Raw genomic sequence first — 57,671 nt, 5'->3', positions numbered from 1 at the left:
AAAGCACCCGGCTAGGCATACCGGTAACGATTGCCTCTGATCCTCGGCACTATTTCAGTAACAACATTTTTGCCATGGCAGCCAACAGTTTTTCGCAATGGCCGGAGCAACTAGGCTTTGCGGCCATTGGCGACACGAAACTAATGGAACAATTCGCCGACATCGCCCGCCAGGAATATCTGGCCGTTGGCATCCGCGAAGCCCTGCATCCCATGGCCGACCTGGCCACTGAACCCCGTTGGGCACGCATCAGCGGTACGTTCGGTGAAGATGCGAAGCTGTCGGCTAAACTCGTTGAAGCCTACGTAAGAGGATATCAAGGCGCGAAGCTCGGTCCTACCAGTGTGGCCTGCATGACCAAACACTTTTCGGGCGGTGGTCCACAGAAAGAGGGGCTTGATCCACACTTTGAGTTTCAGAAAGGGCAGGTCTATCCGGGTAAGAATTTTAACTATCACCTCATTCCATTCGAAGCGGCCTTTGCTGCCCACACGGCGGCCATTATGCCCTATTACGGCATTCCTACCGATCAGACGAGCGAGAACGTAGCGTTTTCGTTTAATAAAGACATCATCACCCGATTGCTACGTGACAAATATAAATTCGACGGGGTGGTTTGCACCGACTGGGGCCTGATCACCGACAGTAAGATGGGGCCGGTTACCTGGCCCGCCCGCGCCTGGGGCGTTGAGAAGCTGAGCCGTGAAGATCGAGTATTAAAGGCCATTCAGGCGGGTGTCGATCAGTTTGGTGGCGAAAACTGTCCCGAACTAGTGGTCAAGCTGGTTAGAGACGGTAAACTACCGGAAGCCCGAATCGATCAGTCGGTGCGCCGATTACTGCGGCAGAAATTTCAGCTCGGTTTGTTCGAAAACCCGTACGTAGCTGTCGAAAAGGCCACCCAGATTGTTGGTAAGCCTGCATTCCGGCAGGCTGGTGAAGCCGCCCAACGCCGGGCCATGACCCTACTCAAAAATGCAGATAATACTTTACCAGTAAAAGCTGGTACGTTGAAGATTTATGTAAAGAATGTAGATCCTAAGGTAGCCGCTCAATACGGAACAGTAGTGGATAAACCAGAAGATGCCAACCTGGCGATTATCCGGCTCAACACGCCCTGGGTACCAGTCGACACGCAAAATCCAATGGCAAAAGGGTTCCATCACGGCGACCTTGATTTTAAGGGGAAAGAGAAAGAGGATATCCTTAAACTCCTCGAAACGGTGCCAACTATTGTAGATATCTATCTCGACCGCCCGGCGGTTATTCCGGAAATCAGCGCGAAAGCCAGGGCGCTGCTGGCCAACTACGGTGCCAGCGATGCCGCCCTACTGGATGTCGTGTTTGGCAAAGCGAAGCCCGAAGGCAAGCTCCCCTTTGAGCTACCCTCCTCAATGGAAGCGGTGCGCAACCAGAAGGAAGACGTACCTTATGATTCGAAAGATCCCCTTTATAAATTTGGTTACGGCCTGCGTTATACGGCGGGCTCGGCCAATACGTCGGCGTCGGGGAAGTAAACAGAGCTTATTGAGCACAGTCCTCAGTTGAGCATAGTCTCTGACTATGCTCAACGAAAATGCTTAAGAGAAAACCTTATTTTCAGGCAAAAGCCAGCCGGAATTCTGTACCTGCCTCCTTCCCCGACCGAACGCTGACCTGGCAGGCAATAGCCTTGGCTAAATCACGGATGAGGTGTAGCCCGAGTCCATTTTTACCACCAATTGCTGCGTCGTTGGAGTAAAGAGCGTCTAGTTGATTCTCCGACATACCAGGTCCATTGTCATTGATAGTTAGCACAACCTTCCCATTTTGGGATCGTGCCTGCCATCTGATGTGCGCGTCGGGCCTATCTTTCAGAGCGTGAATAGCGTTGCTGGTCAGGTTCTGCATGATGGTGCGGAGGTAGTCCTCATCGGTGGCTACCTGTAATCCGTCGGGCGCGTCGAAGCTGAAGCGCACGTTTGTGGTACCCGCAAAAAATCGTTGCAGGTAGTCAAAGAGTGTTTGAACAGGTACCTCCTTCACGGTGGGCTTAAACTGCTGCATCTGCCCCTTGCTCCAGAGTAGCATCGACTCCATTGTATCGAGCAGATCCTCAGCGGCTTCCGTGACGGTTCGCTGATGGCGGGCCACGTGATCGGGGGGCAGCAGATCGGGGCTTTCGCGCTGGAGGTGCAGAAAGTTAATCAGATTAGCAATGGGGCTGCGCAGGTCGTGGCTCAGGATGGCAAAGAACCGGGTCTTTACCTGATTGGCTTCGTCGAGTTCCTGATTCAGGTGGAGCAGGGTCGTATTGGTTCGTTGGCGGGTTCGGTTTTGCCAGTACAGCAGCCCCCCGATCACCAGTAGCAGTACAACTCCCACCAGCAGGGCCAATTGCTGGCGTTGCTGCCCGGCAATGGCTAGCCGGTTAATTTCGAGTTGTTTGTCGCGGAGTTCGATTTCGCGCTTTCCTTCCAGTCCGGCAATCTTGTTTTTGGCCTCCTGCGAATACAGCGAATCCTGCACCGCTTGATAGGCTCTAAAATTCTCGTAAGCTCCGCGATAATCACCCGTCAGCGCCTGTAATTCCGCCAGACTGCCCCGAAAATGGGCCTGATCGCCTATTTCACCTTTGTCGGCACTGAGCCGGATAGCTTCCGTAAGGTAGTTCTTGGCCAATTGTAACCGGTCAGTCCGGTCGGTCGGCTCAATACGGGATGTGTTCAGCGTGTCGTAACGTACCAGATCGAAATAGGCCACGCCGAGGTTAGCCAGGTTGCTGACGGCATCGAGGTTGCGCGGGTTCAGGCTGTCCCAACGTTGTTTGGCTTTCAACGCGTAATCGATCTTCCGTCGATAGTCACCCTGCATGGCAATGGACAGGTTGCCGTAGGTTTTGGCCAGACCTTCCTGATTGCCCACTTTTTGCTGTTCAACTAAAGCCCGAAACCCATACTGTCGCGCTTTGGACCAATCTTCCATCTGCGTATACAGAGCCGCCATACTGCTCAGCGAACCAGCCAGTTCGCGCCGGGCATTGATGTCGGGATTGCGTTGTTGCTGCCGCAGGACCAGCGACCGCTTTCCGAACTGGAGGGCCTTCGGAAAGTTTTTCTGAATCCGGTAGATCTCTGATACGTTATCGAGGCTAAGACCGATAAGGTAGTTGTCGCCCGTAGCTTCGGCGTATTTTAGCCCTTCGAAATAATAGCGCGTAGCAGCCAGATAATTGGAGCGGATGTTGTGTTCGGCCACGCCGAGGTTATTGGTGGTGCTGGCCAGATTCCAGGTGTCGCCTAAGGTTTTGTAGATCGCAATCGCTTTTAGCAGATAGTGTCGGCAGGAATCGTAATTACCCTTATCGCTGTAAGCTCGTCCCACGTAGCTATTGAACACGCCAATGCCCCGCTGCCAGTTCATGCGGGTGGTATGCTGTAAGCCTAACCGGCTGTAGTACAGGGCCTGGTCGACGTTGATAAAAAACGATTCATCGGCAATAACCCGGTACAGCCGACCCTTTACCGTATCGTTGGCGGCTTTAGGCAGTTCGGCCACCAGCGAGTCGATAAGCGCGCGTCCCCGCTTCTGCGCTGGCGCAGACACAGACATCGAGAACAAAAGCAGAAAAAGTAGTATCCGGCTCACTACAGGTCGACTTTGTCAGGAGTTTATGACACTTAGAAAAGTGTTTTTCTTCGACAGGATTTACAGGATGAACAAGATGCACAGCTACAGAAATAAACGAATCCTGATTATCCTGTAAATCCTGTCGAAAAGTTACAAATCCTATCCCATCTCATTTAGTACTGACCGGTAACTTCGGCCAACGGGCAACGTAAACTGCTGCACATAAACCTGCTGGGGACCGATTCGGTCGATGTAATGCCGTTGCACGGCGTAACTCCGATGAATCCGTAAGAACGACTGGAACGGCTTGTTCTGCAACAAATTTCCAATGGACGACAGCACGGTGTACTGCTGAGTGGCTGTCACGATCCGCGTGTAGTCTTTCAGCCCTTCCAGATACACAACCTCGTGCAGATTCAGCTTGATCTGCTGGTGGCCATCCTTGATAAATACCGTATCGGCTCCCAGACTCAGGTCGAACAACTGCGCCTTGCGGGTTAGGTTGAAATACGCCTGAACGCGGACCATGGTGTGGGCGAACCGCTCGGCCCGAATGGGTTTCACCAAATAATCGAACGCATCGACCGCAAAACTGTCGGCAGCATAGTCGGGGTAGGCCGTGATAAACACGCAAACCGGCACTTGCATCAGGTTCGCCCGCAGGTCCAGTCCGCTCAGGCCGGGCATATCGACATCGAGCAAGAGCACCTCAACCGGCTGGTTTTGCACCACAGGCAACGCTTCGGTAGCCGACGAAAACACGCCCACAATGTCGAGCATTGGGTACTGCCGGGCGTGCGCCAAGGCAGTAAGCCGGTCAATCTCGTTGTCATCGACAATAATGCAGGAATATGTATTAGCGGGCATTGCCTTATCAAACAGTCAGTTACTCAAATATAGGTCCTTTTTGGGTTGCAAATTAACCGCTTGCTCAAAGTGGCCTGCTGTTAGTCGATTCAAACGGTTGTTGGTCGAGGTCGTATTGTAGGCACCAATCAATCCAGGCAATTTCGACCCGTTAACGCCGATTGTCACTCATGAAACAACTCTTATTTATACTCTTACTGGCGGGTTGTACTAGTCCGGCCACCAACGACCCCAACCCGGTCACGCCAACCTATCCCACCGATCCCAATCCCGGCGGCAGCGCGACCCTCGGAAATGGCCAGCCGGGCGTAGTCGGCATCAGCGGCATCAGTGCCTGGGACGGACTGTCATCGGCCGAGAAAAACAAAGTGAAAAGCTGGAATAGCTTGTTCGTCCACGCGTCGGTTGGGGGAGATCTGGAGGATGGAAGCCAGAATAACGGGTTCAAGTTTGAGTTCTACGACGGCGACAAGCTGAACGACGGGCCGAACGGGGCCGACTGGAACTCAATCAATAACGGTGTTAACATCTCGAATGGGGAGCCGGAAAAAAAGCTGGCCGCTTTCAAACGCGAAGCCCTTCAGCAGAAAGACAAGCTCCAGATTGCCATCTTCAAATTTGGCTACGCCGACATCACCGACGCTAACGTCGAGACGGTCAAAACGGGGTATAAGCAGATGATTGATGAACTGCGGGCAGCCGGTATCAAACGCTTCGTCCACATCACGCCACCGCTCATCTACATCGTGACGAAAGACGACGGCAACTCGGCCAAGATGAAGGTTGGCCAGTGGATGCGCGATACGTTCAGGGCGCAGGACGTTGTCTTCGACTTGCAGGAAATCGAGTCCGACAACGGAGCCTGCAAACTCGGTAGCGTCTGGACAATCTGCGACAAATACCGGTCGACCGCTAATTGCCCCAGCAAAGGCCAGGGTATCGACGCACCCGAGGGCCAGGGTCACCTCTGCGAGACAGCCGCCAATCGTATCAGCAAGGCGTTTTTGTACGCCATTTATCAAACCGCAAAATGAGCAAAGGCACTAAACTCGTACTGTTGCTGCTGGGGCTGGCGGCCCTTAGCTGGGGCGTCTACGAGTGTAAATACTACTACAGCTATTACGCCGACCTGAAAGATCGCCCGTGGGCGTATAGCCGGGACGAAAACGCCAAACTGCTCGTCGGTGCGTGGCAGGGCGAGTTTCGGGACCCCGATGGCATCGCGAAAACCATCCGGCTCAACATCGTGGAGCCGGTAACCGACGAAGAGCGGTCCAGGAAAGCGGGTCGGCGAGCGCGGAAACGTAGCGGCTTAGGCTCCCGAACCGATAAACGGCGTTTCGACGGGTCCGCTACGGTGAGCAGTCATCGGGGCCGTGAAGCCTACGAACTCAATGGCCACGTGCAGACCGAAGATGGGCACCGGCTCGGCATGATCTATTTTCAGGTCGATGACGAGCTACAGGCCCTGCGTAGAAACTTTATCGTGAACTCAGCCCTCGAAGGCGGCCAATGGCAGGACGATCGGCTGACCCTGACACTCGCCTTTACGTTTACCACCGCCACAGGTTCAGGATATTCGAGCAGTGCAGACCCGCGCTACGACAAAAAAGTAACCGTTCAGCTTTCACGGGTAAAATCCTGAATAGGTTACGCCTAATCAACGAATTACATTACCATAAACCGCCTTTTCCGGATATGGACAAGTACGGCCTGAACGCCTGAGTTGAATTATTTCTTTATTTCTCAAAATCATGAAAAAACTTCTCATCTACAGCCTGTTAGCGGCTGTTCTGTTCGGCAACTCGGGAGCGGGTTGCAGCAGCAATAATGCGGATGACCCGCAACCAGCTAAACTCCAATCGCTGATTGGAAAGTGGCAACTGCAACGGGCAATTTTCGAAGGTGTGCGACACGACGGAAAAATTGATGTTAGGGTGTCGGAGGTTAAGAAAAACGGGGGTGATCTCCAGTATGAGTTTTTCAGCGACGGGCGGCTACGGCTCACGGGAGACCCTGCCCATGGAGGAACCCGGGATGTGCGCTGGGAATTAAGTGCGGCAACGGTATTGACGAGTGGCGACATTGAGGCTGGGAAACTGAAAATCATTGGCGATGAAGAGCGTAAACTGGCCCAAAGCCTGGGGCAAAGCGGTGAGTTGACCTACAGCATTGTTACCACCAGGCCATTAAGTGGCAGTAATTTCAGCAAAATGAGCCTGGAAATAGATGCAACTAAACTGGAAGCCGACAGATATAAGGAAATAGTCATGTACTACGAGTACCATAAACTATAGGCCATGAAATCCCCCTTTCTCCTACTCCAAATTGCACTGGTCTTCACTTACGCAACAGCACACGCACAGAACGTAGTAAGTACCTGGAAACGCACCGCCATGCTGCTGACCAAAGCCAACGGCAAAACCACCGACGAACTGCCTGAGCTGACCAAAAACATGCCCTGTACGGCGGGAATCACGTACACCTTTGTGGCCGATGGCACCCTGCGCGTCGACGTACCGGAAAGCTGCGGAGCCATGAAAAAGACCATCGAGCGGATGAACAAGTCGGGTCGGTGGTCAGTATCGGGCCGGAAACTGCGGATTGTCGTGCCGGACAAAAGCCTACCCGACTCGGACTATGATCTCACCGTCAGCGGCAACACCATGACTTGGGATTTCGACTATGCCACCAACCCACAGATGCCAAATCCCACAAAAGCAAAACGATTGGTCATTAAATACTCCCGGTTGTAGAGCTCCAACCACCACACATACCATGCTCAAAGGCCATGAACAAAATCCTAAGTGTACTTTTTCTGGTGGCTCTTTTCGCCTTAACTCAGTGTAAGAAAACGAACGATGTAGATCCGGACCAAACCACCCCGCCCGGCGATACCACGTCAACCGGGGCGAGTTACGCCTGCAATGAACCCAACCCCACGCCCCGCACCTGGTACGTAGCCCTCAATGGCAGCGATACTAACGATGGTACGGTAGATAAACCGCTCAAAACCGTTCAGAAAGCGGTCGATTCGGCAAAACCCGGCGATGCAGTTGAGCTACGGGCGGGTACGCACGAGAGCCGCGAAATAAAAATCAGAACCTGTAACCTTACGTTGCGGTCGTATCCCGGCGAGTGGGCCGTTATCAAGGCCGTAACCAATGTCGAAGATATTACGTCGGTGCTCTGGTACCGGGAGCCGACTATTGTGGGTGGGCTGATCGAGAATCTGGAAATTGTGGGTGGCTACCTCTACGGCATCAAGCTCGAAAACAACTGGGAGAACAGCGAACCCGTCCGGCGTAGCGTCAGCGACCTCACCATCCGTAATTGCCGCATCCACGACACCGGCCGCGACTGTCTTAAAATCGTGCCGGGCTGCTTGAATATTAAGGTGCTGAACTGCGAGATTTACCGCTCCGGCATCGGCCCAGCTAATGTAACGGCGCAGAATGCCGAGGGTATCGACAATGTGAATGGTTCCGGTATGGTGGTCCGCAACTGCTACATTCACGACATTGCCACCACGGGGCTCTACGCCAAAGGTGGGGCCAAAAACTGCATCATCGAGAATAACCTGATTGTCAACTGTGGCGATATGGGCGTAACAGCGGGGAATACGGATACCGATGAGGAATGGTTCGACAACGACAACCGTGACTATGCTGAAAGCTTCGATATGATTATCCGTAACAACATCATTGTAGGAGCCAAATGGGGCGGGGTCGGGCTGTTCGCGGCCGTTCGTCCGCAGGTGGTCAACAACACGTTTGTGAACGTAGCCAGCGATACATACGGGGCGCTGTACATCAGCCGGGGCGAAACATATGTGAGCCCAAATGGCGCGTTACGTACCCCACCCTGCCGCGATGTGACCGTGCTGAACAATATTTTCGTACAGGCCCAAACCGGCGACCGGCCCATGATCCGCATTCGGTATAACGACGACGACAAGGCCGAATCGCTGACCGGCACTAATCAGATTGATTACAACCGCTATTTCCGACCGGGCAAAGTCGCCACCTACGAAAACCGGCAGAAAACCGACCTGACCTTTGCACAGTGGAAAGCCGCTACCAAATTCGACGTCCATAGTTACGAAGGCGACCCAAAACTCAATGTGTCCTATCACCTACAGTCCGGAAGTTCCTGCGTGAAAGCCGGGCTATCCCAGTCCATTGTTACGATTGATTATGACGGTAATCCCCGCTCGGGCAATCCTGATATTGGTGCCGATGAGGCCGGTGGCGCAGTTTTGGCCGTCCCTCCGCCCGCTACGGTTATTGGAACGGGATTGAACTAACAGCTAGTTATTTTGCCTTGGCGGAACAGAATCCGCCAAACTTGCTTTTTGACAAGAAACGTAAACGCCACAGGCAGTAAGACCAATCAGGAACCGTACCTTTGCGGTATGGAGAATAAAGACCAGCCACGGCGGCAACGCGGCCAGCGTACCGACGTACATCTAACCGTTTCAGAACCCGCTCAACTGATGGCGTTTCTGATTGCTCACTTGCCACACAAAAACCGAAACAACATTAAGTCGCTGCTCAGCAATAAGCAGATTTTGATTGATGGTAAGGTTTACACCCAGTTCAATCATCCGCTACAGCCCGGACAGGTCGTGACCGTAGCCGCGAACCGAGCGCCCGAAACAACGCAGTACCGGGGTTTGACCATTCTCTATGAAGACTCCCACCTGATTGTCATTAACAAACAGGCTGGTCTGCTCTCCATGGCCACCAATAAAGAGCGAGACCGAACCGCCTATGGGATTCTAAGCGATTACCTTAAGAAAGAAAATCCTAAGAACAAGATATTCATCATTCACCGACTCGACCGCGAGACATCGGGGGTAATGATGTTTGCCAAGAGTGAGAAAGTGCAGCGCCTGATGCAGGAATCCTGGAACGAAACCACCCGGCAGCGCACCTACGTCGCGCTCGTTGAAGGCGTCCCCGAACCACCCACCGGCATTATCAGCTCATACCTCCGCGAGAGCAAAGCCCTGATTGTGTATTCAAGTCAGAACCCCGAAAACGGGCAGTTTTCGGTTACTAATTACAAGGTATTGAAAGCCAACAATGGCTACGCACTGGTTGAGCTGGAGCTGGAAACTGGCCGCAAAAATCAGATTCGGGTGCACATGCAGGACATTGGACATCCCATTGCGGGCGACGCTAAATACGGTGCTACCACCGATCCTATTGGCCGGTTGGGTCTGCACGCCGAAGTGCTCGCCTTTGAGCATCCCATCACGGGCGAATCGATGCGCTTCGACGCACCAGTACCTAAATTATTTCTAAGTGTAGTGAAGGATAATCAGGGATAAGCGTTTTTCGAACTAAAATGATGGTGGCAAATCCATACGCTTTTTTCGCAGCTGTACTCCTACCCATCTCCTTGTCCGCACAAACGATTACAGCTAAGCTGCTGGTTAATCCCGTTCATATTGAAGAACGGATTCCGCTGTCTATCGGGGGTAGCGTTGAAGTAGGCGTTTCGCAAAGGTCATCGCTACAACTCAGTGGACTGTATCGGTTTGATAAGCAGCTGAGTCAGGGGATTGACCAGGGGCCTAAATACTACCTGGATTACCGGTATTACCTTCGCCAGCTTCAGCAGAAAAACAGCGGTTTGTACCTAAGTCCCTACATCGGGTATGGGCTACTTAAGCTAGCGGAGGGCGATGAACCAACCGGCCTTGTTGAGAGCGAGCAGATGGTTGAAACGCTTACGGGTGTACTTATCGGCTATCAACCTTATAAACTGGCGCGGTTTTCGATAGATGCTTACGCTGGACCGGAATACCAGTGGCGCACGAAAACAACAAACTATGCACTTGGGGGAAACACTCAGTTGGCCCTAAACCGACTTTGGTTTAGAGCCGGAGTGAGTTTGAGTTTTCGCTTAAAAAAGTAAAGCCGTTCAACCTGTTGTAGTAGTCGGCTACTAGGTTGAACGGCCTGTCTGTAAGTGCATGCGCTTGCACTGGCCGAGAATTACGCTTCCACGGCAACTGGTTCGACCTGCTCCCGTTTCTTTTTGAGGTTCATCACCTGCACGGGGCTACCGAAAATGTAAAACCATTTCTCCCGTAAGCTTTTGGCCTGCCGAACGTCCTCAATCATGTCTTTCACTTCGTGAAAATTGATGTGCAAGGGGTTGGCCTTATTGTCGATATTAGTCGTGATGCCATATATTACCTGTTCGTCTTCGGGCTCATAAGTCCCAAATATCCGATCCCAGAAAATGAACGTAGCACCGTAGTTTTTGTCAATGTACTGCTCCTGCGACCCGTGATGCACCCGGTGGTTAGACGGTGTGGCAAAAATGTATTCGAGCCAGGGATGCAGCCGCCGAACATACTCGGTATGTTGCATAAACTGAAACAACGTAGCGAATTGATTGGTGACGAAAAAGATGATCGGGTGGAAGCCAACCAGCATCACCGGCACAAAGAAGATAATCTTGATGTACTGAATCCAGCTCAGGCGGTACGACACCGTCAGGTTGTAATGCTCGGCGGTATGGTGAACGACGTGTGTAGCCCAGAAAAAGCGGGATTCGTGCGAGATACGGTGCGCCCAATAACTACATAAATCATAGATCACGTAGCAGGGGAGCAATGTCCACCATTGTAACTCCATGCGCCAGGGTATGAAGTTGTACACGGCCACCATCACGTAAATCATTGCAATCTTGATAGCCGCTGAGATAATCAGGTTACCGATGCCAACAAAGGTGGAGCCAATGGTTTCGTGCTTATCGTAATGCCCGTGATCGTGCCAGTACGAAAAACCCATTTCTAAAGCGGTTAGTAACAGCATGACCGGCACCGCCCAGGCAATTATGTTAGGGGCTGTTGCACTAAGCTGTGTGATGTGCTCATAGGGAATGGGGGCAGCCCCGAAAAGTGACCAGCCCGAAAAAAAAGACTCTAGTGACTCCATGGATTACTGGTATTAACATGCGATAGCCGTTAGCAACATGACCTGTTTCGTATTGTTAACGAGCCGATTGGTTGATTTTGCCCCTGACCGATAGATACCCGATTGTACCTCTGCGAAGGCGCTGATGACTTCCTGTATGACCTATTACGCTTTACAAATGTAGTTTGTTTCAAAAATAGGCCAAGTCTTCGCCAGCGTATTCCTCCCTTTCAGCACAAAAAAAACGGCATTCGACCAGATTGTTTTCCCGGCGCGCCAACGTAGTTACACCTTTGAGAGTTAGTCTACACATACAACCGAATTTTATGAAGACGCTGTTACTTTCTTTACTCATCGTTAGTTCGACAGCTGCTTTCGCGCAGGTTCCTGCTGTACCAGGGGTGCCCACTCCGGGAGCATCCACTCCGGGAGCATCCACTCCGGGAGCATCCACTCCGGGAGCATCCACTCCGGGAGCATCCACTCCGGGAGCATCCACTCCGGGAGCTCCTACCAGTGGCACGCAAACACCTGCGGTGAGCAGCCCCCCCGCCAATGCCGTACCCGACCCGTTTGGGTCGCCAACCAAGGCCAGCCCAGATACGTTACCCCCGCTCAGCAATATGCCTGAGACTGCCACGCCTACGCCCACGCTCCCTGCCGATAACCAGCCCCGGCCTGGCACAATGGGTTCCGAAACCGAACCATTGGCTCGTGGCAATGGTAAAATCACGGGTGCGTTAATTGACTCGACAACCAACAAACCCGTTGAGTTTGCTACGGTTGCCCTGCTCAACCTTGCCACTAACAAACCGATTGATGGCACAACCGCCGACGCATCAGGCAAATTTACACTGGGCAAGGTAGCTCCGGGCAGATACCGACTGCTGTTCACCTTCATCGGTTACAAAGACAAACGCTCCAATGTCATTACCATTGAGCGGGGCTCGGACATTAACCTGGGTACCGTAAAAATATCATCGGATGTCCGCACGCTGAAGGAAGTGAACGTGGTAGGCCAGGCGGCCATGATTGAGGAGAAAGTAGACCGACTCGTCTACAATGCCGATAAAGACATTACCGCTAAAGGAGGTGACGCCACGGATATTATGCGGAAAGTACCGATGCTGGCCGTTGACCTGGACGGTAATGTTACCTTACGTGGCAGCAGCAACGTAACGGTTCTGATCAACAACAAACCCAGTACAATTGTCGCCAGTAGCGTAGCCGATGCCCTGAAGCAGATTCCGGCCGACATGATCAAAACGGTTGAAGTGATTACGTCGCCCTCAGCGAAGTACGATGCCGAAGGATCGGCCGGGATCATTAATATCGTCACCAAGAAAAACACTTTGCAGGGTGCAACACTCGACGTAAACGGTGGCGTTGGTAACCGGGGCAGTAACCTGGGCATAAATGGTAACTACCGGGTAGGTAAAATGGGCTTTACGTTGGGCGGGTTCGGCCGGGCAGAGTACAACGTTCGGGGTGCCTTTGAGAACGACCAGAGCACCCGGTCGTACAATGAAGCGACCAACACCTATTCGCCGTACACGCGTACGGTTCAGACCGCCAACACGCTGTCGAGCCGGTTGTTTGGTAATTATCAGTTGGGCTGGGATTACGACATTGATAAAAATACGTCTCTCACGGCCAGCATTCGGTATGGGGCCCGCAATGGGACAAACAACCAGTATAACTTGTTTACCCAAACGTTTCAGCCGAACGCTTTTTTCCCGGTCTCGAACGATCGCAATGTGCAGACCAAAGATTTGTCAGGAACGATCGATGCGAACGTAACGTACACACGCACCTACAAACCTCAACAGGAGTTTAGCGTACTGGCACTCTTCAGCCGAAATAACCGTACGAATGACTTCGTTGCTGACCTGCTCAGTGGCACCGACTTCCAGACGATAACAGCCCGCCAGCGAAACGATAACCTGAGTTATAACCAAGAGTCTACTCTACAGATTGACTATCAAACTCCGCTGGGCAAAAATCAACTCATTGAGTTTGGTGGCAAAGGAATCTTACGTCAGGCGAACAGTGAGTATCAATATTTCCAGGCAGCGGGTGCCGATGCGCCTTTCGTCGTTGACCTGACCCGTCCTGGAAATACGCTGAATTATGACCAGAATATTGCAGCGACTTACTTATCCTACACGCTCACGACCAAAAATAAGTACACCATTAAGGCCGGAGCACGATATGAATACACCTTCATCAACGCCCGGTTCAGCAATCCATCCGCTGAGCAGAGCGGGACAGCATCCGTCGATTCGATTCCAAATTACGGAGCTTTAGTGCCAAGCTTGAACATCTCGAAAGCACTCAAAAACGGAAAAATCATTAAACTGGCCTACAATCGCCGGATTCAGCGACCAGGTATCCAGTTTTTGAACCCAAATGTTAACTCGGCCAACCCCACTAACATTACTCAGGGTAACCCAAGTCTTTCGCCCGAATTTACGGACAACATCGAATTCAGCACCAGTGGAAATATCAAGGGGCTATACGTAAATGCTTCGGTATTTGCCCGGCGTACCAACAACGAGATTACGGCAGTTCGTACGGTAACCGAGCAAACGTTCGGCGACGTAACAAATCCTGTTCTTCAACAAGTTATTAAGACAACATATCGCAACGTAGGTCGTGAAGATACGTATGGCTTGAATTTGTTTACGAACGCTACCCTGTTTTCAAAGTGGCAGATTGGGGGCGGAGTCGATATTTTCCACGTTAATTTGACCAACAACGATCCAAGCCCGATCTACAATGCCTCTAATTCGGGTTGGGTTGTATCAGGTCGATTGAACAGTAGCGTGACGCTTAAGAATGGCTGGGCCTTTCAGGCATTTGGCGGAGCCCGCGGCCGGCAAGTGCAGCTACAGGGCTACCAAAGCACCATGTATTTTTACAACCTTGGCATCCGTAAGGAATTCAACGACAAAAAGGCCAGCCTGGGACTTGCAGCCGAAAATTTCCTGAATCACCCGTTTGTGCAACGTGCCGAGTTGAGTTCTCCCATTCTATTACAGAACTCAATGACCAGCTATTACAATGCGGGCGTTCGTCTGACATTTAGTTACAAGATTGGTAAGCTAAGCTTCGACGCTCCACAAAAACGCCGGAAGTCAATCGAAAACGACGACTTAAAAGGCGATGGCGGAGGAGACAATAACAATGGCCAGCAGCAACAAGCCGCTCCGACAACGGGCGGAAACGGCAATGGAGGAGGCAGCCGCGGAGGTCGCGGTGGTCGACCCTAAACCCAGTGATACGTATAGGTTTTAGATTAGAATAGGTGTGGGTAATCCCTCAGGCACTGCCTGAGGGATTCCTTGTTTATTGGCCTAGCTGTACTGTCCTTACGGTTGTATACCTACGTAAGCTGCAACGAAATTCAGCGGACAGACGTACTGATAAACAGATAAGTAGTCATTCTTAAACTCCCAACTTCACATACAAATCAATATAAGACGAATACCAGTTTTTTTAGCATTAATCATTTGTTTAAAACATTTTTTTTGAAACTTCAATCTATAGTAAACCCTGTTGACTATTTTAGAGTTAAGCAACAAAACGGTTGTCTCACATTGTTGAATGAAGCGACGAATACAAAGCATCTTCCCGGTTTGTTTACTGCTCCTCATGTGGCCTATGCTGGTTGTGGCGCAGCCTCCTTACACAGTTTCCGGCCGCGTAACGGATGCTGCTACCGGTGAGGGTATTCCATTTGCCAGCATTGCCGTAAAAGGACAAACAACCGGTACCACTTCTGATGCCGAAGGCCGCTACTCACTTCAACTTAAGCAACTGTCTGATTCGCTGTTAGTATTAAGTTTAGGGTATCAGACCCGCTCCTACCCTATTTTGCCGCAAACGACACAGCTGATTGATGCTCAGCTCACGGCAGCAGCCACAAAACTGCAGGAGGTAAAGGTGTACGCCAAAGGGGGCGATCCGGCGTATCGCGTCATTCGCGAGACGGTACGACGCCGGAGCCAGTTCGACCCGGCCCAGCTCAAAGCGTACGAATACGATAGCTACACCAAAATCGAAGGCTACATCAACAACTTTGATCAGAAACGTAAGAACAATAAACGCTCGGGACCGATTGGGCGCTTGCTGGGCAAACTCCCTGCCATAACCGACGAAAACGGCAAAACGGCCGTTCCTGTTTTTATTTCGGAAACGTTCTCTAACTTCTTCGCCCGCACCGATCCTGAGAAAGTAAAAGAGCGGATTCTTAAGTCGCACGTAACCGGCGTGGGGGTCAGCGATGGTGGTCTGATCGCTCAGTTGACAGGTGCCTCGTTTCAACAGTACAATTTTTATCGTAATTCGCTTTACGTCTTACGAAAAGACATCCCCTCGCCCATCGGCAGTCAATGGGAAACGGTCTACACATTCCGCCTGAAAGATACCGTCGCCCTGGACAACGTCATCTGTTATGAGATTGAGTTCGCTCCCAAACGAGTTAGCGATTTGGCCTTCGGCGGTACCGTCTGGATCGATACGCTTCAGATGGCACTAACGCAGGTTGACGCGCGGGTTGACAAACGAGCGAATATCAACTTCGTAGACGAGCTGCACATTGAACAGGAATGGGGGGCAACTTCTTCTGGACTACGATTTCCGACCCAGACGCAGGTCACCATCGATACTGACCAGCCTACGCCCCGCGCGCCGGGCGCGTTGATCCGGTTTTTTGCTACCGCCCGGAACATTACCGAAAATCAACCAAAGGAAGTTACGTTCTATGATCCTTCCATTGAGCTGGCCGACGACTACCGCGAAGCCAATGCGGCTTTCTGGCAGCGTGTACGGCCCGATTCGCTCTCTTCCGACGAGTGGCGGGCCATGCGGGTCGTTGACTCCGTACGTAACGTACCGCTGATTAAAGCAGCCGGGGAGATTATCAAATTAGGGGTGCTTGGCTACAAACCCATCGAGCCGTTGCACATTGACGTAGGGCCAATTCTTTATTCGTACGCGAATAATAACGTAGAGGGGCACCGCTTCCGGCTCGGATTGCGCACCAACACGGGTTTCAGTCGCAAATGGCTCTTAAGTGGCTACCTGGCCTATGGCACTCAAGATGAACGGTTTAAATACAGCGCTAACATCGAGTACATTCTCAATCGAAAGCCCTGGACGGTAATTGGGGTACGTCGGACGTATGACCTTGAACGCGTGGGCGTATCGGCCGACAACATTGGCAATAACTCCTTATTTGCGGCTTACTCCCGCTTTGGCACCATCCGACGCCCTTATTTTCAGGAAGAAAACCTGGCGTACTTCCGGCGCGAAATGGGTCGCGGCTTCACCCAAACCCTGGCCCTTCGTAACCGAACGTTCGAGCCGCTGTTTCCTTTTGCGTTTCAGCCACAAGTTCGGGATGACAACCAAATGATTCGGAACAGCTACCGAACCACGGAGCTGATCTGGGAAACCCGTTTTGCACCCGACGAGGTGATGCTACAGAACGATAATGTTCGGGTCAGTGCCGGAGCCACCCGAAAACCTATTTACACATTACGCTACACAGCTGGTGTTCGCGATCTGTTCGGCGGGGAATTTGCTTACCACCGGGTTGCACTCGGCATGAAGCACTCGTTTCGCATGGGTGTTTTAGGTCGGACGTACTACACCCTCGGCGCCGGTATCATTCCATCTACTATCCCCTATCCGCTTTTGTTCACGCCCCTCGGCAACGAATCGTCGTTTTACGTTGGGAATGCCTATAACCTGATGAACTACTTCGAGTTTATCTGCGACCGCTGGGCAACCGTACAGTTTGAGCACAACTTCAATGGTCTGTTGTTTAACAGGCTACCTCTGCTTCGCCGACTTAAGTGGCGTGAGTTGATTACAGCGAAGGTGTTAGCAGGCAGCGTAACGTCGGCAAACCTGGCCGCGATTCCGCCCACCGACGCCAAAGGGCAACCCGTTGCTGGCTTTAGCTCACTCAGTCAGACGCCTTATGTGGAAGTAGGATACGGCATTGATAATATCTTCAAAGTGCTTCGTGTGGACGCTATTCACCGGCTGACGTATCGCGATAACATTACCCCCAGCGGCATTGCTGTTACCCCGTTTGCCATCAAAGTCTCGGGCTGGCTGGCGTTTTAATTTACTTTAAACGCAGAGCAGACAGAGCAAAACGCAAAGGAAACGGAGAATAAATTTGCTCTCTTTGTGTTTTGCTCTGTCTGCTCTGTGTTTAAGCCATTTAGCCCACTTTTGCCAGAACTTCCTCCACCGTAAGCGCTTCCAGTGACGGGGCTATTAGATCAGCCTCAGTCAGCACGTCGGGCGAGCCCAGTCCTACCACGAACATACCGGCCCGTTTACCTGCCTGCACACCCGCAACGGCATCTTCAAACACAACACATTCGGCCGGTTGACGGTCCAGTTCCTGAGCGCCTTTGGCAAACACTTCTGGGTCGGGCTTTCCCTTACTGATCTTAGTCCCGTCAATAATGGCGTCGAAAGCCTGCGTCATGCCGATACGTTCGAGAATCAACGGTGCATTCTTACTGACCGAGCCCAGGGCCGTCTCTAACCCAGCTTTCCGAACCTGCGAGAAGAAGGTAGCAACCCCCGGAAGTATGTCATCGGACGTCATACGACTGACCAGATCCAAGTACCACTTGTTTTTTTGTGCCGCTAATTCAGCCTTTTTTTCATCCGATAAAATAAGGCCACCGTGCGCCAGGATAATATCCAGCGAATCGGTGCGACTAACGCCCTTCAGGCGCTCATTAAACTCCTCTGAAATGTCAAAGCCTAACTCATTGGCCAACCGACGCCAGGCCTGATAGTGGTAAATAGCAGTATCGACAATAACCCCGTCGAGGTCGAAGAGAAAAGCTTTAATGGCACTCATATACATGGTTCTTACGTACGTTGACCGCAAAGGTAGGGGCTGCGCTCGCAATAAGCGAAGGGAAAGAAGCTAGGGTTCGTTTTGACGACCCTGTGAATGCACCAAGCCCGACTATGGGTGTATCTCTAAATCGTCATGGCCGCCCGGTTCGCTGTAGCACACGACTCTACATCTGACAGCCTACAGCCAATTATAAGATGCACGCCTAATTGCCTAAAAGGAGATTTTGATGAGATGAATGATACCCTAGTTTTAAACTTACAGTGTAAATACTTTCGCAACAGCCACTCATTTTATGTAAACAGACTATTCTAAAATCAACCACTCTATAGGTGCAGTTTACAACCAATACCACCAAAACTACTTATCGGCGAAAATACTGGATCAACTCGCTGCTGCACATGGGGAGTTTCCGAGAGGATGGATTTCTATTAAAATTAGATTATGAGTATCGGTTCAACAAAAATACGCTTGAGTTTAACCTGCTGAATTACAGCGCGATCTTCCATATTTCCAACTATAAACGTATCAATTAAATAAATTACCGATCATAAAAATGATTGAAGAGTAATAGAGCTGTTGCATACGTGGTAATTATGTAAATTAATACAAGTTGTTAGACAAATGAGACCGAAGCTTCAGCGAGTAATCAGGAAAGCGGTATGTCGTAAAACGCCCCAGTTAAGAACAATCTACATCGTCTCAATTAGGCGTATTTTATGAGATGATGTGATTACGAAGCATAAATAAATTTAAACGCCGTTTACCTCCTGTATACTTTCAAACAAACCTTCATCTGTGGTCAGCCAGGCTTGGTATGATGATGAGTTATTAGAAACCTACACTTAGCTCAACTCTAGTTTTGTTGCCCTTCTCGCAAGATGGCAATTATCAAAGTCGCACCAAACTCACTGACCGGCTGTTTTCGTTAAGTTTGTATATCAGTTTGTCTATTCTCGCTATCGTTATGGTTGTCTCGCCACGATTAACCAATGCTCAACTGGCCTTGCCAGAAATGTTCAGCTTCGAGATGAGCGAAGCCGAGGTGTTGGCCATGCGCCAAACGCTTATGCAGCATTTCCGTACAAGGCTCGAAGAAGAGGCCCAAAAGGCCATTCAGCAAAAAGGGCTAACCACCGCTCAACTCGAAGAGCAAATGAACGTTGAGAACCGTACGGAGCGGCTTGACCAAATTCGGGCAGCTCAGTGAAAGTGATTATCGATACAAGTGGTCTACTCCGGTCGATTCCTTGAGACGGATCGTACCACTGGCTTTATGATGCTTTTGCGGCCAGACAGTTCACGTGGGTAGTCAGTACTGAAATCTTGCTTGAATATGCCGAAATGACAGGCTATTATTATGGCCCTCTAGCGGCTGAGTTGGCCTCATCACTTTCGCTGGCGGCTCCCAATCATGTACGGCAGGAACCTTACTTTCGTTTTGGACAGGTTATTAACGATCCAGACGACAACAAGTTTGTAGATTGTGCCATTGCAGCTGGTGTCGATTAGTTGGTATCCGACGATCACCATATTCTGAATCTGATTGGGCAGACGAATCGGTTTCCTCCTGTACCCATTTGTTCTTTTGAGGAGTTCAAGAAAATTCTGAATCGATAGCGGTCCATTATTCTGAAGTAGCTATCTCTAACTAAGAAGGTGGATTAGAGTTAAGCAGCAGTCTGGCCTACCTAGCTGTTGCTGGTTAGTTTCCTAGCTTATTGTTCGGCAGACCAATGAGAAAAAGTAACTTCTTAAGTCTTGGTTATCAGGGCTGTTGAAATGAAAATGGGACTTGAAAGGCCACACTCATGGGTAGCCTTTCAAGTTATGGGAGAAGCGTCCCGCGGATAGAGCGTTTTCGTGAGAATATAAAACCGTGAATCAATCTGTTCTTAATGGTAATCAAGTGTAGATTATTTCCTCTCCAGTAGCTGCTTCATCAAGGCTTTCATTTCTGCCATTTCAACCATTAGCTTCTGGTTTTCCTTCTCCTACTCAATACTATACAAAGTCAGCTTTTCCAGCAATGTGGCATTCATCGAATAATTGCTGGATAGTGTCGCAACTTGTCATCCGCTTCGGCCTACGATCGGTGCGCCGGAGCGAGCGCACCGTGTCCAATCACAAATCAATGCGGCAGCCGCGCTGTCTCAATCTAAGCCATGCGCTACAAGTGAGAGAGCTTTGCGTGTTCCGACGACGAGTCACCTCTCTCCAATAGGCAGAAAACTTACCTACGTTGTCACTCATATTTAACTATATACAGTCAGATTAAGTGATCAGTAGCTACAGCGAACCGGGCCATACCTTTTGTAGATAAACCCGGCTACGATCCATAGCCAGGTTTGTTGCGTTATGAAGCTTACTTACCTAACTCAAGTACCAAAGCCGTTTTGGCCGGTAGCTTCACGAGTTTTAAGTCGGTCAGCGTCTCGTCGGTCAGCACGTTACGGGCGGAGGTAAACCCTTTCATGCGCTCAATGAACCGAGCCGTATCGAGCGAAATCTCTTTCTCGTTGGTGTTGGTAGCAATCATCACCGTTTTGTTGCCATCGTAACGAAAATAAACATACGTACCCTCCTGAGGCAGGTATTGCATTAGTTTTCCGGTATGCATAACGGGGTTATCCCGCCGGTAGGTAGCCAGTTTACGAACGAACTGAAAGGCGTTATTTTCACGATCGGTACGTCCGGCGGCTTCAAATTTATTTTCCTTATCGCCGGGGAAACCACCCGGAAAGTCCTTTCGCACTTCGGCATCCGATGGATCTTTGAAATTCTTCATCAGGATCTCGGTGCCGTAATACATCGACGGAATACCCCGTGTGGTCAGCAACCAGGTCAGTCCTATTTTGTACTTGTCAATGTCTTCGCCAATGACCGACAAGAAACGATCCGTGTCGTGGTTATCCAGAAACGTGACGAGCTTGTTGGGATCAACGTACACGGCATCCTGCGCCAGCGCCTGATAGAAGCGATTCACGCCATCGTCCCAGCTAAATTTTTGCTTCAGCGCGTCGAGCATAGACGAATACAGCACGAAGTCGAGGCCACCGGGCTGGTTCGACTTGAAGGGAAAGTTGATGTTATTACGGGTGTAGTACGACTGGTCGACAACGTTGTTCACCCACGACTCCCCGAATATATGAATCTTAGGGTATTCATCGAGCAGCGCCTGGTTGCAGCGGTTCATGAATGGCTGGTCGTTATACATGTACGTATCAACGCGCCAGGCATCCACGCCAAAATTCTCAACCGACCAGATAGCATGTTGAATCAGGAAGTTGGCCAGATACGGATTGTTTTGGTTCAGATCGGGCAGGTGGGGCACAAACCAGCCGTCCAGCGTTACCCGCCGGTCGCTTTCCGCTCCGTGGGGATCGGTGACCGGCTGGTATTTATAGGAGGTGTTGGTATAAGTTGGCCACTGGTGCAACCAGCTTTTCATGGGCAGATCTTTAACGAACCAATGGTTGATACCGACGTGGTTATAGACCGCATCCTGCACGACTTTCATACCGGCCGCGTGCGCTTTCCGGACAAACTCGCGGTACGCTTCGTTGCCACCAACCCGCCGATCAATCACGTAATGATCCGTGAAGCCATAACCGTGATACGCTGACCGCATCACACCGCCTTCGTTGGTCAGGGGTTGATCGTTTTCCAGCACGGGTGTAAACCATACGGCCGTCAGTCCCATGTCCTTTAAATAGTCAAGGTGTTGGCCAGCCCCGACCAGGTCTCCCCCGTGACGGTAAAAAGGGTTTGACCGATCAGCGTTAGGGTCGGCCATGTCGGCAAATTTGTCGTTACTGGGGTCGCCGTTGGCAAACCGATCGGGCATGGCCAGGTAGATGAAATCAGCGGCCGTAACGCCCTGCCCTTTCGGGGTTTTGTCGCGGGCTCTCAGTTCAAACGACTGCCTGAGCGTTTGGGCTCCTTTTTTACCCACAATTTGTAGAGTGCCGGGCTTGGTCGCGGGCGCAATGGTCAGATCCAGAAATGCGTAGTTTGGGTTTTCGACGGTATGCGCTTTAACCAGCTTTACGCCTGGATAGCTAATCGAATACGCCAACGTACCGGCATTAGGGCCGTACACAAGTAATTGCAGGTTCGGATTTTTCATACCCACCCACCAATTGGTTGGGTTAACGCGCTTAATCTGCGGATTTTGCGCCAGGCTAGTCTGGCAAATGGTCAGTAATAAAAGCAGCAGACCAAAATAAAGTCTTTTCATGAGGTGGTTTTTCGTAAAATTTGCACGGTGGGGTTTCACCAGGCGGACTAACAACGACAATAATGCAAAAATACCCCAAGTTTTTCATTGAAAAAGAACATAGTTTTGCGTTGCTGACCTTCAGCTCGACCGTAACTGACATTTTTTGACGCTATGAATACGACCTCCCTTGTCCCGATAATGGACAAATTAGTCATATATCAGATTTTCACCCGCCTGTTCGGCAACCAGAATACGACTAATCATATCAACGGCAGCCGCGATGAGAACGGCGTCGGTACGTTCAACGATATTAACGATGCCGCCTTGCGGGCTATCAAACAGTTTGGCGCATCACATGTCTGGTTTACGGGCATTCTGGAGCACGCGACCCAAACCGACTACTCCAGATTTGGCATCCGCCCCGATGACCCAGCGGTGGTGAAAGGACGCGCCGGCTCACCTTACGCCATCAAGGACTATTACGACGTTGACCCTGACCTGGCCGTGAGTGTTCCCGATCGCATGGCCGAGTTCGATAGTCTGGTACAGCGTACGCACGCTCAAGGCTTAAAGGTCATTATCGACTTCGTACCCAATCACGTGGCCCGGCAATACCAGTCCGACGTAAAACCGGCAGGCGTTGTCGACTTGGGCGAAAACGACGATACCAGCGTCAATTATGCCCGCGATAATAACTTTTATTACCTGCCGAATGAGACTTTCGTAGCGCCCGGTAACACGGAAAGAGCAGGACAGCACGGGTTTCCACCCGCGTTACAGGAGCATCCGGCCAAGGTTACGGGTAGCGGATCAATCACCGCTACCCCCGATAGTAACGATTGGTACGAGACGGTGAAGCTCAACTACGGGTACAATATATTTGATGGTAGTATCCATTTTAATCCCGCGCCCGCTACCTGGCACCAAATGCTCGACATTCTGCTTTTCTGGGCTGATAAGGGCGTGGATGGTTTCCGGTGCGACATGGCGCAACTGGTGCCGGTTGAATTCTGGCAGTGGGCCATTAGCCAGGTAAAACAACGCTACCCGCGTCTGATTTTCATTGCTGAGATTTACGAACCCCGGCTTTACCGTTCGTTCATTTTCCAGGGTGGTTTTGATTACCTCTACGATAAAGTGGGGCTGTATGATGCCATTCGGCGATTGATGGAAGGGCATGGTTCGTGCTACGACCTCACCCGAGTATGGCAACAGGAATCCGGCGATTTTCCGCAACATATGCTTCGATTTCTGGAAACCCACGATGAGCAACGGATTGCCTCACGCTTTTTTACCAACAACCCCTGGTCAGCGGTACCCGGCATGACCCTGGCCGCAACCATGCACACCGGTCCTATTCTACTGTATTTTGGGCAGGAAGTGGGCGTACGGGCCGAGGGTGCCGAAGGCTTTAGTGGCGACGATGGCCGCACCACCATTTTCGATTACTGGGGCTTGACCGACTGGCAGGGCTGGATCAATAAAGGACGTTATGACGGCGGGGGGCTAACCGATGAACAGCGCGCCCTACGTGCTTTTTACCAGCGTCTGAACCATCTGGTGAACGGCTCCGACGCCATTCAGAACGGGTACTTTTACGATTTGCAGTACGCCAATGATAACGGCCAAAGCCCAGGCTACGACGCTCACCAGCTTTACAGCTATCTCCGTTACACGGATCGCCAAAAGCTCCTGATCGTCTGTAACTTCTCAGGCCAGACTACTTATGAAACCAGCATCCGGATTCCCGCTCATGCGTTTGCAACCATTGGTCTGAATCCATCCCGGACATACCAGCTCACGGATATCTTCCTGACGGATACGCAGCTCGAAAATGTTGGTTCGGCGGGAATACCGCTGCAACTCCCCCCGTGGAGTGTCCGGGTGCTCGAAATTAAATCCTAGTTTTATGTTACGTTTCGACGTGCTCCCAGTCTACTCTAAGTAAGTTAAAACCTTATGACAGTCGCTGTTTTTAGCCAGCAGGCTGCGAACCGCAACCGTCAGCCTATTTGCTGTCACTACCTATGATGAAACTGCTTACGGCATTTTTTCTAATATTTCCCACTTTCACTTTACTTGCCCAGCCGGTCGTATCCGATGACTTACAGGCAGCAATCGTTACAGGGGGCAAGACACCTGCGGAGACCGCTATCAACATTGGTAAGCAGTTTTTGGGCAAACCCTACGTGCCCCATACGCTCGACATTAACCCGACCGAACAGCTGGTTGTGAAAGTTCGTGAGTTTGACTGCACAACGTATCTGGAAACGGTACTGGCCCTGGCGCTGGCCTACCATGATGGCTCCGAAAAGAATGTGCGCTTAGTGTCTAAATCACGGTCAGTAAACCCGGTTCAGCTTGAGCAAACCTTCCGGAAGTACCTGACCCAGCTTCGTTACCGCGACGGGCGAATTGACGGATACGCCAGCCGTTTGCACTATTTTTCGGATTGGCTCCGCGACAATGAACGTAAAGGGTTGATAACTGACGTAACGTGTGAGTTACCCGGTAGCGTGATGGTGACCAAACCCATCTCGTACATGACCACCCTCACCTACAAATACCCGCAACTGAACGATCCGGCTATATTTAAACAGGTGGCTCAGACCGAAGCGGGTTTGAGTCAGCAGCCGTTTGCGTTCATCCCAAAGAAAAACATCAGGCAGGCCGAAGCGCAACTTCGCGAAGGTGATATTGTAATGCTGACCGCGTCGAGACCGGGGCTCGACATGAAGCATGTCGGCTTAGCCGTGCGCCAACCAAACGGCCGAATTCACCTGCTCCATGCCTCGTCGGACCAGGGCGAAGTAGTGATTACGCCTTACCCTCTGGTCGACTATGTACTCTGGCACAAACGCTTGTCGGGCATTCGAGTGGCCCGTTTGCGGGCAGCCGACGCGCAGGCTGTGGCACGGCAGTAAGCTGAAAACTCAGTGTAAGCACTACGAGCGACAGCTGTTGAGCGAAGTTTGAAACTTCGCTCAATAGCCCTAACCTACCTTATACTAGAAAGATAAGACGTTGACTGCCTTTTGCTGGTAACTTGAACGCATGTGCTGATACGTATTTTTCAGTAAAGCTTATTTACGAAAACTGGTCAGGTATGCTTCGGAACTTGTTTCGGTTATTGGGTCGTGTGTACACTGCATTCTGGGCGCTCGTCATGACAGCGTTGCTGGCAGCAGCCACCTGGGTGATGTGGTACTTGTATCAGGCAGAACGTCTCGATAGTAAATTTGCCCGAGAGGGCCAGCTTGTTAAGGTTCAGATCAAGGAGACCGACCGTAACCCGCGTATGTTTCTGGATCAGTTTGGCAACGCGGTTTACGTTCGGTTCAACTACCGTAATCAGACATATAAAACCCGTTGCGCGAACGATTCCACCTGGCTATCCGCGGGTGACCATATTCAGCTCTTATACCATCCGGGCTTAGACAAGTTTCAACCACCACAGCGAGCACGCACGGCTACCCCAACGCGCGTACGGTCGCGGCTGATCGAGTGGAGTTCTATGGTCGACTTTAGCCGGGAGCATCAACTCTTAGGGGGCTTCATCCTGGCCGCATTAGCCTTGTTTTTTGTCGGCGGAGGGGCCATTGTTACGCTGACCAGCTGGACGTTTATTCAGACGATTGCCCGGTTTGTACTGCTTGCCGCGCTGGGCGTAGCGGCCTTATTTTTCACCTACGATACCATTCAATACTTTCAGTACTTCCAATCACTCCGGGCAAACGGACGTGCCATGGAGGTTGATGTCACTGACACTGATCGTACAAATCATAGTCGGCGATCAAGATCTCACTGGTACACCTACGACGCTACATTTCGATTTCAGGGGCAAGAGCGGGTTGTCGCTATTGACGAAGATGACTACGAACGGCTGAATGGCACGGATAGGAAGCTCCGCGTGCTCTACAACTCGTCGCTAAATGATTTTATCGCCGTTGATTACTCCCCTGCTTTCAGCCAGCTACTGCTTCCCCTGTTCTTTTGGTTTTTGTTTGGGCTTCTGGTTCGTAACAGTCTTTCAACCCCGAAACCCGTTCGCCCCTAAAGGTTCTTTCGTTGCTTGGCTGTAAGAACACTCTTTACCGTTTGGGGGTTAACTGGTAAATAGAGAATAAAGTAAATGGCTCGCCAGGATTCCGAAACCGAATACATTGTAACCCAACAAGCGTACAACACCGCTTATGCAAGCTTACCCGAACGTGGTACAGAAAATCAGAAAGCACAGTCCGCGACAATAACTGCCAAACAATACCGTCTGAACGTAAGCCAGACCATCAACGCGGGTAAGTGGGTCATGTGGGCAATTTCCGACGAATCATTCGAGTTCACCTGGTCGAACGGAGCCTGGCATCCACCAGCCAATCTGGTTGTTTCGTCGTGACGGCCGTCCGTTCGGCATTTCTACGGCCAGTTTTTAGCTACGCCCGAGCCAGTACGATCAGCACAAGCCCGGCTACGTAGGTACCTCCCATCAGCCAGAGGTACCGATTAGCTTTGGCAGGAGCGTCTTTGAATTCATGCCAGGCAAACAATCCCCACAAAACAGAAACAACGGTTGCGCCCTGGCTCAAGCCGTACGAGACAGCGTCACCGGCCTGATTTGAGCCAAGTAAGAGCGTAATCATACCTAGCCCCCAAATGAAACCACCTGCCAGACCGACCAGATGTTCCCGGCGCGGTGTGTCCTGATAAGTCGTTTGGTTCTTTTCGTCGGGCAAGGCAAACCGGCGGACGAGCCGCTCGACCAGCGGGTTACTAGCGACTAAGCCTATGGCAAACAGGACCAGTCCCGTGTAAGGCGTCAGTAATCCTGCGTCGGGTTTAACCAGATCTTTCACAAGGGCTTCGGAGATGATGCGAAAGAAAAAACCGGCGACTAAACCGCCCGCTAATGCAATCCATATGCCCCGATTGTTCCCGGAAGATGCAGCAGCATCGCCTTGGTCCTGCTTCGTTTTATACGCCAGGGCGCTGAATATCATAGCCGCTATGATGGCCCCGCCCCCGATGGCCAGCAACGCTACGCTTCCTTTTGGCTCGGCTAAATAGTTTACGACAAGTCCAATCGCCAGCGATAGACCTGTACCCACCGGCATGGCTACTGAAATACCGGCTATACTAATGCCCGCCGTCAGCAGCATGTTTCCCAGATTAAACACAATGCCTCCGGCCAGTGCCAACAGGATGTTACGCACGTCGGCCTGGCCAATATCAGTCAGTACCGGACGCCCCTGCTCGCCAAAACTGCCCAGTGTAAATGCCAGAATAAGCGATGTAATCAGAATTCCGTATACGTAATCCCGGTAGAAGACGTAGAGGGGGGCCGATTTGGTGACTATCTTTTGGGCATTCGTCCAGGAGCCCCAGAAGAGCATCGTAATCAGGCAAAGACAAATTGCAGCGGTTGGGTCATTGATAGTAAACATCCGAAGCAGGTTGGTTGGCTCAGTGTATTAAGGGTAACTACATCTCAGCCATAGTATCTCTGGCTCAGCGGCCTAATGAGACAAAGGCCCGATAACGTACGTCAGCGGGCCTTTGCTTGCAGGAAAGAAAAAGAGGCTACTGCAAATTAGCATCCTCGCGACTGTTGAAGGTGTCGCCCTGGCTAAGATCACCGGTTTTCAGGCCCTTTTTAAACCAATACACCCGCTGAGCAGACGAACCGTGCGTGAACGCATCAGGCACCACGCGGCCCTGGGTTTGCTGCTGAATACGGTCGTCGCCAATGGCATTCGCTGCGGTCAGGGCCGACTCTACGTCGTTCTCGTCAATCGAAATGCTTTGCCCCTGGGCGTGGTGCGCCCAGACACCGGCAAAGAAATCAGCCTGTAATTCGAGCCGTACCGATACTTTGTTGTAGTCTCGTTCGCTCAGCTGCTGACGTAGTGCGTCGGTTTTATCCATGATCCCTAACTGCTTCTGCACGTGGTGACCGATTTCGTGGGCAACTACGTAGGCCATGGCAAATTCGCCCGGTGCCTGAAACCGTTGCGCCAGATCATCATAAAATGACAGATCAATATATACCTTCTGATCGGCCGGGCAGTAAAATGGCCCCATGGCTTCCTGAGCGGTACCGCAACCGGAAGGAGTGGCCCCTCGGAACACAACCAGCCTTGGTTTGCGGTATTGAGCGCCCTGCTCAGCGAACAATTTTGTCCATACATCTTCGGTACTGGCCAGCACTCTACTGGTAAACTGAGCGGCAGCATCGTCGGGCTGCGGTCCCGTGGGTGCCTGAGACGTCGTTTCGGTGTCGGGTTGTTGATTCAGTATCTGCGACGGGTCGCCCCCCAGCAACATAACAATCACGGCTACGACTACCGTACCGATTCCTCCGCCAACAAGCAACCCTCCGCCACCGCTGCTACCCCGGCGGTCTTCAACATTATCGCTTTCGCGTCCTCCTATCCAACGCATAGTATAATTCGGTTAGAAATTAAGTATATCTTAATTACTGTTTTGAGTCAGAAAGTGTTTTGTTTATGTGCAGTGACCTTGGATAACTTATTCAATTGCAGGGCTTCGTAAGCAGGATGCATACATAAAAACTCGTCGGTAAGCTAATCAGCCTCATTTAGATGGTGTGATCGTTCGGATTCGTCCGTAGTCAGCGACGTAGACGGTGCCTTTGCCATCTACCGCCAGACCAGCAATCCGCTGAAAATGAGCCTCTTTACCCTTACCATCTACGTAGCCCTCTCCCGAGCCACCCGCCAGAAACGTTACCATACCCTCGGGACTAATCTTGATAACCTGATCAAAAACGACTGCCTTACCCGAGTTTACTACGTAGAGATTATTTTGATTATCAACCGTCAGTAGCCGAACAAAGCCCAGATTAACCGTAGATAGCTTGCCTTCGGTAAGTTTACTGCCGACCGGTCCGCCTTTCAGGTACGTTATGGAACCATCAGGAGCTACTTTAGTGATTTCACCCTTCAACCAGGAGTTTATACCCGATGGGAAATAAAGGCTCCCCTGCGTATCTATGGCCAATAAGTTACCTGTCAACTGGTCTCCCCTGGTATCAATGCCTGTTACCCAGTTAGGTGTATGAACGCCCTGTGGTGATATTTTTCGGATTCCCTCTGCTTCGAGCAGGTAGTAATTACCCGCTTTGTCCTGCACAACGCCCCCGTTGTTGTAGTTCTGCTTATCGAACGACGCAGGCGGGTTGGCGTACAGATAATTAGCGATGCCATTCGTCGTCGACAAGGTGCGGAACAATACATTCGATTTATCATAATAGCGATCACCAGCTTCTGAGATCAGCAGATCGCCATTGGTCGCCAGCGCCAGATACTTAGGGCGGTGCAAAGCAGCTTTAAGCGGGTCTTTGTTCGCATCCCAGCCATCGCCCGGACCGCCCCCGGCAACGGTTGTTACGGTGCCATCCGGCGTCATCTTGCGGATACGATGATTTCCCTGGTCGGCTATGTACACATTGCCCTGCGGGTCGCAGAGCAGACTCGTTGCTCCATAGAACTGAGCCGATGGGCCTTTACCATCCTGGTAGCCTTCTGTATCACTTCCAGCCACGGTAGATACTGTGTATTCGGTAGTTTGGGAAGGGGTTGTGTCTGGTGAGGGCTCCGAGTTAGAATTACACGCAACGGCCAACGCGACCAGTGCCAAAAAAGTAAATGTTGTACGCATTCAGTGAGATGAAAGAGTGGAAACAAAAAGCCTGAAGTACCCGTCGGCCGGGTACTTCAGGCTACGTCATAGTTGTTTACCGACGACGACCGAACAGCCGTAGCAAGTACAGAAACATGTTGATAAAGTCAAGGTAGAGCGTTAAAGCGCCCATAATGGCTTCTTTGCGATCTTCGTCGGTACCAGCATTGCCGATGATGTTCATCCGCTTAATTTTCTGTGTATCGTAGGCGGTAAGCCCAACGAATATAAGCACACCGGCATAAGTCGCAATCCAGTATAGCGTCTCGTTTTGCCAGAACAGATTAACTACCGAAGCAATGATCAGCCCAATCAGGGCCATCAGTAAAAAGCCGCCCCAGGATGTCAGGTCGCGGTTGGTAAAGTAACCATACGCGCTCATGGCCCCGAACGTACCGGCTGTAACAAAGAAAGTAGACGCAATGGAACCACCCGTATACAGCAGAAAAATTGATGCCAGGGTTAGGCCATTCATGACGGCATAGCCTATAAACATAGCTGTAGCCGCTTTCGCCGACACGCGTTGGACTGCCGCCGACAAATACATCACAAGCAGTACCTCACCAATGAGCAGCCCAAAGAATACGATTCGGCTACCAAATATAAACTCCAGCACGGCGGGTGTACTGGCGACCCAGATCGAAACGGTAGCCGTAACGAGAAGAGCAACGGTCATCCAGCCATAAACTTGGGTCATAAACGCAGCCTGCTCGCGTTTGATTTCTTCGGCTGTTAAAAAAGAAGGGTGTTCAGAATACGATTGTGGTTCCATGTGGACGTAGTGAATTTGTTTGCCGAAAGAACGGCAAACGTCCGAAGATAAACAACCGCATTACCTCATGAAGCACAAACTGCCCGTTACCTCACCTAAGGTAACGGGCAGTTTGTGCTTCATCCTGTGAACAGATCGAATCTATTCCCGGATAGAGGTATGTCCATCCATGGCGTGTTGCAACTCGAGCTCTCCCTGCGGCTCAGTTTTGAGGTTATCGGCCGCTTTTTCGCCCAGTGGTCCTTTAGCAATGGTCGTCCCGCCGTCGACGTAGTAGATAGCGCCCGTTACGTAAGACGCTTCGTCCGATGCCACAAACAAATACACATTGGCGACTTCCTCGGGTGTACCCCGGCGTCCCATCAGCGTACCCGATGTGGTCGATTTTTCCATCTCAGAGCTCATTGGTCCCGTACTCGCGTGCGTCCAGGCAGTATCAATCAGCCCCGGTGCCACAATGTTACAGCGCACACCAAAGTGGGCCTGTTCGCTGGCTAGTCCTTTTGTAAACGCGTGGTTGAAGCCCTTTGTACCGCCATACGGTACCGCCTGCGGCTCACCCATATGGCCGGCCTCTGAACCGGCCGTAACAATATTTCCCTTTGTTTTCTGCAACTCGGGCAGGGCGGCCTTCGTCATCATGAACGTGCTCTTGATATTGTTTCGGATGAGGTAATCGAACGCTTCTTCCGAAAAATCCTGCAAATAGTTCGTCTCAGGAAAGACGCCAGCGTTATTGATTAAAATGTTCAATCGATCATACATCCGAATGGCCAACTCGACACAGGCTTTGGCATTGGCTTCTATTGAAATATCGCCTTTGTACCCAACGGCGATGCCACCTTGCTGCTCAATTTCTTTCACAACTTCATCCACAGGGTCGTCGGACAAACCAACGACTACCACCCGTGCGCCTTCCTGCGCAAACTTTTTACAAATGGCCTCGCCAATACCCGAACCTCCTCCTGTGACAATAGCCACTTTCCGCTCCAGTCTATTTCCCACTTTTCCTATAGTTTAAGTTTAACACAACGTACAGTCTGATAACCAGGAAATAGCCTTTGGGTTTATTAAAGTAGCGGTCCGAGCTGGTGTGGCCTGGACAGCTGCACCAGCTCGGACCGCTACTCATACGTCAAACCAATTCCAGCTCTTCAAGCTGCTGATTGATGAAGTCAATATCCTCAGCTGATAAGCTGATGTCAATTGCTTTTGCGTTTTGCACCGCCTGCTCAGCGTTACGGGCTCCTACCAGGGCTACGGTAATGCCCGGCCGCTCGATGGTCCACCGAATCACTAACTGGCTCAGACTAGCACCTTTACTGTCGGCTAGTGGCTTAATTTTTTGCAGGAATTCGTCGGTATGCTCAATGTTTTCTTCTTTGAAGAACCGATACCCGGCCCGGTGATCTCCTTCGGCAAACGTATGACCTGGCTTAATCTTACCCGTCAGCAAACCGCGTTCCATGGGACTATAGGCCAGAATTGCTTTCTTGTTTTCAATACAATACGGCACCAGTTCGTTTTCAATGCCCCGGTTGATCATGCTGAATGGTACCTGGTTAGACGCCAGCTTGAGCACCTTTTCGGCCTGCTTCATCTGGTCGACATTGTAATTGCTGACACCTGCCTGCCGTACTTTGCCCTGCTCAATTAGCCGAAGCACAGCCTCCATACTTTCTTCGATGGGCGTTGTTACGTCGGGCCAGTGCATCTGGTACAGATCGATATAGTCAGTACCCAGCCGCTTCAAACTATCTTCACACTCTTTAATGATGCTCTCCTTGCCGGAATACTTGTAGACGTCAATCGGGTTGCCCGAATTGTCCTGGCTTTTAAACCCAAAATCGCCTTTTGCCAAGTCCCAGCGCATGCCGTATTTGGTCAGAATCTGCACTTTATCGCGTGGGATGCCTTTTATGGCTTCCCCAACGATTTCTTCGCTAGTGCCTTGTCCGTAGACCGGAGCTGTATCGATGGACGTTACGCCCAGATCATAAGAAGCTTTTATGGCGTCGATGGCTCCCTGACGTTCCGTTCCGCCCCACATCCAGCCACCAGCCGCCCAGGCCCCAAAGGTGATCACCGATACGCTTAAATCAGACTCTCCCAGTGTTCTATATTCCATGTTTGTTTATTATAAAATAGATTCGTTGATACAAGTCAATTATCGGGTGTTTTGTTGGTTTTTCTCAGCTTACAGGTGACTACAATTTATTGGCGCGGTTTAGCTCGCTCGTACTGGACGGGCCAAGGCATGTCTTCCTTGAGCACATGAGCGGCATGAAGCGGAAAGTACGGATCGCGCAGGAACTCCCGGGCCAGCAGCACAAAGTCGGCCCGGGAGTTTGCGAGAATGGCTTCGGCCTGCTCAACCGACGTAATCAACCCAACGGCCGCGGTCATCATACCGGTCTCCTGCTTAATTCGTTCGGCGAACTCGACCTGATAGCCCGGATACGACGGAATTTTGGCGTTAGGCACGTTACCGCCCGTCGAGCAGTCTATTACATCTACGCCTTTCGTTTTTAGGATGTCAGCCAGCTTAACCGAATCGTCGGCCGTCCAGCCGCCTTCGGTCCAGTCCGTGGCTGAAATACGCACGAACATGGGGAGGTCTCGCGGCCAGACGGTCTGGACTCGTTCGACGACTTCCAGCAGGAGCCGGGTGCGGTTTTCAAACGAGCCACCGTAGGCATCGGTCCGCTGATTACTCAATGGCGACAGGAACTCATGAAGTAGGTACCCATGAGCCGCGTGGATTTCGACGACACTGAAACCCGCGTCGAGCGCCCGTTGCGTTGCCACCTGGAAATCCGTCAGTACCTTCTCGATACCCGCTGCGGTCAACGCCACAGGAACCGGTTCCGACTCTGAAAAGGGGATGGCGCTGGGCGCTACCGTTTGCCAGCCTCGTTCTCCGGTTGGCGCAATGGCTGCACCGCCATCCCACGGCCGCTGATGACTTGCTTTACGACCAGCGTGGGCCAGTTGAATACCCGCAACGCTCCCATTTTGCTTAATAAATTGGGTGATACGCTTCAGGCCAGGGATATGATCGTCTTTCCAGATGCCGAGATCATCGGGTGTGATCCGGCCCTCGGGCGATACGGCCGTTGCTTCCGTAAAAATTAAACCCGCCCCACCAACGGCCCGACTGCCCAGATGGACCAGATGCCAATCGTTTGCGAAGCCGTCTTCGCTCGAATACTGACACATGGGCGAAACGGCGATTCGATTTTTAAACTGAACCGTTCGAATCGTTATCGGTGAAAAAAGGGCTGATGTTGTCTTAACCATATCTGAAGTTGCTCTGCTGAGCGAATGATTATATCAGCAACTAAGCTACACGGGTTGCGGTTCGTTATTCGTTCGCTGGTCAGTGGGTCAGGGCGTATGCAGAGAGGTAAAAGGCTGCTGGAAAGCTATCTGCAGATGAGAGGTTGCAACGGCCATTCCAAACATTTAGCCATTGGTGCCGTTGACTGCTATAATCAAAACCCAACGATTATGGCACAGGACTCGAAAATTGACCAACGCGACGACGTCAATCCAACCGAAGGTGAGCACAAATATGGTGATGTAGAGTTCGCTGATCCGACTAATAAGAAATACCCGATTGATACGCCGGAGCATGTCCGGGCTGCCTGGTCATACATCAATCACAAAGACAATGCAGCTAAATACGACGCCGATGAAGTTGATATCATCAAGGATCGAATCAAAACAGCGGCTAAGAAACACGGCGTCGACATTAACGCGGATTAGTATGTGCCTTTGTAGTAGTCCGCTGGTCAGTCAGCTGTAAAAATGGTTATGTTAACGTTGGCACTGCGGTTTTCACACGTTCAGGCAACCACAGGCCATGAAACCCTAGTGGAATGTTGTGCGGCAGTCTCAGCCGGGCCACGGTTTGCAAATCAACCGCATCAGCGACCAGCAAATCGGTTGTTTGCGAGGGGGCATGAAAGCGTAGATACACTAACCAGGCATCGTCTTCGGCTGTGCTACCGGGCTTCGGGACTACAATGGGTTCGCTCGGAAGTGTTTCGGGATCGCCCCGGTGCTTTCCTTCGCCGGTCTGCACGTCAATCTTAACGATGTGATCAAACAAGGGCATCGTATGGGTAAGCGGTCGTCCGATGCTCCAGGTGTAGCGGTAGGGCCGCCCTACGCGGTCAGGATGTATTTCGGGTAGTTCCCCTTCATAATAGGCTAATGGTTCGTGTGTAACCGTCTGTCGGGCCAGGTCAATCCGGTAGCGCACAAACCGACTGCTGGGCTGATCATCAGGCAGGTTACCGGCCAAATACGCCTTCATGGCTGCCGATTCAGGGTAATCGCCGAGCATCAATCCATCCACAATAAGCATCGATGGATTAGTTGGATCTAAGTACCCATTGACGAAGTGAAATACAAAGCAGAAATCCGTGGTCAGCCGGTGAATCGTTCCAACCGGGTCAACGACCAGCACCAGCGTCGGGTTGGCCCGGTTAACGCGAATCGAGGCCGCTGGTGACGTAATGCCAGCCAAAGCGCGGGGCATGTCGAAGGCAACAGGAGTCAGAAAGAAGACCTGATGGCCACTTTCCGTTAGCACAAAGTCATGCGCGAACGTCATATCTGCCATGTCGATTGCCTGAGCAATACGGGCCTTCCCTTGCGGATCAACCTCATACAACACAAGTCGTTGCTTTGTGCCCGCTACTGTGCCAAAGTTGTGCAGTACTCCCGTCTTCGGGTGAAGTTTAGGGTGCGCCGAAAACGGCATTTCGGGCGTAATGCGACTATCGAGCCACGAAAACTGATTGCGTAACACCCCATCGTAGTCGTAGCGATCGATGGTCTCGAGCGTATCCGGATTGATTCGGTGCGGCCATCCTCCTTCCCACAAAGCCAGCATGTGCCCACCATGCAGAATGACGCTCGTGTTCGCCGTGTTCTTGAACTGCATTTTTAGCGCATTCTTCAGGAAACCGCCGGGCAGGTTGGTGCCGAAACTGCGGTACAACATCCGGCCAGCCTGCTCTTCGGCTACAAACTCAGCGGTCCGAACGTAGCGGTTTCGGTACCGAACGCTCTGGCCATCGAAGCTAAACTTGGCGATCATGCCATCCCCGTCGAACAAGTGGTCATACCACACGCGCTGGTGCTGAAAGCGGCCATTACCATTGCGATACAGTGTGCCAATAAGGTCGGCGGGCAAGTTTCCTTCAATCAGTTCCAGGGGTACGTCATCATACTCATCCGTCACGCAGCGATTGGCCTGAACGTAGTCATGTAACGTAGCGTAATGACGAATAGGCATAGCAATTGATCTTTGTGGATTCTCTTCCAGCTCTGAAGTGTTGGATCTACAAATTACGACTCAATAATCTCATTATTGCGCTCGGCCGCTTCATTCGTCAGCGTTGTTAGTATCGACTGCGACAGCGGGGTTTCACTCTCTTTTCCCTTAGCCCGTTGCGCCCCAATTCCCCCCGGTGCGGGTAGGGTTGTGTTGACAATCGCCATTGTTTCGGAAACCAACGCGGGAGCAATGCCCTGCATGGTAGCCCCTACCTTCGCCATTAACGTGACGTTCCGTTCGGCCTCACCATAGCGACAAGCGTCAATCACCTCGCGGGCGCATTCCTCCGCATTGATGGTTAAGAACGGCAAAGAATCGCCTATCTTGAAAACGGTGTATTCTTTCTCGTTCTGACTTTTATAAATCGCGTTACGCGGGCTACCCGTCCGGATTAGACCGGGGCAGATCGTCGTTACGTAAATATTATCTTTGGCCAGTTCGGCCCGGAGCCCTTCTGAGTAACCTACCAGCGCGAACTTGCTGGTCGAATACGCCAGTAAATGAGGGACGGCTACCTTACCACCAAACGAAGCGATATTGACGATTCGACCTGACTGCTGCGACCACATTTGCGGGAGCACCGCATTGACCATGTGAAAGGCCGACCAGAAGTTGGTATCCATCGATTCCCGAAAGTCGTCCTCAGTGGCATGCTCGTAGGGCGTAACGATGATCGTTCCTGCATTATTGATCAGCACATCTACCGGGCCAATCGCTTGCCGCACGTTTTCAATAAAGTGCTCAACCTGCACTTTATCCGTGATGTCGCAATGCTGCGCGAACACCTCAATACCGTATTGATCCAGCTCCGCCTTGGCCCGATCCAGCTCTTCCTGATTGCGGGCACAAATGGCAATGTTAGCGCCTTCACTGGCTAGTAGTCTGGACATTTCGAGGCCTAACCCACGTGACCCACCCGTGATAACGACTGTTTTATCACGAAAATCAATTTTCCGTTTCTGACTCAAAAAGGCCTTGGTTGCGGCCCACGCCCCAACGCTGGCCAGCCCCCACAGCAGGGCTTTCGTCTGGATTGACACACTCATGGCTAGTTCACATCATTGAATTCGTATAACAGACTGTTTAACCGGAAGGTTATCAAGCCTGAGTGAATGGGATTGTCGGCTATCGTGGGCGCTCCGATCTGGAAACAATTGCGATTCGCCTGCCGTTGCGCTTACGAGCTAACAAGATTCCGGTATGCCTGCCTCTAAAACTCCTATTTATAGCGCTTTAGCTGCCAACCTGGCTATCGCCATCACTAAGTTCGTGGCTGCGGGCGTTACGGGTAGCTCGGCGATGATTTCGGAAGGCATTCACTCCCTGGTTGATACGCTCAACGAAATCCTGCTGCTCCTGGGCATCCGGCGCAGTCAGCAACCAGCCGACGAAAGACGGCCATTCGGTTATGGCAAGGAGCTTTATTTCTGGGCATTTATTGTTTCGATTCTGATTTTCGGCATTGGTGGGGGTGTCTCCTTCTACGAGGGAATCACGCACCTGCAACACCCTGAGCCTATTTCGGACCCACATTGGAATTACATCGTTTTGGGCATTGCGTTCTGCTTCGATGGTGTTTCGTTCATTACCGCCCTGAGGGAATTTAACCGGCAGCGGGGTAGCCAACCATTTTGGTCGGCCGTCAAACGCAGTAAAGACCCATCGACGTTTGTGGTGTTGTTTGAGGATGCAGCCGATTTGTTGGGTCTGATTGTCGCCTTCCTGGGCGTTTTTCTGGGTCATCAGTTCAACAACCCTTATTTCGACGGGGCCGCTTCCCTGATTATTGGCCTGATTCTGACGGCAGTTTCCATTCTGCTGGCTCGCGAGAGTCGTAGTTTACTCATGGGCGAAAGTGCAGACCCAACCGTACTACGTAGCGTAGCAGCCTTGGTGGAGCGTGACGACACGGTAATTCATGTGCTGCAATCGCCATCCATGTATCTGGCCCCCGAAGAAGTGTTTCTGATGCTCGTCGTCGATTTCCGCAACGACCTAACAACTATAGATATTAACCAAGCCATCGACCGAATCCGCACCACCATTCAGCACGAGTTCCCGATCATCAAGCGGGTATTTATTGAGCCGGGCGGAGAGAAAAATTCAGCCATAAAGCCACACGCTGAGAGCTAAAAGGCAAACCACCTTTCCGAAGGAAGTGATAAATTAGCTTTTGAGAGTTCCTTACTTTCCGATACAGAACTTGCTGAAAATAGAATCCAGTAGATCGTCTGTGGTGATTTCCCCGGTGAGTTGGCCAAGGTGCTGCAAGGCGACGCGTAGGTCCATGGCGAGCCAGTCGGGGGTTGTTCCCGCGTCTAAGCCAGAAATGGCCCTTGCCAAAGCCTCGTCGGTACCCGTGAGGTGTTCGTAATGGCGGGCATTGGTCACGACAGCGCTGCCGGTCTGCACGGCGGCATCGGTACGGACGCGCGCTGAGAGGGCAGCTTTTAATTCTTCAAGATGCGTTTGTCGGGCGGCTGAAATCCAGACGATTTTCTCACCAGCTACCTCTTCCAACGTTTGTTGTTTGGCTTCGTCCAGGGCATCGAGCTTGTTACCGACTAGCAAATAAGGTTTGCCCGATTCACGTACCTCAACAACAGCTGTAGCCAGTTCGTCGGGGGAAATGTTCTTGCCGTCGAATAGGTAGACAACCAGGGCGGCATCACGCATTTTTTGTTGCGTTCGCTCAATACCAATGGCTTCGATCTGGTCGGTGGCCTGCCGGAGGCCGGCCGTGTCAATCAGGCGGAAGCGGATGCCGTCTATAAACAATTCGTCTTCGATTACATCGCGGGTTGTGCCAGGAATGTCGGAGACAATGGCCTTTTCCTCATTTAACAAGGCATTCAGCAAGGTAGACTTACCGGCGTTGGGCTTGCCGACAATCACCGTCGGAACGCCGTTTTTGATTGCATTTCCGGTTGAAAACGATTCGATAAGCGGATGCAATACGCGACGAATATTAAGCATTAACTGCCGAAGCTGATCGCGATGTGCGAACTCAACATCTTCTTCGCCGAAGTCCAATTCAAGTTCTACCAGCGCTACAAAGTCAATCAACTGCTGACGTAACACCTTCAGTTGTTTCGAGAAACCGCCCCGGAGTTGTGCCAAAGCGGCCCGGTGGCTCGCGTCGGAATCGGACGCAATCAGGTCGGCAACGGCTTCGGCCTGTACCAGATCGAATTGACCGTTCAGAAAAGCGCGCTGCGTAAATTCGCCCGGCCGGGCCAAACGAGCTCCTTCCTGCGTGAGCCGTCGTAAGATTTGCTGAATGATAAACTCGGAGCCGTGGCACGAAATCTCAACCACATCTTCTTTGGTGAACGATTTTGGTGCCCGAAACACCGTTGCCAGCACTTCGTCGATAATACTCCCGTCGGCATCACGCAGTGTGCCAAAGTGAGCAGTATGGCTCGGCTGCCGTGTAAGGTCTTTTCCCCGGAAAATACGACTAGTGATCTCAATGGCTCCTTTGCCCGACACGCGCAGAACGGCAATGGCTCCAATGCCAGGTGCCGTCGCCAGGGCAGCAATGGGCTCTAACTGATATATACTCATTTACTTCTCTGTGTAACCGTGTATGTCCTGAAGCCTCCTTGCAGATTTCTGTATCGGAACATACAGAGACAGAATTACACAGAGCGCACAACAGGACTGTTTGGGAATATGGGCAGGCGATTGACTAAGCCCGCCAGCCGCTTTTCAACGGGCGCGTTCGGCACTTCGAGCCAGTCTGCGTATTGATCGCCCATAAAGAAACGCATTTCACCGGCTGCGAGGTTCCGAACCGCTTCGGGGCGATTGGTAGCACTGCCTGCCTGCTGAGCAATGGCATTCAACAATGACTTCGTCAGTCCTATACCGGCTTCCGAAGAAGCGAACTGCCGACGGGCAATGGCCCGGTCAAGGAGGTACGCTTCGCGGAGATTATGCGGTAGCAATTCTTCGGCAACGCCGTTTATGTACCCAATAACGTTGATCTGGTGCAGGTAGTCTTCCTCTTCCTGCTCGCTGGCGGTTACACCAGCTTTCCGTAAGCCGCGTAGTACGATGTACGAGAAAGCCAGGTTGGTGCCAGCCATATCTTCCTGATTAACAGGAAAGCCCCAATCCATATTCCATCGACCGCTGTGCAGTGAATACCAGCGGGCTCCGGCATGAATCAGGCGAATCTTCAAGGTGCGGGCAATGGCTTTTACCTCTCCTTTCTCTTCCGGGAGAGAAGCTTTTGGCGGAATAAAATTCCATTCTTTCGGATCGTTTACGCCAAACACCCATTCACCGGTTTCCTGCAAACGCCGGGCCGTATCGTTTTTGATACGCTCTGTTAACCAAAGTACCTGCGCGCCATTAGCCCCCAGATAGCAGTATGGCAATGAAAAACAGCCCAACGTAAGACCAATCTGCCCAGCGTGTTTTTTAAAAAATGCCATGCCTCGTTTCATACGTCCGACATCAGCCCAAGTGGGTAGCTTAGCGTATTCTACGAAGAAGGTTTGAACAGCCTCGTGCTGTTTTCTAGTACTAAAATCAGTAGTATCGGCCAGCCACTGCATTAACGACCGTAATCCACCGGGCCCTCCAGCTTCAACAACAGCGGCAATGACCGCATCAGCAGGTGCATCGCCTTGTTGCCGATACTGTTGCAGTAATTCATCCGTGAACGAGCGGGACGGTTTTATGAGCGTTGGCATAGTAATTTTGAGTCTATACGGATAACGCTACGTGGAGGAAATAGGTTTGTCAGGGGTGGGCAGGCATGGGCAAGAGTAGTCAAGGGTAGTCAAGCATGGTTAAGTAATTGAGCTATGCCCATCCACTCTTGACTATTTTTGACCGTATCTGACCAATAGCTTACAATCTAATCTGCATGCCGTCGTAACCGAGTCGGATGTGAGCGGGTAGCTCTTTTTCTACTTCGCGGTGCAAGCCAAGTTTGTGGCTGATGTGTGTGAAGTAAGTCCGTTCAGCACCAATACGCTGCGCTAAAGCGACGGCCTGATCAAGGGTGAAGTGAGAAATGTGCGGAGCGCGTTGTAGGGCGTCGAGCACGAGTATTTTGGTACCTAAAACCTTTTCCAGCTCTTCGTCGGCGATATAATTGAGGTCGGTGAGATACGTAAAATCGCCGACGCGAAAACCAAATACCGGCAGCTTGTGGTGCATGACCTCGATGGGCACGACCCGGACGCCCAGCACCTCAAATGGCTCGTTGCGAATCTCATTCGTCCGAACGTGAGGAACGCCCGGATACTTGTGTTCGGCAAAGATATAGGCGAATTCGCGCTGCAGCTGATTCAACACCGACAAGCGGGCGTAAACCGGCATATCCTGCCCCGACCGAAAGTTGTAGGCCCGAACCTCATCCAGACCAGCGGTATGGTCTTTGTGCTCGTGCGTGTACAGCACGGCGTCGAGCTGCTTCAGGTTCAGCCGAAGGACCTGCTGACGAAAATCAGGTCCCGTATCAACAATAAAACTACGGCCATCTACGGCAATATGAATAGCCGAACGAAGCCGTTTGTCCCGAAAATCTACCGAGCGACATACCTCGCATTCACACCCAATCAGCGGCACTCCAGACGAGGTTCCCGTACCCAGCAGCGTGACAAGCATAAAGAGCGAAAGAATGAAAGAGCGAAGGATGAATACGCTGCGTTAGCTAGTCACTCTTTCGCTCTTTCACGCTTTATTTATCTGTTAACTGATTGACCACTTCTACCAGCCGATCGAAGTTGAGTGGCTTCACCAGCACATCATTGAATCCGGCGGTTTTGAATTCTTCTTCCGTATAATTCTTAGCGTTACCGGTAATGGCAACGATGGGCACTGACGCTTTTTCTTGTTCAGGCAGGGCACGAACGCGCCGGACGCACTCCATACCGTCCATAAGCGGCATGTTGATGTCTAGTAACAAAATATTGAAATCCTCTTTTTCCAGAATTTGCAACACTTGTTCACCATTCTTGACGGCGGTGATATCGTAGTTCTGAAACTCAAGGATTTTACGGGCCAGATTCTGGATAACGGAGCTATCTTCGGCAATCAGGACGCGTTTGGAAGCTGACATAGGGCTTGTGAGATCGTGTTACGTTTAGCGTGGTGAAATTAGCATTTAATCGGCAAACGCAAAAAAAGGGGGTTTCGGATAGCGCTTCTAACCAATTTCTTTTCTGGTTTTAGGCCCCGCCATCCGGTAACCTACTCTAGCGAAGTACTCGAAAAATTAGCAATAAGGTAACACAACCGATTCTCTTTTTTTGTACGTTTATACTTCCAACTCAATCTTTTTAACCAAGTTAACCGCTCTCCACTCCGCTGTGCTCAGTACATACTAGCCAACGGTCGTTACCTTTCGGTCTGCCCTTCGGTGTGAGTTGAACCTTCCTCTTTTTCCAACAAAAAACTTGTCAAGACTTATGAAACTTTCCGGACCTGAAGGCGTCTTTGAGCTAAACATTCTGGATTATGAGTGCAGCGATTCGCCACGATTTATGGATCGTAACTGGCTTATCGTAAGTTTAAAAACCTGTTACCACAATCAAGAGTGTGTGCGTACGGCCTCTATTCTTTCTACCTGGGAGCTTGAATTATTGCTGAAATGGATGCGGTCGGTAGCTGATGAAAACGAACTTTCGCCTAAGCTTAGCTTTATTGAGCCAGCCTTAGGCTTTAATAACGTATCATCCGGCCGGGGCGATTATCAGTTCCGAATCAAATTAGGGTCCGACGCCCTGCCGAACTGGCAACGCGGCCCTATGCCGTTTTACCTGCCCGTTGCCCCCGACAAACGAGAACTGCAGCGGGCCATTACCGACCTCGAGCAACAGCTACGGCGGTTTCCGGTACGGGATTAGAATTTTGTAATTATCATTGGTTTGCTTTAACACAGAGTCGTAGAGTGCATAAAGGTGTAATGGTTTAGGCCCTTCGCGTTCTCTATGACTCTGTGTTTAAAATATCAATAGCCGCTACCTTACTTTTCCTGCCACGTTTCTATAAACTCGGCAAAGGCTTTTTGCAAGGCCTGAAGGGCTTCCGACAATCCGCTCGTGTCGCTGACTTTTAGTTTTCCTTCCGCCGTTCGGGCAATGTCGGCAACACGTGCCACTCCTATTGTACCCGCGCTTCCCTTCAGGGTGTGCAAGTGACTTTTCACCGTCGGAATATCACCCAAGGCATATGCATCAACAGCGCCGTTGACTAGTTCGGTAGCCTCGTTTACAAATTCTTCCATGATACTATCGACCAATTCCTGACCACCGATGTCGCGCAGTTGACCAACAATCTCATCGTCGATGATCGGGAGCGTTGGTGCAGGGGCGGCAACGGGCAACTTAGGGGCGGGGGCTTTGTCGGTTTGGCGCTTCGCCCGGCTGGCATCCGTAATCTCCTTTACCTTGGCGATCAGGCTTTGGGCCCGAATGGGTTTAGCTATGTAGTCATCAAGCCCTTGACTGATAAACCGTTCGCGGTCCTCACGCATCGAATAGGCTGTCATAGCCACAACGGTTGGCAGTTGCTTTCCGAATTGGTCGCGTAGGTTACGGGTGGTTTCGACGCCGTCCATGTCGGGCATCTGAATGTCCATGAAGATGACGTCGAACTCATTGCCTTCTGTCTTTTTCTTTCGCACGCAATCGATGGCCGTAGGGCCACTATCAGCGGTCGTTACTACACAACCTGACTTACGCAGAATCTCGCTGGCCACCTTTCGGTTTACGGCGTTGTCATCAACCAGTAACACGTTTGGATGGTAGTCACTAAAAAAGTTGGCGAGGGTAATCTCGGCGGCCTCGGTGCCTTGCTGGGTTGGGCTGATGCCCGTTTCTTTCAGCTCAATCGTGAACCAGAACGTACTGCCCTTACCTACTTCCGATTCTACACCCACCTCGCCCTTCATCAGGTGAGCCAGTTCTTTCGAGATGGATAATCCGAGCCCTGTACCGCCAAATGATTTTCGGGACGACGTATCAACCTGGCTGAATGAATTAAACAGCAGATTGATGTTTTCGGGCGAAATACCAATGCCGGAATCGTTGACTTCTACACGAATCCGATTGAACTTACCGCGCTTACTAATCAGCGATGCTTCAATACGAACCGTCCCGTTTTCGGTAAACTTGATCGCGTTTGACGTCAGGTTCGACAAAATCTGCAACAGCCGCGTCTGATCAGCGATAACGAATGTGGGTAGGTCAGGCCCTAAATGATACGTCAGGTCATTGTTTTTAGAGTTTGCCTGTTGACCAAAGAGCGCAATCAGCTTCTCGAATATCTCTTTGAAGGCTACCGGCGCTTCGTGGAGCACCATCTTACCCGCTTCAATCTTGGAAAGATCCAGAATGTCGTTCAGGATGTTGAGCAACGTTTCTGACGAGCGCTTGATGGTTTTCACGTAACTACGTTGCTCGTCGTCCAGCTGCGTGTCGTTGAGCAGGTCAATCATACCGATAACACCATTCATCGGTGTACGGATTTCGTGGCTCATGTTGGCCAGAAACCGCTCTTTCACCTTTAACGAGCGTTCCGCTTCATCTTTCGCCTTCACCAGCTCGACCGACTGCCGTTTCAGTTCCGTGATGTCGCGGGCCAGTACGGCCACTACCGAGTCGCTGCTGGGATCGTCGTTGAGCAACAACATGTTGAACATGAATTGCCGCTCGGTACCATCTTTTCGGCGCATGCTAGCCTCGAAGTTGCGTAGGCTGCGGTTACGGCCCAGCTTAATCATGGCCCGGTGAATGATGCTTTTATCAATGAAGTACTGCGTTACGTCTTGCCCCAGCACTTCGTCGGGTGTGTAGCCCATGCGTTTGAATATCGACGGGCTAATCATGGTGATACGTCCTTTACGATCTACCCGAGCGTAGATATCCTGTAAGTTTTCGAAAATTCCGCGAAATTTCTCTTCACTTTGGCGGGTGGCAATTTCGGCCCGTTTCCGGTTAGTGATGTCCCTGGCAATGCCCGACACTTCGTCGATGACCCCACCCGCCAACAGAATAGGATTCAGGTGAAATTCGAGGTACGTTTCGCCTTTTGGGGTTTCGAAATACAGCTCAAAATTTTGGGCAAATCCGCGAAACGCCTGCCGGTATTTTTCCTCCAGCATCTTTCGATTGTCTTCGCCAATCATCCGCCAGCCTAGCTTAGGTGCGCTGACGTGCAAAGCGGGGGTTTCATTTAACTGAAACTCAATCAGCCGGGCGTAATTCTTATTGAACGAGGTGAGTTGCAAAGCCTTGTTGACCGACCAAATCAGGTACGTGCTGCTATCAAAAATGGCATTTAAGCGCGCGTTTTGTTTATCTAAAGTGGCCTCAAACTGTTTACGGGCAATGGCCAGGGCCACCTGTCCCGAAATAAACTCCAGTAGTTCCAGATCACGTGGTCCGTACGTTCGGGCATCGTCGTACGACTTTACGCCGATAATACCTGTGATCTCATCACCAATTCGGAGTGGTGCCGTTAGCATCACCTGCGGCTGCAGTTGACCGTAGAGGTCAATCTTATGCTTCTCGGCCAGTTGCCGAATGTCTTTTTCGTACAAAAACAAAGGTTTATTCGCCTGTATGGTATACTCCGTCAGGCCATTGCCCAGCTTACGTTTGGTGAACCGCATGTTTCCACCAAAGTATTCGTCCACGTAATACGGGAACGACAAATACGTTTTACTGGAATCGTACAGCGCAATGAAGAAGTTACGGGCATCAATAATGTTCCCTAGCTCTTCGTGAATCTTCTGGTAGAGTTCGTCCAGATTGGGCGTGTTGATGGTCCAGTTGGCAATGCTGTAGTACAGTTTTTGCGACTTCTCGGCCCGAACTTTCCCGGTTGTGTCGTGCAGAATGCAGCGAAAAGCAGTAGGACGGCCATTATCAAAACGGCAGTTAACGCTCCCTGACAGAAATATTGTTTTACCGCCCTTCGCCCGAAAAACCGTTTCGAAATAGGGGAGCTTGTCCCCTTCCTGAATACGTTTTAATAAGGCCAGTGTGCTGCTTAAATAATCGGGGTGCAACACATCCCGTAGGTTCAAGGCCGCGATTTCTTCCGAACCATAACCGAGCACTTCACGCCAGGCCCGGTTCACAAAAATAAACTTACCGTCGAGGGTGAGCAGTTGAATCAGGTCGGAGGTGTTGTCGACCAGATCCTGCAACTGCGCATTGGTATTCGAGAGCGCGGAGGCAACCCGCCGTTTGTTGGTTACATCCTCGCCAATGACCGTAAACGATGACACGTTTCCGTCTGAGCTGTTGACTATCAGAGAATTGAGCTGTACGTTTCTGATCGCACCACTACGTGCCAGCAGATTCAGTTCTTTCAACTCAGGAAAGCCACCTTTGACCAGGGCCTCTTCAAAATCTAGTTCTAAGCGGGCTCGGTCGGCGGCCGGAATGAATATATCGAAGAAGTTTTTACCGACAATATCCTCTGGTTGCCAGGCTGTAACCCGGTAGGTGTATGGATTTACGTAGCTTAATGTCCCGTCGCGTTCAATGGTTACCCCGATCAGGTTGAGTTGATCAACGGTCTGGCGGACATCGAGTGTAGGGTGAGCCTCGGATACGGCAACGCCATCGCGTTCGTTATTAAGCCGTTGAATCTCGGCGACTAATTCGTCTTTAGTTTTAGCTGACCAATGCATAGGACAGTTCGAGAAATATTCAGTCAACAAGTTAGTCAGTTAACTCGTCAAGTTACAAAGCGTGTTCACTGACCGGCTGCCTAACTAGTTAAATTTACAAAATATACTGCGTTTCAGCAAAGCTTGTTTTCAGCCGTCGAGGGTTCCATAAAGCATAGTTTATGCGCAAAACTGCTCATCGTTGCGCAACTATCGCTTACTTTGTTACGTCTCAACCAATCATTATGACACAGCGTTTTCTTTGTTTTTTATTACTTCTGGTCATGACGGCCTGCGAACCGTTCGACCTAGCCAAGAAAAGCTTCCCGGTTTGCGTGCCTCCCAGGGCTGATATTGGGGTTACGATTGGCCAATTAGACGTTACTTTTTTTCTGGAGAATCCGCAGGGCGATATTGGCGTTGCAGGTTGGGACCCCGGCGATGGTAAAGGTAGGAACCGCGTTGGGACGCGCGTTACATATAACTACGAAAAACCGGGCACTTATACCGTTACGCTTGCCATCGTCAACTCCTGCGACGATCGATTTACCATCTCCAAACAAATCACTGTCAGTTACTAACCCACGATGCGCTTACTTGTCGCTTTTTTCTTTGCCATGCTGTTGACGGTTTCGGGTCACGCGCAGGAACGAGTCCGCAATGTTCGGATACGTGTCCTCGACCAGTCGCAGCTCGAAATTCGGTTCGATCTCATTAATGCACGGCCGGGCGATTCCGTTTATCTGGCCGTGCGAAGTCGGCTGCGTGGAGTCCTGCGCATCAGTCCGGAGTTTGTGCGGGGCGACATTGGCAAACGCATTACGGCTGGCTCCGACCGGCGTATTATTTGGGACGCCTTAGCGAACGGCTACTCCTTAAACGAAGAAATTCAGGCAACGGTACTGGTCAAGACGGGCCTTCCGCTGGGTCCACCTCAATACCAAACTCCTGAACCAACGATAGCTACTACGCCCGATGCTCCGGTTCGAAAGCCTGACATAGCCACAGCGAATCCGCCGACCAACCGCCCTATCGAACAGCCCAAAGTATCCAGTCCGCCAGCCCAACAGCCGACTGAGCCAGCCCCCCGCACGGATACACCGCCAACCCAACCGGCCGAAACCCCTACCCCACCCTTATCGGCCGATCCAACGCTTCCGAACGTCCGTAGCACTCGTTATGCCGGACCGGCTTGGGCCTTAGTGTCGGCGATAGCACCGGGGATCGGTAATATTTTTGTGCAAACGCCAAGGCCCGTTATTGGTTTCCGGCCCATGCTGACCGTAGCAACGTATGGGCTGATTGCGTATGGTCTGCTGGAACGGCGGAAGGCTCAGGACGATTACGCTATTTATGGAGAACAAAAGAATGCAACCGCAGCCGAGCCCTACTACCAGACCGCCAACGACCATCATCACCGCTATTGGCTGGCCACCCGAGGAGCCGTTGTCATAGCAGCCGCTGATGTTATTTTAACCTTTTTGAAAGGAATGCGAAATCAACGGGAACCGCGCCAATTGCAGTCTGTCATGATTCGGCCCGGCATTCAGGCGGGGCAGCCAACGGCCGTGCTTCGCTATTCATTCTGACAATCTTTGAGCTATGCGACCTTACGTTCTAATTACACTCATTACCTTACTGGCTGTCAACAGCTTCGCACAGTCATCGGCGCGACGCCAAAAGCCGGTTATTTTTTCGGCTTCGAGCGATTGGCAAAAAGTAACGCTTAAGCCAACAGCCCGGCTGCAACCAAGTCGGCCAACGAGCGCAGCAACGAATCCGGCTGACGCCAACACTAGCCCGGCGCCAACGGTCACGGTACCGCCAGCACAGCCTGACCGGACAGCACCTGCTGAGGTAGTTAGCACAGCTCCGCCCTCTCCCTATGCGAACCGCCCGTCAGCCCCGCCGGTTAGTCCAAACGAGACAGTTACTCAACCCACCCGTACGGGCTCATCTGGGGCAAGTACGTCTGATTTCCGCCCAGCGTTTACGGGCGATTTTGCAACGAACCGAAACGGTTGGAAAGCAGGCATCAAAGGCGACTACCATTTCCAGATCGGCATGGGTCGGTATAGCATTCGTAAACGCAATGTGAATACCCAGCAGGTCGCATTCAGTTATGTATCATTACCACCCGACATCAATCTGAACAACGCTGACCTATTTACGATCAAAGTTGACGTGATGGCTGATTCGGGCCGTATTCCAACTGGTGGCTTAGTATTTGGCGTACGCGACTCGCTCAATTTCAACGCCTTTACGTTGAATGGTAAAGGTGAAATCTCGATCATTCGTGTTGCAAACGGCCAGGTGTTCAGCGATTACATGCCGGGCGACTTTTTTTCGCCAGGAGTACCTATTGACAAAAACCGTAATCGGCTGACCATCCGCCGAAAAGATGGCGGGCTGTATTTCTATGTAAATGAACGCGAAGTTCGGACTAGTCCATATCCCTTCCGTACCTTATCCGGAAACGGCATCGGCATGATCACCTCCGGCTATTGGACGTCGTTTCAGAAGTTAAGTGTTACGCTGGGACCGTAGGTTTTGGTCATTAGTTGTCATCGGATGGCCACATTCGCTCTAAGCAATTGATGACAACCATTGATCATGAATGACTATCTAATGACCACCCAATAACAAGCCTAATTCCGAATCTGCTCGCCGTCGCGGTTGATTTTCAGGAGCTGGCCGTTTAAGAACGCACTGGCGGTGTTGCCCCGAAAAGGCGTAACGGCTTCATATTCCGGCTGAATTACCCATTCATCATCCTGGTTGATAAAGCCCCAACGGCCGTTGCTTCGGGCGCGACGCCAACCACGTTCGTCAGAACCCAGCTCAATTTTATCGTAAGGCTTATCGCCGAATGCTTCTTCATACTTGCCTATACGGGCATCGGCTGGCGTACTCGGCTTAACCTCTGGCTCTGGGGCAGGTTTTTTCTCCGATTGCTGCTTTTTTTGGGGTTCCTCCACCTTGTCCGTAGCGGTAGTTACCGTTTCGGTTGTTGGCTCAGTAGTTGTCGCCACGGGTTCATCGGTGTTGTTTGGCTCCCTGGCGTCTTTATTGTAAGCCTGTTGCTGACTTACGCCCGATGTCATACTGGTCGATCGATTGGTTGTTCGTTCGCGTCGGGCTGGTGCTGGGTCGTTTACCGGTTCGTTATTACTCTTGATAAACCAATAAATCAACGCCAGAATAGCCAGGGCGAACAAAACGCCATAGATGCCACTGCGGTCGGGCTGAATTACCTCGACCCGAACCGTACTGAGCGGATTATTATTGACGTCGAAGAGGGTGTAATCGGTTGTTTTATTCGGCTTTACCCAACCCCGGTTCTTCGGCGACATTCCTTCGCCCAAATCATCGATTGTTACGGCCAGCAGGTTTTCTACGTCCCACTCCAGCGTAACGGTTTCGCCCTTGCGAATGCGGGCGGGCGTAGCCGTATACCTCCGAACAAGGGGCGGTGGTGGCTCGGGTAGTTGAATTGGTGCAGACGTACGAACGACTACGGGCTCAGGCCGGGATGGCGGCACAACGGCCACTGGCTCGGGCGTAGGCGGTGGGGTTTGAGGAGTTTCAACACTGGGAGCGGGCCCGTCGATTCGGCGCTCGGGAGCGGCCGGAATCGGCTCGGGTTCGGTTTCAATTAGCTCCTCAAATGTATTGGCCTGGCTACTTGCCGGGGTTACCGACTCGGTCGGCTGTGGAGCGGGTGCTGATGTGCCCGCCAACTTTGCCAGCACGGCCGGAACCCAGCGGTTACGAACGAAGTCGGGCGACAGGTTGAGCGATGTGGCCGCGTTGACAATCTGGGCCAGATCCTGATTAATCAAATGACTACGCGACGGCTGGGCCAGCCGGGCAATACGGGCATGGATATTTTGGAACAGAATGCTGTTATTATGAATCTCCTGAGTGACCTCATTAGCCCGTTTCAAGGCAGCTTCGAGCGTCAGCCCAGCTTGTTGAGCCTCCTGCAGGTAGCCGTTGCTCCGCCAGGCATCAGGCCCGTCGAGAACAATCGCTTCCCGGAGTCGGTCGGTGAGTTCGGTGTCCGTCATTTAAATACTAGTGGATTGTAACGCAAGCGTCAGCCTGACTGTGTGGGCTGACTCCCTATTAGAACACCAAAACTTAGTCGAAGGTCACAATATTGCGCCGGTAATCCACGGAAATTTTACCAAACTGCGACAAGGCAGACTGTCCCAGCAGCAATGGAGCCTTTGCACTGCTCACAATATTGGCATTTACGTTCTGAAGGACACGGTCGCCAATCTGCACGGATTTAAGCCTGACAACTGAACCCGGCGAGATATCGCCGTTGGCATCCTGGAAACGCGACCGACCCACGACGTCGGCTTCGGTAATGGCCCCCTGCTTATACATAAACTCTGCTTCGGTTGCTGAGATCGATATCAGGCTGGCGCCAGTGTCGAGAATAAACCGCATGGGCAGGCCATTGACCGTAACGGGCACTTTATAAACACCGTTTTCTTTTTCCATAGCCACTTCGGTCGGTCCCGAACCTATTTGCTTCAGGGTTGGCTTGGGTGCTACGGGAGTTTGTGCACGGGTTACTTCTTCGGCTGGCTTAGTTGCCGTACTTCGTTTTTGTCGGCGCGGCTGGTGACTCCCCGAGCGCGAACAACCGGAGCAGCCCGAGAGGTACAAAAGCAGGCTAAATAGCAGAAGCGATATAACAAATCGCATAGTCATTACGGATCGGTTCAATTGATTTATGGGCTGTGTTAACCTTTGATTGATTCCTGAGCTATTGGTTTATAAGGTCTAAACACAAACTATGGGACTTTAGTCCCGAGCATTACGTTACCCGGCCTAAAGCCCCATTCGTGTGAAGAGTTAAGTAGGTAGTCATTCGCGGTCAGGTATGGTCAAGAATTGTCATGAGAAGTAAGACTGTTGACAACACTTGACGATGCCTGACTACAAATGACCAGTTCATAATTGCCTTATTCGTACCGGATCAGCGCTTTGGTTTTCACTCGCCAGTTGCCATTTTCCAGCACAGCCTCCCCATCCCGACGCATTACGATACGGGTATGAACGGACGAATAACTGTTTTCGCTGTCGCAGGCCGGCTCAATCATGTAATTGCGATACGTCAGGAAACGCGCCAACCGACCCGGCTCGGCCTCAAAACGGAATGAGGCTACATCAGGTTTGCTGGTATTTACCACAAAACGGTAAGCTGATTCGGGCGAAAGCGTTGGTGACTGATGCACCATGTCAAAAACACCATTCGGGTCAGGCGGAGGAAAGTAGAAAACGCCGTTGGGTGCTGATGCCTGCGTTTGCATCTGTACGGGCAGTGGCGGTGTCGGAATCGGAACTGGCGGCATTACTGGTTCAGGTACTGATTCGATCACGGGTTCCCCAGACCGCTGCACCGACGCTGTTGGTGCTGACTGTTGCTTCAATTGCTGGATAGCCGCCAACGGTTCGTTCCCTAATTCCGCCAAAATAGCATCGTAGGCATCAGCCTTCTGCTTATAATTCGGCTCGGGCTGTCGGGGCGAATTAACGGGTTTGGCAGTTATTCGCTGGGTGTCTACGGATCGGCTAAGCTTGCTGTTTTCGTCCAGTAATCGCTTCACCTCGGCCGCTGCTTTCCGGTAAGCTAGCAGATACACCGCGCCGGCACCGAGCAAGGCTCCGGCTAAAACACTTAATAGTATCATCCACACCTGATTTTTCTGTTCGTTTTCAACCTGCCGCTCTAACTGGCTTATGCGAAGAGCCGTACCATCAACATCGTTCCCATCCTCAGCTACCGTGTCGGCATCGGGTTGGGTCGACGCCCCTTGTTGAGCGACTGTTGCTGGCGGTTCAGCAGCCTCGGCCGGGGGCAAGAGCTCATCGATTTTCGCCAGCATCTGGGCTTGCACCGCCGGATTCAGTGGCTTTCCATAGTTCTGGTCGTTTTTGTAACGAGCATAAAAGGCAGCTAACTGTTTCTTGATAGCCGTGTTAGCTTCCGTCGGGGGCAGCTTAACAAACTGAGCAATATTTTTCAATTCACCCAGCTCTTCCAATTTAGTCCCCACCTGGTCCCAACTACCCACGCTCCGAATTAACTGTTGCGGGTCGCAGCCATCTCCACACGTCAGCAGCTGCGCATAAATCTCCTGCGCTTTGGGCTGTTTTATGTTCGCAAAGACAGCGGTGGCTACGTCTTTCACGAGCGTATCCACCGCCTGCTGATTGGGTGTCGGCGTTTGGGCCGACGTCAAGGTTACCGCCGTTAGCCAGCCAACCAGTGCGACAAAGGGTTTATATCGCCTTGTGTTCATCGTTAAGCCAGTGCGTTAGCCAGTTTATTGATTGCCCCAATGAGCGGATAGAAAAACAAGGTTTCTTCGATGGGCGCTCCCAGCGCGTCAGCTATGCCACTGTATTCAGCCGCTACGTCACTTTCCCGGCGCTGGATACCATCCATGAGCGACGTATCCAGATGAGTCCGCAACTCCTGTTGTGCAATCACCAGCGATCGGGCCGATACGTTCAGGTTCCGGGCAAAGCTAAACTGCTGATTCAAGGCAAAGAAGAAGTCAATGAATGCATTGGTTTCTTCGAGCAGTGACTCAATCACTTCAGGCTTACGCAGATCAGCATACGTGAGCGTCGGAAACTTGTCGTTAAAGGTAGCTGGATAAACGTAACTGATGGCTTCGGTATCGACGGGACGGCTGTTGGCCGGTTGCATCAACGCGCCTTTGCAGGTAACCTCTTTAGGGCCTTTCTTTTCGTAGAACAACGTCAGTCCGCTGGCACCGTACTCTTGCTGGTAAACCTTCTCGAATATCGCCCGGGCCAGTTTACCCAGCATCTGATCGTCGGAGCTGATGATCGTCAACAGTTTAGAACCGGTACCGCTGAACGTAATCGCTCCCGGCAAGCCAACACCCCGGTGTTTCATGAGCTGGGCGACGTGGTAAATTAGGGCGGTATAGAACAGGACAAACACAATTTTCAGGTCTTCATCCTTCGACAGCATACCGTTGAACGACAGCATACTTTTGGCTTTTACGTCGTTGCTTTTCTCGATTGAGAACCAGAACGCCATGATGTCTTCCGAGCGGTTCGTATCCAGCATGCGCCGGTTATTATCGCTCAGGTTACCCAGGCTTTGGCTATCTAATAGTGTTTGAATCCGGTCGGCGTATTTGCGCACGAAACCATTATGACTAGCCGCGCCATATTCGCTGAAGGCATCACCGTAAATAGCGTTACCCGCAAACCGGAACGACGTCAGTAGACGCGGTTCGTTACGTTCGTAGACGACCACATCGGAGGTACCCCCACCAATGTCTACGTTAATAACGGGTCGGGCCGAGGCACTCAGCGTTGGGTTTTGTTTATAATAATAGAACGGGGCCACCGATTCGGAGACCTCCCGCAGTCGTCCCGCCGAACCACCAATGTAGCGGTCGTAAAGCTCCTGCCAATCGCTACGTAGCTGACTAACCCGACCGGGTGTCATACTGGCGGGGAAGAACCAGTACACCGTTGTTTGATTCAGATTGCCGCCTTCGGTCAGCACTTTATTCTTGATGAGCATGAGCAGCTCTTCCAGGAAAGCCTCTACCCGCCGTTCGGTCTGGTCGTTGTTTTTAGCCCATTTCAAGTTGGTCGTGATGCGGTTTGACCCGGCGGGTTGGCGCTCAACGTAGAACGGAATATTGAAGTCGGCCAGGGCCTGCGTTTGCTGGTTAAAACTTAAATTTAATGGTTCGGCGATGGCGGTGCGCGTTGGGAAACTATCGGGCCGACCAGGGCCAATGGTCGGCGGCACAAACTCCAGATCATAAAGTAAGAATAGCTCAAACAACGCGGGGTTGTATTGCGCCGGGGCTACCAGCGTGGCGACCTGGGGAGTTGTTTCGGCTACGTCGAACGGCCGGGGTGTTCCTCCATCGACACTGTATTCGATATGCGTGTTCGTCGTTCCGAAATCCACCGAAAAGGCAAACTGTTTACTGCCGCCATTGTACTGCTGCCAACGCGGAATGAGGATACCGTTTAGTTCGCGGCCGTCGCCCCGGATATGCGTTTGCAGGTAATCAAACTCCTCACGCAACACGTAATAGACACTCGATCCGTCGGTGTTCTGTTGGCGAACGGTGCGCTGGTGTTTCGATGCGGGCTGTACTTCGGCGTTCGTTTGCTGACCAAAGTAAGTAAGCTCGTATTGATTCTGGCTGTCAAAACCCGACTCAATGAGCTGGACGCGGTAGTCAGCCGGCACGGTAACCGAACCTGACCGCACAAACGGATAAATGTTAATGGTAAATGAATTTTCCAGAATTACGCCTTCATTACTCAACTCATTGGGCGCGGCCGAATTATAAACGCCCACCGGCTGCGAGTACAACCGCTCAAACGTTACAAACTGGTTACCCGGCTGACTGGGCGCGGTGACGGGAATATCCAGCGATACGTTGATGCCTCCGCCCTGGGGCGTCATGCGTAAGCGAACGCGTCCGGTGAGCAGATCATCTACGTCAAAAAAGTCAAAGAAGTCTTTCTTCAGCGGCAGCAAAAATCCTTTATCGGTAGCCGGTGTCTGTAGGTTGCCATCGAAGAACCGGCCCCGATCCATCGGGAAGGGTAGCCGAATTAAGTAAGGCTCCAAAAGATCACTGACCGTTAGCCACGGATAGTTTCCTGGTTGTCCCGGTAGTGCCCGCAGGTTATCGCGCCAGGACTCTTTTACGAAGTACGGTACGGGCGTGTTGGGGTTCCACTGCGCCTGAGGTACGTAGGTAAACTGACGGAAGAACCGATTTTGCAACGCCATTGGGCGAGGCAGATTTGGATACAACCGGGCGTATTTATCCGACTTAATAATGAAGTCGCTAACCTGGTTAATCGACCGGATGTCTGACTTTTTCTTGCGAAGGGGGAAACCAAGCACCTCTACCACATCGCCGGGGCCGGTAGTCAGTTCATCAAAATCCTGGTCAAATTTTTCGCGGGTTAGCAGCGGCTGTCCGTTCGGCGCTTCGATGTGCTCGTAGAACAGCGTTGGATTTTGCTGTTGTAAGAGATTCCGGCTCCGGTTGAGGTAATCGTCCACTTCGCGGAATCGATCCCGAAAGTTCGGCATGAACTGCTTGATGGCGTACCAGAACTTCTGATACTCAATATCGCGCTGGTGCAATGGGCACACCGACTGGTCGAACATCCGGTCGTTCCCCATAGAGATGTCCACCCAGCTTAGGTCGTTGCCTGAACTGAAGAACAGCGTTTTGGGCGACGTACCACCCACAACCCGACCACGGTAGCTCAGAATAAACAGGCGATTGAGGTCGTGAAAATTATACTCAGCCGCATCCTGATCCAGAAACAACTTCAGGGCATCGCCCAGGCGTCGGTGCCCTTGATTCGTGGACTGCCGCATTCGGTCGAGGTCGGTGCGAACGTCGAAAGGTGTGATGGTAACATACGTTTTGAGCTTGTCGTAGTTAAAAAACAGCTCGCCCACGTCTAAGCAGTCCGATACGACACGCTGGTCGTTCATGGTGCCGCTCAGATCAGGTTTAAGGGCTAAGTTCAGGAACGCTGACCGTACTAAGTCCATCCGGGCAAACGGGCTCGGAATAGAGGTAGGCTGCTTGACGGTCTGACCGCCCTGCGGGTCGCGAATGGCGGCAATCTGGTCCGTACCCAGTGGTTTACTAACGTACCAGTGTAGCCCCGGTGTAGGGTTATGTAAGCTAAGTGTTGTTGGCATACTGAATAGTCATTCGTAGTCAGGAGCTGTCAAATTTTGTTAAGCATCGTCAGGGACTATTATGTAGCCAAGCTTGGCCATCTTTGACAATACGCGACAATCCTTGAGAAATGTTAATAATCAAGCACTTTAGGTAGCCGTTCGCGCACAAACCGCTCGGTGCCTTCAGAAAATAACTGGATAAACTTATCAGGCTCGCTGACGTAGGCTTTACCTTCGGCGGTTTTGTTGAGCGTCTGATCGAAATCGTCGACGATGTCGAGCTTCACATCCGATTCGCCCCCGAACAAACCCTTCTTCTTGGGCTCGAAGCCGCGCACGGTTTGCCCGAGGTTTGACACATCGAGCAGGAAAGGCTCAAACGACCGCTTGTTAGCCCCCATTTCGGCAAGCCATTGCCGGAAGCCTGTATCGAAATTCTTGATGCTGTTGAAGAACGACGAATTCAGGAAAGACGTCGAAATCTGGGGGTTCGCCTTGGACCATTGCACCGTACCGGCCGCGGCACGAATCCGTTGGCTGAGGTACGTACTGAACAAAGCCATCTTGGCGAGCGGCACATTGATGATCTGTTTGGTTGCCCCAGCGAGGTTTCCCAGTTGCAGCGACGTACCGTCCTGTTCCACGCCAAACTCTTTGTAGACTGGATTAGTAGGGCGCCCATTCACCACGTTCAGCGCATCGTCGCCCATGTTCATGAAGTCCACAATGGCCAATGCCGAGGCCATTTCAACGAAATGTGCTTCGTTTTTCTGTCCACCCGCACCAGGGTCGTAGGTGTACGCTTTCGTCTGGTCGTCGCCGATGTAGTAGAGCGCATTGACCGACGGGTTCACCCCCTTTTGATAGTAATTTAAAGCCGCTTTGGTTTTGGCAATGAACGATGCGGGGTCAATGAGCTTGTTATCGCTGGTGGTCAGG

At 51.6% G+C, this 57,671-nt stretch carries 46 protein-coding genes and 1 pseudogene (2 of these 47 cut by a window edge); 23 read left to right on the top strand and 24 right to left on the bottom strand.

The window, feature by feature from the left end; genetic code table 11:
* Positions 1–1,517, top strand: partial view of a glycoside hydrolase family 3 protein gene (locus ACFSUS_RS24775; protein WP_381526941.1) — the 3' portion only. Its footprint begins 448 nt before the window's first position; only the last 1,517 of its 1,965 coding nucleotides appear in the window; the start codon falls outside the window, past its left edge; the stop codon is at positions 1,515–1,517.
* 82 nt (positions 1,518–1,599) lie between these two features.
* Here the strand turns inward: ACFSUS_RS24775 and ACFSUS_RS24770 are convergent, their stop codons facing one another.
* Together ACFSUS_RS24770 and ACFSUS_RS24765 are read right to left on the bottom strand one after the other, a co-directional pair.
* Positions 1,600–3,591, bottom strand: a complete 1,992-nt coding sequence (locus ACFSUS_RS24770) for a sensor histidine kinase (RefSeq protein ID WP_381526939.1) — start codon at positions 3,589–3,591, stop codon at positions 1,600–1,602.
* Positions 3,592–3,768: 177 nt separating this feature from the next.
* Positions 3,769–4,476, bottom strand: a complete 708-nt coding sequence (locus tag ACFSUS_RS24765) for a LytR/AlgR family response regulator transcription factor (protein ID WP_381526937.1) — start codon at positions 4,474–4,476, stop codon at positions 3,769–3,771.
* 170 nt (positions 4,477–4,646) lie between these two features.
* On the opposite strand from ACFSUS_RS24765, the gene ACFSUS_RS24760 reads away from it, so the two are divergent.
* The 7 genes from ACFSUS_RS24760 to ACFSUS_RS24730 all read left to right on the top strand — a co-directional run bounded on the left by ACFSUS_RS24760 (position 4,647) and on the right by ACFSUS_RS24730 (position 10,401).
* Positions 4,647–5,510, top strand: a complete 864-nt coding sequence (locus ACFSUS_RS24760; protein ID WP_381526936.1) for an SGNH/GDSL hydrolase family protein — start codon at positions 4,647–4,649, stop codon at positions 5,508–5,510.
* Positions 5,507–6,121: a hypothetical protein gene (locus tag ACFSUS_RS24755; protein WP_381526934.1), complete on the top strand. Its 615-nt coding sequence runs from the start codon at positions 5,507–5,509 to the stop codon at positions 6,119–6,121. The genes ACFSUS_RS24760 and ACFSUS_RS24755 overlap by 4 nt, the downstream gene beginning before the upstream one ends.
* Before the next feature lie 109 nt (positions 6,122–6,230).
* Entirely contained in the window at positions 6,231–6,773 is a 543-nt protein-coding gene (locus tag ACFSUS_RS24750; protein WP_381526932.1) for a hypothetical protein, read from the top strand.
* Positions 6,774–6,776: 3 nt separating this feature from the next.
* Positions 6,777–7,232, top strand: a complete 456-nt coding sequence (locus ACFSUS_RS24745) for a lipocalin-like domain-containing protein (RefSeq protein ID WP_381526930.1) — start codon at positions 6,777–6,779, stop codon at positions 7,230–7,232.
* Positions 7,233–7,267: 35 nt separating this feature from the next.
* Complete coding sequence (locus ACFSUS_RS24740) at positions 7,268–8,782, top strand: right-handed parallel beta-helix repeat-containing protein (protein WP_381526928.1); 1,515 nt, start codon at positions 7,268–7,270, stop codon at positions 8,780–8,782.
* 108 nt (positions 8,783–8,890) lie between these two features.
* Positions 8,891–9,811 carry an RluA family pseudouridine synthase gene (locus ACFSUS_RS24735; RefSeq protein ID WP_381526951.1) on the top strand — a complete coding sequence of 307 codons (921 nt, stop codon included), beginning with the start codon at positions 8,891–8,893 and terminating at the stop codon, positions 9,809–9,811.
* A gap of 71 nt (positions 9,812–9,882) precedes the next feature.
* Positions 9,883–10,401, top strand: a complete 519-nt coding sequence (locus ACFSUS_RS24730; protein ID WP_381526926.1) for a hypothetical protein — start codon at positions 9,883–9,885, stop codon at positions 10,399–10,401.
* Between the two features lie 80 nt (positions 10,402–10,481).
* Here the strand turns inward: ACFSUS_RS24730 and ACFSUS_RS24725 are convergent, their stop codons facing one another.
* Positions 10,482–11,432, bottom strand: a complete 951-nt coding sequence (locus tag ACFSUS_RS24725) for a sterol desaturase family protein (protein WP_381526924.1) — start codon at positions 11,430–11,432, stop codon at positions 10,482–10,484.
* 305 nt (positions 11,433–11,737) lie between these two features.
* Between ACFSUS_RS24725 and ACFSUS_RS24720 the strand changes: the two genes are divergently transcribed.
* Both ACFSUS_RS24720 and ACFSUS_RS24715 read left to right on the top strand, forming a co-directional pair.
* Entirely contained in the window at positions 11,738–14,683 is a 2,946-nt protein-coding gene (locus ACFSUS_RS24720) for a TonB-dependent receptor domain-containing protein (protein WP_381526922.1), read from the top strand.
* 334 nt (positions 14,684–15,017) lie between these two features.
* A complete protein-coding gene (locus ACFSUS_RS24715; protein ID WP_381526920.1) occupies positions 15,018–17,549 on the top strand; it encodes a DUF5686 family protein in 2,532 nt (843 codons plus the stop codon).
* Positions 17,550–17,649: 100 nt separating this feature from the next.
* Here the strand turns inward: ACFSUS_RS24715 and pgmB are convergent, their stop codons facing one another.
* A complete protein-coding gene (gene pgmB / locus ACFSUS_RS24710) occupies positions 17,650–18,306 on the bottom strand; it encodes a beta-phosphoglucomutase (protein ID WP_381526918.1) in 657 nt (218 codons plus the stop codon).
* A gap of 332 nt (positions 18,307–18,638) precedes the next feature.
* On the opposite strand from pgmB, the gene ACFSUS_RS24705 reads away from it, so the two are divergent.
* The 3 genes and pseudogenes from ACFSUS_RS24705 to ACFSUS_RS24695 form a co-directional block, all read left to right on the top strand.
* Complete coding sequence (locus ACFSUS_RS24705) at positions 18,639–18,842, top strand: hypothetical protein (protein ID WP_381526916.1); 204 nt, start codon at positions 18,639–18,641, stop codon at positions 18,840–18,842.
* Positions 18,843–19,171: 329 nt separating this feature from the next.
* Positions 19,172–19,516 (top strand): hypothetical protein, encoded by a 345-nt coding sequence (locus ACFSUS_RS24700; RefSeq protein ID WP_381526914.1) that lies wholly within the window; start codon positions 19,172–19,174, stop codon positions 19,514–19,516.
* Between the two features lie 74 nt (positions 19,517–19,590).
* Positions 19,591–19,818: pseudogene (locus tag ACFSUS_RS24695) on the top strand (PIN domain-containing protein); the annotation flags it as partial.
* A gap of 853 nt (positions 19,819–20,671) precedes the next feature.
* Here the strand turns inward: ACFSUS_RS24695 and ACFSUS_RS24690 are convergent.
* A complete protein-coding gene (locus tag ACFSUS_RS24690; RefSeq protein ID WP_381526911.1) occupies positions 20,672–22,546 on the bottom strand; it encodes a glycoside hydrolase family 13 protein in 1,875 nt (624 codons plus the stop codon).
* A gap of 153 nt (positions 22,547–22,699) precedes the next feature.
* On the opposite strand from ACFSUS_RS24690, the gene ACFSUS_RS24685 reads away from it, so the two are divergent.
* The 4 genes from ACFSUS_RS24685 to ACFSUS_RS24670 all read left to right on the top strand — a co-directional run bounded on the left by ACFSUS_RS24685 (position 22,700) and on the right by ACFSUS_RS24670 (position 26,921).
* Positions 22,700–24,433 carry an alpha-amylase family glycosyl hydrolase gene (locus ACFSUS_RS24685; protein WP_381526909.1) on the top strand — a complete coding sequence of 578 codons (1,734 nt, stop codon included), beginning with the start codon at positions 22,700–22,702 and terminating at the stop codon, positions 24,431–24,433.
* Positions 24,434–24,555: 122 nt separating this feature from the next.
* Positions 24,556–25,452, top strand: coding sequence for an N-acetylmuramoyl-L-alanine amidase-like domain-containing protein (locus ACFSUS_RS24680; protein ID WP_381526907.1), 897 nt, complete (start codon positions 24,556–24,558; stop codon positions 25,450–25,452).
* 182 nt (positions 25,453–25,634) lie between these two features.
* Positions 25,635–26,585, top strand: coding sequence for a hypothetical protein (locus ACFSUS_RS24675; protein WP_381526905.1), 951 nt, complete (start codon positions 25,635–25,637; stop codon positions 26,583–26,585).
* A gap of 75 nt (positions 26,586–26,660) precedes the next feature.
* On the top strand, positions 26,661–26,921 hold the full coding sequence (locus ACFSUS_RS24670; protein WP_381526903.1) for a hypothetical protein: 261 nt from the start codon (positions 26,661–26,663) through the stop codon (positions 26,919–26,921).
* Positions 26,922–26,958: 37 nt separating this feature from the next.
* On the opposite strand, the gene ACFSUS_RS24665 is transcribed toward ACFSUS_RS24670, so the two are convergent.
* The 7 genes from ACFSUS_RS24665 to namA form a co-directional block, all read right to left on the bottom strand.
* Positions 26,959–27,966 (bottom strand): GRP family sugar transporter, encoded by a 1,008-nt coding sequence (locus ACFSUS_RS24665; RefSeq protein ID WP_381526901.1) that lies wholly within the window; start codon positions 27,964–27,966, stop codon positions 26,959–26,961.
* A 136-nt stretch (positions 27,967–28,102) separates the two neighbouring features.
* Complete coding sequence (gene ypfJ, locus ACFSUS_RS24660) at positions 28,103–28,963, bottom strand: KPN_02809 family neutral zinc metallopeptidase (RefSeq protein WP_381526898.1); 861 nt, start codon at positions 28,961–28,963, stop codon at positions 28,103–28,105.
* Positions 28,964–29,116: 153 nt separating this feature from the next.
* The gene (locus ACFSUS_RS24655; RefSeq protein WP_381526896.1) at positions 29,117–30,202 is read right to left on the bottom strand and encodes an NHL repeat-containing protein; all 1,086 of its coding nucleotides are present in this window, start codon (positions 30,200–30,202) and stop codon (positions 29,117–29,119) included.
* A gap of 76 nt (positions 30,203–30,278) precedes the next feature.
* A complete protein-coding gene (locus ACFSUS_RS24650; RefSeq protein WP_381526894.1) occupies positions 30,279–30,995 on the bottom strand; it encodes a Bax inhibitor-1/YccA family protein in 717 nt (238 codons plus the stop codon).
* A gap of 141 nt (positions 30,996–31,136) precedes the next feature.
* Positions 31,137–32,000 (bottom strand): SDR family NAD(P)-dependent oxidoreductase, encoded by an 864-nt coding sequence (locus ACFSUS_RS24645; protein ID WP_381526892.1) that lies wholly within the window; start codon positions 31,998–32,000, stop codon positions 31,137–31,139.
* A gap of 130 nt (positions 32,001–32,130) precedes the next feature.
* Complete coding sequence (locus ACFSUS_RS24640) at positions 32,131–33,123, bottom strand: aldo/keto reductase (protein ID WP_381526890.1); 993 nt, start codon at positions 33,121–33,123, stop codon at positions 32,131–32,133.
* Between the two features lie 86 nt (positions 33,124–33,209).
* Positions 33,210–34,295: an NADPH dehydrogenase NamA gene (gene namA, locus ACFSUS_RS24635; protein WP_381526888.1), complete on the bottom strand. Its 1,086-nt coding sequence runs from the start codon at positions 34,293–34,295 to the stop codon at positions 33,210–33,212.
* Positions 34,296–34,319: 24 nt separating this feature from the next.
* Between namA and ACFSUS_RS24630 the strand changes: the two genes are divergently transcribed.
* Positions 34,320–34,763 (top strand): DUF6582 domain-containing protein, encoded by a 444-nt coding sequence (locus tag ACFSUS_RS24630; protein ID WP_381526886.1) that lies wholly within the window; start codon positions 34,320–34,322, stop codon positions 34,761–34,763.
* Positions 34,764–34,809: 46 nt separating this feature from the next.
* Here ACFSUS_RS24630 and ACFSUS_RS24625 read toward each other — a convergent pair whose 3' ends face one another.
* Together ACFSUS_RS24625 and ACFSUS_RS24620 are read right to left on the bottom strand one after the other, a co-directional pair.
* Positions 34,810–36,303, bottom strand: coding sequence for a carotenoid oxygenase family protein (locus ACFSUS_RS24625; protein ID WP_381526884.1), 1,494 nt, complete (start codon positions 36,301–36,303; stop codon positions 34,810–34,812).
* Positions 36,304–36,356: 53 nt separating this feature from the next.
* Positions 36,357–37,391: an SDR family NAD(P)-dependent oxidoreductase gene (locus ACFSUS_RS24620; protein ID WP_381526882.1), complete on the bottom strand. Its 1,035-nt coding sequence runs from the start codon at positions 37,389–37,391 to the stop codon at positions 36,357–36,359.
* A 154-nt stretch (positions 37,392–37,545) separates the two neighbouring features.
* Between ACFSUS_RS24620 and ACFSUS_RS24615 the strand changes: the two genes are divergently transcribed.
* Positions 37,546–38,478 (top strand): cation diffusion facilitator family transporter, encoded by a 933-nt coding sequence (locus ACFSUS_RS24615; protein WP_381526880.1) that lies wholly within the window; start codon positions 37,546–37,548, stop codon positions 38,476–38,478.
* A gap of 51 nt (positions 38,479–38,529) precedes the next feature.
* Here the strand turns inward: ACFSUS_RS24615 and mnmE are convergent, their stop codons facing one another.
* From mnmE to ACFSUS_RS24595, 4 genes are all read right to left on the bottom strand, one after another.
* Complete coding sequence (gene mnmE, locus ACFSUS_RS24610; RefSeq protein WP_381526878.1) at positions 38,530–39,912, bottom strand: tRNA uridine-5-carboxymethylaminomethyl(34) synthesis GTPase MnmE; 1,383 nt, start codon at positions 39,910–39,912, stop codon at positions 38,530–38,532.
* Between the two features lie 74 nt (positions 39,913–39,986).
* Entirely contained in the window at positions 39,987–41,048 is a 1,062-nt protein-coding gene (locus tag ACFSUS_RS24605; RefSeq protein ID WP_381526876.1) for an oxygenase MpaB family protein, read from the bottom strand.
* Positions 41,049–41,208: 160 nt separating this feature from the next.
* Positions 41,209–41,970: an MBL fold metallo-hydrolase gene (locus ACFSUS_RS24600; RefSeq protein WP_381526874.1), complete on the bottom strand. Its 762-nt coding sequence runs from the start codon at positions 41,968–41,970 to the stop codon at positions 41,209–41,211.
* A gap of 73 nt (positions 41,971–42,043) precedes the next feature.
* On the bottom strand, positions 42,044–42,424 hold the full coding sequence (locus ACFSUS_RS24595; RefSeq protein WP_381526872.1) for a response regulator: 381 nt from the start codon (positions 42,422–42,424) through the stop codon (positions 42,044–42,046).
* Positions 42,425–42,773: 349 nt separating this feature from the next.
* Here ACFSUS_RS24595 and ACFSUS_RS24590 point away from each other — a divergent pair, with 349 nt between their 5' ends.
* On the top strand, positions 42,774–43,211 hold the full coding sequence (locus ACFSUS_RS24590; protein ID WP_381526869.1) for a WapI family immunity protein: 438 nt from the start codon (positions 42,774–42,776) through the stop codon (positions 43,209–43,211).
* Between the two features lie 119 nt (positions 43,212–43,330).
* On the opposite strand, the gene ACFSUS_RS24585 is transcribed toward ACFSUS_RS24590, so the two are convergent.
* Positions 43,331–47,008, bottom strand: coding sequence for a PAS domain S-box protein (locus tag ACFSUS_RS24585; protein WP_381526866.1), 3,678 nt, complete (start codon positions 47,006–47,008; stop codon positions 43,331–43,333).
* 224 nt (positions 47,009–47,232) lie between these two features.
* On the opposite strand from ACFSUS_RS24585, the gene ACFSUS_RS24580 reads away from it, so the two are divergent.
* The 3 genes from ACFSUS_RS24580 to ACFSUS_RS24570 are packed head-to-tail and all read left to right on the top strand — an operon-like array spanning position 47,233 to position 49,534.
* Positions 47,233–47,568 carry a PKD domain-containing protein gene (locus ACFSUS_RS24580; RefSeq protein ID WP_381526864.1) on the top strand — a complete coding sequence of 112 codons (336 nt, stop codon included), beginning with the start codon at positions 47,233–47,235 and terminating at the stop codon, positions 47,566–47,568.
* Positions 47,569–47,574: 6 nt separating this feature from the next.
* Positions 47,575–48,576 (top strand): hypothetical protein, encoded by a 1,002-nt coding sequence (locus ACFSUS_RS24575; RefSeq protein WP_381526862.1) that lies wholly within the window; start codon positions 47,575–47,577, stop codon positions 48,574–48,576.
* A 13-nt stretch (positions 48,577–48,589) separates the two neighbouring features.
* Positions 48,590–49,534 (top strand): hypothetical protein, encoded by a 945-nt coding sequence (locus ACFSUS_RS24570; RefSeq protein WP_381526860.1) that lies wholly within the window; start codon positions 48,590–48,592, stop codon positions 49,532–49,534.
* Positions 49,535–49,635: 101 nt separating this feature from the next.
* Here ACFSUS_RS24570 and ACFSUS_RS24565 read toward each other — a convergent pair whose 3' ends face one another.
* The 5 genes from ACFSUS_RS24565 to ACFSUS_RS24545 form a co-directional block, all read right to left on the bottom strand.
* Complete coding sequence (locus tag ACFSUS_RS24565) at positions 49,636–51,057, bottom strand: WG repeat-containing protein (RefSeq protein ID WP_381526858.1); 1,422 nt, start codon at positions 51,055–51,057, stop codon at positions 49,636–49,638.
* A 73-nt stretch (positions 51,058–51,130) separates the two neighbouring features.
* Complete coding sequence (locus ACFSUS_RS24560; protein WP_381526856.1) at positions 51,131–51,706, bottom strand: retropepsin-like aspartic protease family protein; 576 nt, start codon at positions 51,704–51,706, stop codon at positions 51,131–51,133.
* A 260-nt stretch (positions 51,707–51,966) separates the two neighbouring features.
* The gene (locus tag ACFSUS_RS24555; RefSeq protein WP_381526854.1) at positions 51,967–53,307 is read right to left on the bottom strand and encodes a hypothetical protein; all 1,341 of its coding nucleotides are present in this window, start codon (positions 53,305–53,307) and stop codon (positions 51,967–51,969) included.
* A 2-nt stretch (positions 53,308–53,309) separates the two neighbouring features.
* Complete coding sequence (locus ACFSUS_RS24550; RefSeq protein ID WP_381526852.1) at positions 53,310–56,750, bottom strand: hypothetical protein; 3,441 nt, start codon at positions 56,748–56,750, stop codon at positions 53,310–53,312.
* A 113-nt stretch (positions 56,751–56,863) separates the two neighbouring features.
* A protein-coding gene (locus ACFSUS_RS24545) for a hypothetical protein (protein ID WP_381526850.1) crosses the window boundary here: on the bottom strand, positions 56,864–57,671 show its 3' portion. It continues 683 nt past the right edge of the window; only the last 808 of its 1,491 coding nucleotides appear in the window; its start codon lies off the right edge, out of view; the stop codon is at positions 56,864–56,866.

This window comes from Spirosoma soli (assembly GCF_042684525.1).
In the GTDB taxonomy this organism is placed as follows: domain Bacteria; phylum Bacteroidota; class Bacteroidia; order Cytophagales; family Spirosomataceae; genus Spirosoma; species Spirosoma soli.
This window is presented reverse-complemented; position numbering and strand designations above follow the sequence as displayed.

Coding starts and splice junctions, on each gene's coding strand:
- ACFSUS_RS24690 (WP_381526911.1), bottom strand. CDS start 22,546: ATGAAAAGACTTTATTTTGGTCTGCTGCTTTTATTACTGACCATTTGC.
- ACFSUS_RS24620 (WP_381526882.1), bottom strand. CDS start 37,391: ATGAGTGTGTCAATCCAGACGAAAGCCCTGCTGTGGGGGCTGGCCAGC.
- ypfJ (WP_381526898.1), bottom strand. CDS start 28,963: ATGCGTTGGATAGGAGGACGCGAAAGCGATAATGTTGAAGACCGCCGG.
- ACFSUS_RS24755 (WP_381526934.1), top strand. CDS start 5,507: ATGAGCAAAGGCACTAAACTCGTACTGTTGCTGCTGGGGCTGGCGGCC.
- ACFSUS_RS24655 (WP_381526896.1), bottom strand. CDS start 30,202: ATGCGTACAACATTTACTTTTTTGGCACTGGTCGCGTTGGCCGTTGCG.
- ACFSUS_RS24760 (WP_381526936.1), top strand. CDS start 4,647: ATGAAACAACTCTTATTTATACTCTTACTGGCGGGTTGTACTAGTCCG.
- ACFSUS_RS24605 (WP_381526876.1), bottom strand. CDS start 41,048: ATGCCAACGCTCATAAAACCGTCCCGCTCGTTCACGGATGAATTACTG.
- pgmB (WP_381526918.1), bottom strand. CDS start 18,306: ATGAGTGCCATTAAAGCTTTTCTCTTCGACCTCGACGGGGTTATTGTC.
- ACFSUS_RS24650 (WP_381526894.1), bottom strand. CDS start 30,995: ATGGAACCACAATCGTATTCTGAACACCCTTCTTTTTTAACAGCCGAA.
- ACFSUS_RS24740 (WP_381526928.1), top strand. CDS start 7,268: ATGAACAAAATCCTAAGTGTACTTTTTCTGGTGGCTCTTTTCGCCTTA.
- ACFSUS_RS24595 (WP_381526872.1), bottom strand. CDS start 42,424: ATGTCAGCTTCCAAACGCGTCCTGATTGCCGAAGATAGCTCCGTTATC.
- ACFSUS_RS24735 (WP_381526951.1), top strand. CDS start 8,891: ATGGAGAATAAAGACCAGCCACGGCGGCAACGCGGCCAGCGTACCGAC.
- ACFSUS_RS24750 (WP_381526932.1), top strand. CDS start 6,231: ATGAAAAAACTTCTCATCTACAGCCTGTTAGCGGCTGTTCTGTTCGGC.
- ACFSUS_RS24560 (WP_381526856.1), bottom strand. CDS start 51,706: ATGCGATTTGTTATATCGCTTCTGCTATTTAGCCTGCTTTTGTACCTC.
- ACFSUS_RS24625 (WP_381526884.1), bottom strand. CDS start 36,303: ATGCCTATTCGTCATTACGCTACGTTACATGACTACGTTCAGGCCAAT.
- ACFSUS_RS24680 (WP_381526907.1), top strand. CDS start 24,556: ATGATGAAACTGCTTACGGCATTTTTTCTAATATTTCCCACTTTCACT.
- ACFSUS_RS24685 (WP_381526909.1), top strand. CDS start 22,700: ATGAATACGACCTCCCTTGTCCCGATAATGGACAAATTAGTCATATAT.
- ACFSUS_RS24570 (WP_381526860.1), top strand. CDS start 48,590: ATGCGACCTTACGTTCTAATTACACTCATTACCTTACTGGCTGTCAAC.
- ACFSUS_RS24720 (WP_381526922.1), top strand. CDS start 11,738: ATGAAGACGCTGTTACTTTCTTTACTCATCGTTAGTTCGACAGCTGCT.
- ACFSUS_RS24575 (WP_381526862.1), top strand. CDS start 47,575: ATGCGCTTACTTGTCGCTTTTTTCTTTGCCATGCTGTTGACGGTTTCG.
- ACFSUS_RS24590 (WP_381526869.1), top strand. CDS start 42,774: ATGAAACTTTCCGGACCTGAAGGCGTCTTTGAGCTAAACATTCTGGAT.
- ACFSUS_RS24580 (WP_381526864.1), top strand. CDS start 47,233: ATGACACAGCGTTTTCTTTGTTTTTTATTACTTCTGGTCATGACGGCC.
- ACFSUS_RS24555 (WP_381526854.1), bottom strand. CDS start 53,307: ATGAACACAAGGCGATATAAACCCTTTGTCGCACTGGTTGGCTGGCTA.
- ACFSUS_RS24640 (WP_381526890.1), bottom strand. CDS start 33,123: ATGGAATATAGAACACTGGGAGAGTCTGATTTAAGCGTATCGGTGATC.
- namA (WP_381526888.1), bottom strand. CDS start 34,295: ATGGTTAAGACAACATCAGCCCTTTTTTCACCGATAACGATTCGAACG.
- ACFSUS_RS24715 (WP_381526920.1), top strand. CDS start 15,018: ATGAAGCGACGAATACAAAGCATCTTCCCGGTTTGTTTACTGCTCCTC.
- ACFSUS_RS24550 (WP_381526852.1), bottom strand. CDS start 56,750: ATGCCAACAACACTTAGCTTACATAACCCTACACCGGGGCTACACTGG.
- mnmE (WP_381526878.1), bottom strand. CDS start 39,912: ATGAGTATATATCAGTTAGAGCCCATTGCTGCCCTGGCGACGGCACCT.
- ACFSUS_RS24565 (WP_381526858.1), bottom strand. CDS start 51,057: ATGACGGACACCGAACTCACCGACCGACTCCGGGAAGCGATTGTTCTC.
- ACFSUS_RS24585 (WP_381526866.1), bottom strand. CDS start 47,008: ATGCATTGGTCAGCTAAAACTAAAGACGAATTAGTCGCCGAGATTCAA.
- ACFSUS_RS24615 (WP_381526880.1), top strand. CDS start 37,546: ATGCCTGCCTCTAAAACTCCTATTTATAGCGCTTTAGCTGCCAACCTG.
- ACFSUS_RS24665 (WP_381526901.1), bottom strand. CDS start 27,966: ATGTTTACTATCAATGACCCAACCGCTGCAATTTGTCTTTGCCTGATT.
- ACFSUS_RS24630 (WP_381526886.1), top strand. CDS start 34,320: ATGATTATATCAGCAACTAAGCTACACGGGTTGCGGTTCGTTATTCGT.
- ACFSUS_RS24670 (WP_381526903.1), top strand. CDS start 26,661: ATGGCTCGCCAGGATTCCGAAACCGAATACATTGTAACCCAACAAGCG.
- ACFSUS_RS24770 (WP_381526939.1), bottom strand. CDS start 3,591: ATGTCTGTGTCTGCGCCAGCGCAGAAGCGGGGACGCGCGCTTATCGAC.
- ACFSUS_RS24725 (WP_381526924.1), bottom strand. CDS start 11,432: ATGGAGTCACTAGAGTCTTTTTTTTCGGGCTGGTCACTTTTCGGGGCT.
- ACFSUS_RS24745 (WP_381526930.1), top strand. CDS start 6,777: ATGAAATCCCCCTTTCTCCTACTCCAAATTGCACTGGTCTTCACTTAC.
- ACFSUS_RS24600 (WP_381526874.1), bottom strand. CDS start 41,970: ATGCTTGTCACGCTGCTGGGTACGGGAACCTCGTCTGGAGTGCCGCTG.
- ACFSUS_RS24765 (WP_381526937.1), bottom strand. CDS start 4,476: ATGCCCGCTAATACATATTCCTGCATTATTGTCGATGACAACGAGATT.
- ACFSUS_RS24675 (WP_381526905.1), top strand. CDS start 25,635: ATGCTTCGGAACTTGTTTCGGTTATTGGGTCGTGTGTACACTGCATTC.